This window comes from Agrobacterium sp. lyk4-40-TYG-31, assembly GCF_030209855.1.
Lineage (GTDB): Bacteria > Pseudomonadota > Alphaproteobacteria > Rhizobiales > Rhizobiaceae > Agrobacterium > Agrobacterium vaccinii.
The window spans coordinates 1-57,671 of the sequence record NZ_JARVRE010000009.1 but is presented as its reverse complement, the minus strand read 5'-3'; the positions used below and the strand labels follow the sequence as shown (position 1 = coordinate 57,671).

At 56.1% G+C, this 57,671-nt stretch carries 52 protein-coding genes, 1 tRNA gene, 1 pseudogene and 1 riboswitch (1 of these 55 running past the window's edge); of the genes and pseudogenes, 32 read left to right on the top strand and 22 right to left on the bottom strand.

All coding sequences use genetic code 11. The features are described 5' to 3' along the window. The 8 genes from pstC to QRN55_RS17050 all read left to right on the top strand — a co-directional run. Positions 1-836 carry the 3' portion of a phosphate ABC transporter permease subunit PstC gene (gene pstC / locus QRN55_RS17085; RefSeq protein ID WP_111839924.1) on the top strand. 649 nt of this gene lie to the left of the window's left edge, so only the last 836 of its 1,485 coding nucleotides appear in the window; its start codon lies beyond the left edge, outside the window; its stop codon occupies positions 834-836. Beyond that, on the top strand, positions 833-2,155 hold the full coding sequence (gene pstA / locus QRN55_RS17080) for a phosphate ABC transporter permease PstA (RefSeq protein ID WP_284777611.1): 1,323 nt from the start codon (positions 833-835) through the stop codon (positions 2,153-2,155). Before pstC ends, pstA begins: the two co-directional genes overlap by 4 nt. 73 nt (positions 2,156-2,228) lie before the next feature. Further along, complete coding sequence (pstB, locus tag QRN55_RS17075; RefSeq protein WP_284777609.1) at positions 2,229-3,044, top strand: phosphate ABC transporter ATP-binding protein PstB; 816 nt, start codon at positions 2,229-2,231, stop codon at positions 3,042-3,044. 85 nt (positions 3,045-3,129) lie between these two features. Continuing rightward, positions 3,130-3,846 carry a phosphate signaling complex protein PhoU gene (gene phoU / locus QRN55_RS17070; protein WP_111839921.1) on the top strand — a complete coding sequence of 239 codons (717 nt, stop codon included), beginning with the start codon at positions 3,130-3,132 and terminating at the stop codon, positions 3,844-3,846. 112 nt (positions 3,847-3,958) lie between these two features. Then, entirely contained in the window at positions 3,959-4,642 is a 684-nt protein-coding gene (gene phoB, locus QRN55_RS17065; protein ID WP_111839920.1) for a phosphate regulon transcriptional regulator PhoB, read from the top strand. Between the two features lie 513 nt (positions 4,643-5,155). Further along, positions 5,156-5,365 (top strand): cold-shock protein, encoded by a 210-nt coding sequence (locus tag QRN55_RS17060; protein ID WP_042617912.1) that lies wholly within the window; start codon positions 5,156-5,158, stop codon positions 5,363-5,365. 248 nt (positions 5,366-5,613) lie between these two features. Beyond that, the gene (locus QRN55_RS17055; RefSeq protein ID WP_111839919.1) at positions 5,614-5,835 is read left to right on the top strand and encodes a hypothetical protein; all 222 of its coding nucleotides are present in this window, start codon (positions 5,614-5,616) and stop codon (positions 5,833-5,835) included. 36 nt (positions 5,836-5,871) lie between these two features. Beyond that, on the top strand, positions 5,872-6,261 hold the full coding sequence (locus QRN55_RS17050; RefSeq protein ID WP_111839918.1) for a DUF6481 family protein: 390 nt from the start codon (positions 5,872-5,874) through the stop codon (positions 6,259-6,261). Positions 6,262-6,674: 413 nt separating this feature from the next. Here the strand turns inward: QRN55_RS17050 and QRN55_RS17045 are convergent, their stop codons facing one another. Then, entirely contained in the window at positions 6,675-7,211 is a 537-nt protein-coding gene (locus tag QRN55_RS17045; protein WP_233135849.1) for a GcrA family cell cycle regulator, read from the bottom strand. 435 nt (positions 7,212-7,646) lie between these two features. Between QRN55_RS17045 and QRN55_RS17040 the strand changes: the two genes are divergently transcribed. The 3 genes from QRN55_RS17040 (at position 7,647) to QRN55_RS17030 (ending at position 11,126) form a co-directional block, all read left to right on the top strand. Next, positions 7,647-8,855 carry an aspartate aminotransferase family protein gene (locus tag QRN55_RS17040; protein ID WP_284777608.1) on the top strand — a complete coding sequence of 403 codons (1,209 nt, stop codon included), beginning with the start codon at positions 7,647-7,649 and terminating at the stop codon, positions 8,853-8,855. A 106-nt stretch (positions 8,856-8,961) separates the two neighbouring features. Beyond that, complete coding sequence (gene argF / locus QRN55_RS17035) at positions 8,962-9,879, top strand: ornithine carbamoyltransferase (RefSeq protein WP_111839914.1); 918 nt, start codon at positions 8,962-8,964, stop codon at positions 9,877-9,879. A gap of 254 nt (positions 9,880-10,133) precedes the next feature. Further along, entirely contained in the window at positions 10,134-11,126 is a 993-nt protein-coding gene (locus tag QRN55_RS17030; RefSeq protein ID WP_284777607.1) for an Hsp33 family molecular chaperone, read from the top strand. Between the two features lie 37 nt (positions 11,127-11,163). Here the strand turns inward: QRN55_RS17030 and QRN55_RS17025 are convergent, their stop codons facing one another. The 3 genes from QRN55_RS17025 to QRN55_RS17015 form a co-directional block, all read right to left on the bottom strand. Next, positions 11,164-12,738, bottom strand: coding sequence for a tannase/feruloyl esterase family alpha/beta hydrolase (locus QRN55_RS17025; protein WP_284777606.1), 1,575 nt, complete (start codon positions 12,736-12,738; stop codon positions 11,164-11,166). 102 nt (positions 12,739-12,840) lie between these two features. Beyond that, entirely contained in the window at positions 12,841-13,233 is a 393-nt protein-coding gene (gene apaG / locus QRN55_RS17020; RefSeq protein ID WP_111839911.1) for a Co2+/Mg2+ efflux facilitator ApaG/CorD, read from the bottom strand. A 178-nt stretch (positions 13,234-13,411) separates the two neighbouring features. After that, entirely contained in the window at positions 13,412-14,596 is a 1,185-nt protein-coding gene (locus tag QRN55_RS17015; protein WP_284777605.1) for an O-succinylhomoserine sulfhydrylase, read from the bottom strand. Between the two features lie 45 nt (positions 14,597-14,641). Further along, positions 14,642-14,720: riboswitch (SAM riboswitch) on the bottom strand. A gap of 75 nt (positions 14,721-14,795) precedes the next feature. On the opposite strand from QRN55_RS17015, the gene QRN55_RS17010 reads away from it, so the two are divergent. The 11 genes from QRN55_RS17010 to QRN55_RS16960 all read left to right on the top strand — a co-directional run bounded on the left by QRN55_RS17010 (position 14,796) and on the right by QRN55_RS16960 (position 29,461). Further along, a complete protein-coding gene (locus QRN55_RS17010) occupies positions 14,796-15,893 on the top strand; it encodes a 2'-deoxycytidine 5'-triphosphate deaminase (RefSeq protein WP_284777604.1) in 1,098 nt (365 codons plus the stop codon). A gap of 47 nt (positions 15,894-15,940) precedes the next feature. Then, a tRNA-Gly gene (locus tag QRN55_RS17005) sits at positions 15,941-16,014 on the top strand. 162 nt (positions 16,015-16,176) lie between these two features. After that, positions 16,177-17,373: a tyrosine-type recombinase/integrase gene (locus tag QRN55_RS17000; protein ID WP_284777603.1), complete on the top strand. Its 1,197-nt coding sequence runs from the start codon at positions 16,177-16,179 to the stop codon at positions 17,371-17,373. A 275-nt stretch (positions 17,374-17,648) separates the two neighbouring features. Next, complete coding sequence (locus QRN55_RS16995; RefSeq protein WP_284777602.1) at positions 17,649-20,114, top strand: type I restriction-modification system subunit M; 2,466 nt, start codon at positions 17,649-17,651, stop codon at positions 20,112-20,114. Further along, the gene (locus QRN55_RS16990) at positions 20,107-21,426 is read left to right on the top strand and encodes a restriction endonuclease subunit S (RefSeq protein ID WP_284777601.1); all 1,320 of its coding nucleotides are present in this window, start codon (positions 20,107-20,109) and stop codon (positions 21,424-21,426) included. The genes QRN55_RS16995 and QRN55_RS16990 overlap by 8 nt, the downstream gene beginning before the upstream one ends. Before the next feature lie 15 nt (positions 21,427-21,441). Further along, positions 21,442-24,708, top strand: coding sequence for a type I restriction endonuclease subunit R (locus QRN55_RS16985; RefSeq protein ID WP_284777600.1), 3,267 nt, complete (start codon positions 21,442-21,444; stop codon positions 24,706-24,708). Further along, positions 24,708-25,460: a M48 family metallopeptidase gene (locus QRN55_RS16980; protein ID WP_284777599.1), complete on the top strand. Its 753-nt coding sequence runs from the start codon at positions 24,708-24,710 to the stop codon at positions 25,458-25,460. The genes QRN55_RS16985 and QRN55_RS16980 overlap by 1 nt, the downstream gene beginning before the upstream one ends. A gap of 296 nt (positions 25,461-25,756) precedes the next feature. Continuing rightward, positions 25,757-26,308, top strand: a complete 552-nt coding sequence (locus tag QRN55_RS16975) for a recombinase family protein (protein ID WP_284777598.1) — start codon at positions 25,757-25,759, stop codon at positions 26,306-26,308. 151 nt (positions 26,309-26,459) lie between these two features. Beyond that, complete coding sequence (locus QRN55_RS16970; RefSeq protein WP_284777597.1) at positions 26,460-27,263, top strand: AcrVA2 family anti-CRISPR protein; 804 nt, start codon at positions 26,460-26,462, stop codon at positions 27,261-27,263. A 685-nt stretch (positions 27,264-27,948) separates the two neighbouring features. After that, complete coding sequence (locus tag QRN55_RS16965) at positions 27,949-28,863, top strand: AbiTii domain-containing protein (RefSeq protein ID WP_284777596.1); 915 nt, start codon at positions 27,949-27,951, stop codon at positions 28,861-28,863. A 1-nt stretch (position 28,864) separates the two neighbouring features. Beyond that, positions 28,865-29,461 (top strand): hypothetical protein, encoded by a 597-nt coding sequence (locus QRN55_RS16960; RefSeq protein ID WP_284777595.1) that lies wholly within the window; start codon positions 28,865-28,867, stop codon positions 29,459-29,461. 721 nt (positions 29,462-30,182) lie between these two features. Here the strand turns inward: QRN55_RS16960 and QRN55_RS16955 are convergent. From QRN55_RS16955 to tssI, 4 genes are read right to left on the bottom strand one after another with little or no spacing between them, the layout of a single operon-like run. Continuing rightward, positions 30,183-30,641, bottom strand: a complete 459-nt coding sequence (locus QRN55_RS16955; RefSeq protein WP_284777594.1) for an Imm30 family immunity protein — start codon at positions 30,639-30,641, stop codon at positions 30,183-30,185. Continuing rightward, positions 30,638-32,296: a PAAR-like domain-containing protein gene (locus QRN55_RS16950; protein ID WP_284777593.1), complete on the bottom strand. Its 1,659-nt coding sequence runs from the start codon at positions 32,294-32,296 to the stop codon at positions 30,638-30,640. Before QRN55_RS16950 ends, QRN55_RS16955 begins: the two co-directional genes overlap by 4 nt. Beyond that, on the bottom strand, positions 32,296-33,363 hold the full coding sequence (locus QRN55_RS16945) for a DUF2169 family type VI secretion system accessory protein (protein ID WP_284777592.1): 1,068 nt from the start codon (positions 33,361-33,363) through the stop codon (positions 32,296-32,298). The genes QRN55_RS16950 and QRN55_RS16945 overlap by 1 nt, the downstream gene beginning before the upstream one ends. 7 nt (positions 33,364-33,370) lie before the next feature. Further along, positions 33,371-35,695: a type VI secretion system tip protein TssI/VgrG gene (gene tssI, locus QRN55_RS16940; protein ID WP_284777591.1), complete on the bottom strand. Its 2,325-nt coding sequence runs from the start codon at positions 35,693-35,695 to the stop codon at positions 33,371-33,373. A 200-nt stretch (positions 35,696-35,895) separates the two neighbouring features. On the opposite strand from tssI, the gene QRN55_RS16935 reads away from it, so the two are divergent. Further along, positions 35,896-36,843, top strand: coding sequence for an AP2/ERF family transcription factor (locus QRN55_RS16935; RefSeq protein ID WP_284777590.1), 948 nt, complete (start codon positions 35,896-35,898; stop codon positions 36,841-36,843). Positions 36,844-36,873: 30 nt separating this feature from the next. Here the strand turns inward: QRN55_RS16935 and QRN55_RS16930 are convergent, their stop codons facing one another. Both QRN55_RS16930 and QRN55_RS16925 read right to left on the bottom strand, forming a co-directional pair. Then, complete coding sequence (locus tag QRN55_RS16930) at positions 36,874-37,911, bottom strand: hypothetical protein (protein WP_284777589.1); 1,038 nt, start codon at positions 37,909-37,911, stop codon at positions 36,874-36,876. Then, positions 37,912-38,256 (bottom strand): hypothetical protein, encoded by a 345-nt coding sequence (locus tag QRN55_RS16925; protein ID WP_284777588.1) that lies wholly within the window; start codon positions 38,254-38,256, stop codon positions 37,912-37,914. A 102-nt stretch (positions 38,257-38,358) separates the two neighbouring features. On the opposite strand from QRN55_RS16925, the gene QRN55_RS16920 reads away from it, so the two are divergent. Beyond that, complete coding sequence (locus QRN55_RS16920; protein WP_284777587.1) at positions 38,359-38,622, top strand: helix-turn-helix domain-containing protein; 264 nt, start codon at positions 38,359-38,361, stop codon at positions 38,620-38,622. A 58-nt stretch (positions 38,623-38,680) separates the two neighbouring features. Here the strand turns inward: QRN55_RS16920 and QRN55_RS16915 are convergent. The 7 genes and pseudogenes from QRN55_RS16915 to QRN55_RS16885 all read right to left on the bottom strand — a co-directional run. Then, positions 38,681-39,028, bottom strand: a pseudogene (locus QRN55_RS16915) (DUF3768 domain-containing protein); the annotation flags it as partial. A 6-nt stretch (positions 39,029-39,034) separates the two neighbouring features. After that, the gene (locus QRN55_RS16910; RefSeq protein WP_284777586.1) at positions 39,035-39,619 is read right to left on the bottom strand and encodes a hypothetical protein; all 585 of its coding nucleotides are present in this window, start codon (positions 39,617-39,619) and stop codon (positions 39,035-39,037) included. Between the two features lie 383 nt (positions 39,620-40,002). Then, the gene (locus QRN55_RS16905; RefSeq protein ID WP_284777585.1) at positions 40,003-40,881 is read right to left on the bottom strand and encodes a hypothetical protein; all 879 of its coding nucleotides are present in this window, start codon (positions 40,879-40,881) and stop codon (positions 40,003-40,005) included. Positions 40,882-41,017: 136 nt separating this feature from the next. Further along, on the bottom strand, positions 41,018-41,662 hold the full coding sequence (locus QRN55_RS16900) for a hypothetical protein (protein WP_284777584.1): 645 nt from the start codon (positions 41,660-41,662) through the stop codon (positions 41,018-41,020). Continuing rightward, a complete protein-coding gene (locus tag QRN55_RS16895) occupies positions 41,655-41,873 on the bottom strand; it encodes a helix-turn-helix transcriptional regulator (protein WP_284777583.1) in 219 nt (72 codons plus the stop codon). The genes QRN55_RS16900 and QRN55_RS16895 overlap by 8 nt, the downstream gene beginning before the upstream one ends. An 82-nt stretch (positions 41,874-41,955) precedes the next feature. Further along, on the bottom strand, positions 41,956-42,810 hold the full coding sequence (locus QRN55_RS16890) for a hypothetical protein (RefSeq protein ID WP_284777582.1): 855 nt from the start codon (positions 42,808-42,810) through the stop codon (positions 41,956-41,958). A 689-nt stretch (positions 42,811-43,499) separates the two neighbouring features. Further along, a complete protein-coding gene (locus QRN55_RS16885) occupies positions 43,500-44,501 on the bottom strand; it encodes a hypothetical protein (protein ID WP_284777581.1) in 1,002 nt (333 codons plus the stop codon). Positions 44,502-45,027: 526 nt separating this feature from the next. On the opposite strand from QRN55_RS16885, the gene QRN55_RS16880 reads away from it, so the two are divergent. Continuing rightward, entirely contained in the window at positions 45,028-45,351 is a 324-nt protein-coding gene (locus QRN55_RS16880) for a BA14K family protein (RefSeq protein WP_284777580.1), read from the top strand. A 63-nt stretch (positions 45,352-45,414) separates the two neighbouring features. Here QRN55_RS16880 and QRN55_RS16875 read toward each other — a convergent pair whose 3' ends face one another. Further along, entirely contained in the window at positions 45,415-47,310 is a 1,896-nt protein-coding gene (locus QRN55_RS16875; protein WP_284777579.1) for a glycosyltransferase family 2 protein, read from the bottom strand. Positions 47,311-47,407: 97 nt separating this feature from the next. On the opposite strand from QRN55_RS16875, the gene QRN55_RS16870 reads away from it, so the two are divergent. Beyond that, positions 47,408-48,286 (top strand): transporter substrate-binding domain-containing protein, encoded by an 879-nt coding sequence (locus QRN55_RS16870; RefSeq protein ID WP_284777578.1) that lies wholly within the window; start codon positions 47,408-47,410, stop codon positions 48,284-48,286. 6 nt (positions 48,287-48,292) lie between these two features. On the opposite strand, the gene QRN55_RS16865 is transcribed toward QRN55_RS16870, so the two are convergent. Both QRN55_RS16865 and QRN55_RS16860 read right to left on the bottom strand, forming a co-directional pair. Then, positions 48,293-48,958 (bottom strand): S24 family peptidase, encoded by a 666-nt coding sequence (locus QRN55_RS16865; RefSeq protein WP_284777576.1) that lies wholly within the window; start codon positions 48,956-48,958, stop codon positions 48,293-48,295. Between the two features lie 114 nt (positions 48,959-49,072). Next, entirely contained in the window at positions 49,073-49,723 is a 651-nt protein-coding gene (locus QRN55_RS16860; protein ID WP_233122506.1) for a response regulator, read from the bottom strand. A 236-nt stretch (positions 49,724-49,959) separates the two neighbouring features. Between QRN55_RS16860 and QRN55_RS16855 the strand changes: the two genes are divergently transcribed. Next, positions 49,960-50,325, top strand: coding sequence for a DUF952 domain-containing protein (locus tag QRN55_RS16855; RefSeq protein ID WP_284777575.1), 366 nt, complete (start codon positions 49,960-49,962; stop codon positions 50,323-50,325). After that, positions 50,325-51,413: a quinone-dependent dihydroorotate dehydrogenase gene (locus tag QRN55_RS16850; protein WP_284777574.1), complete on the top strand. Its 1,089-nt coding sequence runs from the start codon at positions 50,325-50,327 to the stop codon at positions 51,411-51,413. Before QRN55_RS16855 ends, QRN55_RS16850 begins: the two co-directional genes overlap by 1 nt. A 158-nt stretch (positions 51,414-51,571) precedes the next feature. On the opposite strand, the gene QRN55_RS16845 is transcribed toward QRN55_RS16850, so the two are convergent. Next, positions 51,572-52,069: a CAP domain-containing protein gene (locus QRN55_RS16845; protein WP_284777573.1), complete on the bottom strand. Its 498-nt coding sequence runs from the start codon at positions 52,067-52,069 to the stop codon at positions 51,572-51,574. Between the two features lies 1 nt (position 52,070). Then, positions 52,071-52,337, bottom strand: coding sequence for a DUF6460 domain-containing protein (locus QRN55_RS16840; protein WP_045229877.1), 267 nt, complete (start codon positions 52,335-52,337; stop codon positions 52,071-52,073). Positions 52,338-52,496: 159 nt separating this feature from the next. Between QRN55_RS16840 and QRN55_RS16835 the strand changes: the two genes are divergently transcribed. The 4 genes from QRN55_RS16835 to pdeM all read left to right on the top strand — a co-directional run bounded on the left by QRN55_RS16835 (position 52,497) and on the right by pdeM (position 57,583). Then, on the top strand, positions 52,497-53,441 hold the full coding sequence (locus QRN55_RS16835) for a class I SAM-dependent DNA methyltransferase (RefSeq protein WP_284777572.1): 945 nt from the start codon (positions 52,497-52,499) through the stop codon (positions 53,439-53,441). 198 nt (positions 53,442-53,639) lie between these two features. Continuing rightward, a complete protein-coding gene (locus QRN55_RS16830; protein ID WP_284777846.1) occupies positions 53,640-54,251 on the top strand; it encodes a YitT family protein in 612 nt (203 codons plus the stop codon). A gap of 45 nt (positions 54,252-54,296) precedes the next feature. Further along, complete coding sequence (locus QRN55_RS16825) at positions 54,297-56,816, top strand: ligase-associated DNA damage response DEXH box helicase (RefSeq protein WP_284777571.1); 2,520 nt, start codon at positions 54,297-54,299, stop codon at positions 56,814-56,816. 38 nt (positions 56,817-56,854) lie between these two features. Next, entirely contained in the window at positions 56,855-57,583 is a 729-nt protein-coding gene (pdeM, locus tag QRN55_RS16820) for a ligase-associated DNA damage response endonuclease PdeM (RefSeq protein WP_284777845.1), read from the top strand. Positions 57,584-57,671: the final 88 nt, after the last annotated feature.

The following is a 57,671-nucleotide window of genomic DNA, read 5'->3' as shown; positions in this document are numbered from 1 at the left end:
AAGCCATCCAGTTCTTCAACATGGTCCCGGCTCAGGAGTTCTTCTTCGGAACGGTCTGGGACCCGCGGTTCGCCGCAGCGGGCTCGACGGACAGCGCCGGTCAGTTCGGTCTCATTCCACTTCTGGCGGGCACGCTTTACATCGGCTTCGTCGCTATGCTGGTTGCCGTTCCCGTCGGTCTGTTCTCGGCCATCTACATGGCGGAATATGCCAGCCCTCGCTTCCGATCCGTCGCAAAGCCGCTGCTGGAAGTTCTGGCCGGTATCCCCACCATCGTCTACGGCTTCTTCGCGCTGACGACGGTCGGTCCGTTCCTGCGGGACATCTCCTCGCAGATCAATGGCCTGACGACCGGCGATTACACCAACTTCATTCAGGCGCAGAGTGTCATCACCGCCGGTTTCGTCATGGGTATCATGCTGATCCCTTACGTCTCGTCGCTGTCGGATGACATCATCACAGCCGTTCCTCGCACGCTGCGCGACGGTTCGCTGGGTCTGGGTGCAACGCGCTCCGAGACGGTCAAAAAGGTCATCCTGCCTGCCGCTCTTCCGGGCATCGTCGGCGCCATTTTGATGACCGCCTCGCGCGCCATCGGTGAAACGATGATCGTGGTTCTGGCCGCCGGTGTTGCCGCACGCCTCCAGATCGATCCGTTCGAGCCGATGACGACGGTCACCGTTAAGATCGTCAGCCAGTTGACGGGCGACCTTGAGTTCACGTCGCCGCAGACGCTGGTTGCCTTTGCGCTTGGCATCACCCTGTTTGCCATCACGCTTTGCCTCAATATCTACGCGCTCTATATCGTGCGCAAATACCGGGAGCAGTACGAATGACCGAGGTCGTTACTCCGGGCGTCATCGCCCCCGCCGCAACGAAGAAGGTCCGTCGCGATATCGGCATCAAGCGCCGTTACGCCTCAGAGCGCCGCTTTCGAACCTATGGTCTGGCGGCTATCTCCTTCGGCCTGCTGTTTCTGTTCCTGCTTCTCTGGTCCGTCGTCGGCAAAGGCTACACGGCGTTCCAGCAGACCATGATCACCGTTCCGGTCGAGTTCTCGCAGCAGATCATCGATCCCGACAATGTCCGTGCCCAGAACCCCGGCAAGCTGATGACCGCGAACTATCCCGTGGTTGCCCGCAATGCGGTGGCAAAGGCAGTCGGCGTGTCCTTGGATGATCGTGATGCCCTGAAGGCCGTGAATGCGATGATCTCCGACAGCATCCGAGGACAGCTTCGCGATCTGGTGGTGGCCGATCCTAGCGTCATCGGCACCACGCGCACCGTTGCCCTTCTGGCATCCGGTGATCTCGACAGCGTGGTCAAAGGTCAGGTCGATGTTTCCGTCAACGAACAGAACCGTCGCATCTCCGACCAGCAGCTCGGCTGGGTCAAGCAACTGACCGATGCGGGCCAACTGGCCAAGGAGTTCAACACCGGCATCTTCTTCAACGGCGCATCCAGCCGTCCAGAGGCCGCAGGTGTCGGCGTGGCGCTGATCGGCTCCTTCTATATGATGCTGATCGTTCTGGTGCTGTCACTGCCCATCGGTGTTGCCGCTTCCATCTATCTGGAAGAATTCGCACCGAAGAACCGCCTGACGGACCTGATCGAGGTCAACATCAACAACCTCGCAGCCGTTCCGTCGATCGTCTACGGTCTGCTCGGCCTGTCGGTCTTCATCAACTTCATGGGCTTCCCGCGCTCGGCCTCGCTGGTCGGTGGTCTGGTGCTGACGCTGATGACGTTGCCGACCATCATCATCGCCACGCGTGCGGCGCTGAAGGCTGTGCCGCCATCCATCCGTGCTGCGGCCCTTGGGCTTGGCGCATCGAAAATGCAGACGATTTTCCACCACGTGCTGCCACTGGCCATGCCGGGAATTCTCACTGGCACCATCATCGGCCTGGCGCATGCCCTGGGCGAAACCGCACCTCTGCTGCTCATCGGCATGGTCGCCTTCGTCGCGAATTACCCGACAACGCCGATGGACCCGTCCACGGCCCTGCCGGTACAGATCTATATGTGGGCGAACGAAGCAGAACGCGCCTTTGTCGAGAGAACATCAGGCGCTATCATCATCCTGCTCATGTTCCTCGTCGTCATGAATGTTGGAGCAATCCTGTTGCGCCGCCGCTTCGAGCGTCGCTGGTAAGCATTTCCTGAAAAACCGGTCTCCGGTTTTTCCTCTGGACGTGCGATGTAACGGAAACCGGGAGCTTGAGGCTATGAATATGTTGTCGGAAGCAGCAGTTGAAAAGGCGCTGGACAAGAAAATGAATGAAGTATCATACAAGATGATCGGCAAGGACGTTTCGGTCTATTACAGCGAGAAGCGTGCCCTCTATGATGTGAACCTCAATGTTCGCGAAAACACCGTGACGGCGCTCATCGGCCCGTCCGGCTGTGGCAAATCGACATTCCTGCGCACACTGAACCGCATGAATGACACGATCGATGGCTGCCGCGTTGCGGGCAAGATCACGCTCGACGAAGAAGACATCTACGATCAGACTATCGACGTGGTGGAACTGCGTGCCCGTGTCGGCATGGTGTTCCAGAAGCCCAACCCGTTCCCGAAGACGATCTACGAAAACATCGCCTACGGCCCGCGCATCCATGGTCTTGCCCGCAACAAGGCGGATATGGATCAGATCGTCGAGTCCAGTCTTCAGAAAGCCGGTCTGTGGAACGAAGCCAAGGATCGTCTGCACGAATCGGGCACCGGCCTGTCCGGCGGTCAGCAGCAGCGTCTGTGCATCGCCCGCGCCATCGCCGTTTCGCCCGAAGTCATCCTCATGGACGAACCCTGCTCGGCGCTGGACCCGATCGCAACTGCTAAGGTCGAGGAGCTGATCCACGAACTGCGCGCCAATTACACCATCGTCATCGTAACCCACTCCATGCAGCAGGCTGCCCGTGTTTCGCAGCGCACGGCCATGTTCCATCTGGGTCACCTGGTGGAAGAGAACGATACGGACAAGATGTTCACCAACCCGGATGACCAGCGCACGCAGGACTACATCATGGGTCGCTTCGGCTGATTGGCCGCAGGTTTAATCATTCGCGCCAGACGCTGGAGCCCTGCCGGGCTTGCGGAAAAGCGCATCGAAACTGGAGAGTTCGAACATGCCGACACACTCACATATCATGTCCGCCTACGATGAAGAGCTGAAGTTCCTGACCCGCCGTATCGCCGAAATGGGCGGTCTGGCAGAGCAGATGTGTGCCGATGCGGTGCGCGCGCTGGTCAACTCCGATGCGGCTCTGGCCCAGAAGGTCATTTCTGACGATACGATCCTCGATCACGCCGAGCGCGAAATCGGCGACAAGGCCATCGTCACCATCGCCAAGCGTCAGCCAATGGCGGCGGACCTTCGCGAAATCATCGGTTCGCTGCGCATCGCAGCCGATCTGGAGCGCGTGGGCGATCTGGGCAAGAACACCGCCAAGCGTGTCATCGCGGTTGCCGGTACGGGCGTTCCGCGCAAGCTGGCCCGCGGTCTGGAGCATCTGTCCGAACTGGCTCTGGTGCAGTTGAAGGAAGTGCTGGATGTCTATTCCACACGCTCGGCGGAAAAGGCGCAGGCCATCCGTGAGCGTGACGAGGAAATCGACGCCATGTACACGTCGCTGTTCCGCGAGCTTCTGACCTACATGATGGAAGATCCGCGCAACATCACGACCTGCACGCATCTTCTGTTCTGCGCAAAGAACATAGAGCGCGTGGGTGACCACGCCACCAATATCGCCGAGACCATCTATTATATGGCAACCGGCAGCCAGCCGGAAGGCGAGCGTCCCAAGGACGACAGTTCCAACACGCTCGGTGCGATCACCGAGTAAGCCTCGTCGCATCGGCCCGATCCGTTCGGTCGGGCTGGATGCGTAAAACCCACATGCCAATGCGTCCTTGCGGGCGCATGGCGTTCTCCCAAGATGGGCGGAGTCCTGAGCTATGGTGCCGAAAATCGCAGTTGTCGAAGACGAGGAAGCCCTCAGCGTTCTTCTTCGATACAATCTGGAATCCGAAGGTTATGACGTGGACACCATTCCACGCGGCGACGAGGCGGAAATCCGTCTGCAGGAGCGGACCCCGGATCTTCTGATCCTCGACTGGATGCTCCCTGGCGTTTCCGGCATCGAGCTGTGCCGCCGTCTGCGTATGCGCCCGGAAACGGAGCGACTGCCGATCATCATGCTGACGGCGCGTGGCGAAGAGAGCGAGCGCGTACGCGGCTTGGCAACCGGCGCCGACGATTACGTAGTCAAGCCGTTCTCGACACCGGAACTGATGGCACGAGTCAAGGCCATGTTGCGCCGCGCCCGCCCGGAAGTTCTGTCATCGCTGTTGAAATGCGGCGATATCGAGCTGGACCGCGAAACCCATCGCGTCCATCGCAAGACGCGCGAAGTGCGTCTGGGGCCGACCGAATTCCGCCTGCTGGAGTTCCTAATGGTATCGCCGGGTCGAGTCTTCTCGCGCTCACAGCTTCTCGACGGTGTCTGGGGCCACGATATCTACGTGGATGAACGCACCGTGGACGTCCACGTAGGCCGTCTGCGCAAGGCGCTCAACTTCTCCAACATGCAGGATGTTATCCGCACCGTGCGCGGCGCGGGCTACTCCATGGAAGCTTGAGAGCTTCAACACGCTCTGCGATGACGCCAATTGAGGGGTCATCAGCTGCGCCGAAACGGACGGCGTTCTCTATTAAATTGCAGAAAGCCAGGCCAATCGGAAGTCCGATGCATATCCTCGGCCATATATTTTCTCCCTCTTCGACCACCCCGATTGACAGTTTTGCGCGTTGATTATCCGCTACGGGCGAGACGAGGGAGGCTTGGTATTTGTTCAGCGAAATCAATTATATCGGAGATATTGATCGCCGATTTGAATGAACAGTGAATAGGGTTCCAAGTCGAATTTCAAATGACTGTCGCTGACGCCAAGAACAGGAATTTTAAAAATTAAGTTTGACTAGCTTCTCATAAACCTCTATCAATACGTCATCGATCTTTTGCTTGCTGAGCTTTGGTTACCGCGCGATTAGCACCGCGCTTTGAACTAACACTTCCTTTCAAAAAAATCGCTATATTCGCACACAGGGCACCTGTCCTGTGATCTGTAACTTATGCTTTGAAAGGGTTCATTATGACCACAGGCACAGTAAAATGGTTTAACTCCACCAAGGGCTTCGGCTTCATTCAGCCAGACAACGGCGGCGCTGATGCATTCGTGCACATCTCTGCTGTAGAGCGTGCAGGCATGCGCGAAATTGTAGAAGGCCAGAAGCTGAGCTACGATCTTGAGCGGGACAACAAGTCCGGCAAGATGTCTGCCTGCAATCTCCAGGCTGCTTAATACGGAATCTACTTTCCTTTGACCACGGATGTACTGGCACTGTTGAAAGTATGAGACCAACCGAGGTCAGGCAACGTTGCCTGGCCTTTTTTTGTGCCGCATGTCGGCCAGTCCCTTTAGGCGTCCAAAAGCGTGTCGCACGAAATGTGCAGCAGTTTTGCGATAATGATATGCTTGAATGGACGCGAGGCGCTCTGAGCCAACCACTTCACATCCCGTTTAGGTCGATGTGACAGAAAGGGAATTCCATGACAGAAACGTATAGCAAGTCTCGCCAGCAGGCGGAGATCGCTTTCGGTGCGGCGCAATCCCAATTTTTCGCCAAGGGCCATGCGGTTGACGAACTCAACTCGATCGCTCAAGCTCGCGATGAAAAGACGCTTCGGCTGCGTGAAGCGCGTCTTGCCAAGGAATTGCAGGACAGCACCACGCCTAAACCCACCCCTTCAAAGCGTGTCAAGAAATCCTGAGCCCGATCAGGCTGACACTTTCACTGGAGTAGAGATTTGAAAAATACTAAAAACGTCAAGAACAACGATCTTTCTGACCGTCGCAGCGCTGCAGCCGACGCGAAGGCAGCCCTTCTTCAGGCCTATCGTGCCGCCAAGGAAGCTGCCGAACCTCTGCGCGAAGCCAAGCAGGCCGAACGTATCGCCGCAGCAGAAGCCCGTGAGGCGCGCCGTGCAGAGCGCGAGCAGCTGAAGCTGGAAGAGAAGAAGCAGGCGGAAGCTGAAAAGCTTCAGCGCGAAGCTGAAATCGAAGCAGCAGCCAATGCTGAAGCCGAAGAGCGCAAGCTCGCCGAGAAAAGCCGCGTTGCCCGCGTGATCGAAGACGAAGCAGCCCGCAAGGCCGCACGTGACCTTCGCTACGCCAACCGCAAGGCCCGCCAGGGCTGATGCCGATAGCGCCACGGGTCCTTCGGGACGTACCAAGGGCGCTGTGAGTTTACATCGACATTGTGCAGTCTGAAAATCGATTTCGGTTTTCAGACCGATGCTTTGAAGTGCTGCGCGTCCAGCAGGGATGCGCCGCTTCGATCTTGATCAAAGTGATCACGGCTGCGAAAGCCGTTGAAGTTTTCGCTCCAATCCCGCAATCCAGATCGTTTGCAACGTCCGAGCATCCCCTCGGACGATCCTAATCCTGACTTTGCGCGACACTGTCGCCGATCAGCGACGCGGTACCTTCCCGACATTAAAACCATAAGACGGACACGAACCGTGACGTGGCTATGGCCAGCGAATGTATGATCTGAAACGAAAAAAGCGGGCCCTTGGACCCGCTTTTCGTCGTCAATGTCTGAAAGCAATTAGGCGCGGCGGCGTTCGCTCACGGGCTGGTAAGCCATCTTTGCGTGGAACTTGCAGTAAGGAGAGGATTCCGACGCGTCGCAGCCGCAAAAATGGAAGTCGTCCTTCAGCGGGTCGCCAACCGGCCACTTGCAGGTGCGTTCCGTCAGTTCCGTCAGCGTCAGGCGAAGCGATGTCGGCAGCGTGGCGTTGCTGACCGGTACATATTCCAGAACCTGCGCTGTATCCATGTCCATCTCGTCCTTCAGCGCAGTTGCGCCTGCGGTGCGGATGGTGGGACGGGAAGGGGCGACGCGTGCCTGAAAATTGGCGGCGCGTGGAGCAGCCGTTGCTGGCGCTGCCGGGCGCTTGGCGGCAGGACGTGTGGTTGCAACCGTGCCGCCAGCCTTGGCGCGGCCAGGCAGGTTCAGACGGTGCACTTTGCCGATGACTGCGTTACGGCTGACACCGCCCAGCTGGGCAGCGATCTGGCTGGCGCTCAGGCCTTCAGACCACAGTCGTTTCAGTCTCTCGACTCGTTCATCAGTCCAGTTCATGCCGTTTCTCCGCTGGTCGCGAAGGCAGAATCATTCTGCTATGCCGTGGAGCAAACCACGCGCAGAGTATCCGCCAGATTGTAGGTGACTAGGTCCGCCGCTTGCGATCTAGTAATTGAGAGTTAACCTAATCGTCGGCAGACTCCGTGACAAGAGTCGGGAGAATCATCTGGAATCGATTTTCCGGTTTTCCCCAACTTGCTGTGCTCAGTGAGTCAGAAAAGCAACACACTGAGGGCCATCCTGACGTCATTCCACATCTTGGAAGTGCCGGGAAACTCGGACATTTGTTGACATCCTCGGGCGAAGTGACAATAGTGCGCTCGCAGTTACAGGGATACCCCAAGCCGCCGCGAGGCGGCATTTTTGATTTTCAGGCACGGTATAACCGATAAGCCCTATTGACAGCGCCTTTGCGCAGGGAGTGATGCAGCCATGGCCGACACTGTGCTCGAAACTGGGCCATTGTTCGATACGTTTTCCAGAGCCCCTTTGCGCTTCGAGCGAGGAGAGGGCGTGTGGCTCGTGACCGAGACCGGAGAGCGATATCTGGATTTCGGCGCAGGCGTCGCAGTCACCTCCGTCGGCCACAGCCACCCGCACATGGTCGATGCGCTCAAGTCGCAGGCCGAGAAGGTCTGGCACCTGTCCAATCTCTATGAGGTTGCGGGTCAGGAAACGCTTGCGAGACGGCTGACCGATGCAACTTTTGCGGATAAGGCCTTTTTCACCAATTCCGGGGCCGAAGCCTTGGAATGTACGATCAAGACCGCGCGCCGGTATCACTATACCCATGGAAATCCTGAGAAATTCCGCATCATCACGTTCGAAGGTGCATTCCACGGGCGCACGCTGGCAACCATCGCAGCCGGTGGCCAGCAGAAATATATCGAAGGCTTTGGCCCCAAGGTCGAAGGTTTCGATCAGGTGCCGTTCAACGATCTCGACGCGCTGAAGGCGGCCATCGTGCCGGAAACGGCAGCGTTGCTGATCGAGCCCATTCAAGGTGAGGGCGGCATTCGTCCCGTGGCGCCGGAGTTCCTGCGTGAGCTTCGCGCGCTTTGCGACGAGCACGGGCTGTTGTTGATCTATGATGAGGTTCAGACCGGCGTTGGCCGTACCGGCAAGTTCTTCGCCTATGAATGGTCGGGCGTTGCGCCGGATATCATGGCTGTTGCCAAGGGCATCGGCGGCGGCTTCCCGTTCGGCGCATGCCTTGCAACGGCAGAGGCCGCATCCGGCATGACGGCTGGCGTGCACGGCACGACCTATGGCGGCAACCCGCTGGCCATGGCCTGCGGCAACGCGGTGCTGGATATCGTTCTGGCCGACGGTTTCCTCCAGCATGTGCGCGATGTCGCGCTGGTGTTCCGTCAGGGACTGGCCTCGCTGAAGGACCGTTTTCCAGACGTGATCGAGGAGATTCGTGGCGAGGGCCTGCTTCTCGGCGTCAAGGCAAAGGTTCCGTCCTCCGATCTTCTCGCTGCCATTCGCGCCGAGCATCTTCTTGGCGTTCCCGCTGGCGATAACGTCATCCGTCTGCTGCCACCGCTCGTGGTAACGGCGGAAGAAGCGCGCGAGGGTCTGGCACGGCTTGAAAAGGCTGCGGAAGCAGTCTCCTCGAAACTGGTAAAGAGCGCCTGACGCCTGTTGCACAAAGGCGTGCAGCGGTTTCGGACCAATGACATGCACCAAGATAAAGCATCCGGGCAGGCCAAGATGTCGCCCGTAGTGATGGGACTATATTGAAATGGCATCAGCTAAGCATTTTCTAGACCTTTCGGCCGTCGGTTCGGAAGACCTGCGGGTCATTATGGACGACGCCCGCGCCCGCAAGATCGCAACCAAGAACGGCACGGCGGAGAAGCCATTGGCTGGCAAGATGCTGGCGATGATCTTCGAAAAGCCCTCGACGCGCACCCGCGTTTCGTTCGATGTCGGCATGCGCCAGTTGGGCGGCGAAACGCTGTTCCTGTCGGGTACGGAAATGCAGCTCGGACGCGCCGAAACCATTGGCGATACGGCAAAGGTGCTGTCGCGTTACGTGGATGCGATCATGATCCGCACGACCGACCACAAGCGCCTGCTGGAGCTGGCCGAACACGCGACGGTTCCCGTCATCAACGGCCTGACGGACGATACGCATCCGTGCCAGATCATGGCCGATATCCTGACCTTCGAAGAGCACCGTGGCCCGGTTAAGGGCAAGACGATCGCCTGGACGGGTGATGGCAACAACGTGCTGCATTCGCTGGTCGAGGGTTCTGCCCGCTTCGGTTACAAGATGAACATGGCCGTGCCCATGGGCTCCGAACCGCATGACCGCTTCCTCAACTGGGCGCGCAACAATGGCGGCGACATCATGCTGTGCCATGATGCGGAACGTGCCGTCGAAGGTGCGGACTGCGTCGTCACCGACACCTGGGTGTCGATGAACCAGGAACATAAGGCCCGTGGCCACAACATCTTCCAGCCCTATCAGGTCAATGCCGGTTTGATGGGCAAGGCGAACAAGGACGCGCTGTTCATGCATTGCCTGCCCGCCCACCGTGGCGAGGAAGTGACCGACGAGGTCATCGATGGCCCGCAGTCTGTGGTGTTCGACGAGGCAGAAAACCGCCTGCACGCACAAAAGGCCATCATTGCCTGGTGCATGGGCGTCATCTGATTTCAACGTTCCGCCGCGAACGCCGGGCTGCTTGAAATCCCGATCTGGCTTCCCATTTGTAGGCCAGGTCGATGCCGCCGGAGTGTTTGAAGGCGGCTTTTCATCAATTGTTCATCGCATACAGCCCCGGCAGCGGTTTCGCTTTCCGGGCGTCTGTGCAAGAACGAATATCATGCCCGTCGCGACGCCGGTTACGGCATAGCTGTGTCCCCATGCGGTCGCGCGCATGCAGACGGGCGTCAAGGAGTTGGAATATGGCAGACGTAACGGTAGAGCTGGACGAGCTTCAATTGGCTGGCGATGACAAGGTCGTTCCCTTTCAGGTCGAGGGGTTGGATGTGCGTGGCCGCGCCGTGCAGATCGGCCCTTTGTTGAACTCCATTCTGGAGCGGCATGATTACCCGCCGGTCGTCGCCTGCCTTCTGGCGGAGGCCGTGGTGCTGACGGCGCTCATCGGTACATCGCTGAAATTTTCCGGCAAGCTGACGCTCCAGACCAAGGGCGATGGCCCCGTTGATCTGCTGGTCGCCGATTTCACCGCGCCAGAGAACATGCGCGCCTATGCCCGTTTCGATGAGGAGCGTCTGGAGCAGGCCATCGCGTCTGGTGAAACCTCGCCGGAAGAACTGCTGGGCAACGGCATTTTGGCCTTCACCATTGATCAGGGCGTCGGCATGCAGCCCTATCAGGGCATCGTGCCGCTGGATGGATCGTCGCTGGAAGACATTGCAGGCGTCTATTTCCGCCAGTCGGAACAGCTTCCGACCCGTGTGCGCCTGGGCGTTGCCGAACTCTTCGACCGCGACGACGATGGCAAACCACGCCACGGCTGGCGCGCTGGCGGCATCATCGCCCAGTTCCTGCCGCAGGCCCCGGAGCGTCTTCGCCAGCAAGACCTTCACGGTGGTGATGGCGATGAGGGCGCAGTCGATCTGGCCTATGACGACGCCTGGAACGAGGCGGTGGCCCTGATCGACACCGTGCATATGGACGAGTTGACCGACCCGCAGGTGCCTGCCGAAAAGCTGCTGTTCCGGCTGTTTCACGAGCAGGGTGTGCGCGTCTACGACCCGCAACTGATCGTAGATCGATGCAACTGCTCACGCGAAAAGATCAAGGGCGTCCTCACAGGCTTCACCGCCGAGGAAATCCGCGATAGCCAGGAAGACGGCGTCATCTCCGTCACCTGCGAGTTCTGCTCCACGACCTACCATTACCCGGTAGACGAAGTTGCGGCGATCAGCTGAGAAGAGAAGGGCGGGACCATGATCCCGCCCGTTATCGTCAGGGTGCCTGACATGCAAAGTTTGCGCCGTCATTGATATCGCCGCTACCGGAGTATTTTGCAGATTGCGGGTACGGGCAGAGCGGGCGCGTCATCGCGGTTTTGTCGGCAACGATTTTTTTGGCCTCGATGACATCAGGTGTCTTGCCGTTTTCCACCCAATCCATCAGCGGCGTGAAGGCATCGAATGTATCCGTGCCGTAGCCCATGCGGCAATGGAACATGCCGGGCACCATGAACATCCGATAGAAATCGGCAACCTTCTCGGCCCCCATCGTCTTGCGCACGGATTCGTAGTAATCGACACCCATCAGTGGGTTGAACGCCGGGTCCGACCATCCGAAATAGGTGATCATCCGTCCGCCGCGTTTGTGAAACGCGCTGAGGTCGGGATTGTCGGCATCGACAAGCCCACGCACCATCACTGTCTTTTCGTACTGTGTGTCGAAGTCGTAGCGTTTCCAGTCTATGTCCTTGCCGGATGCGGGCAGCATCGCCATGTTCTTGACGAAGGTATCACCATAAGCCAGCTGGCGGCTTGGCCCCTTTTCCGAAATCACCCACTCTTCCCAGCCGCTCACGCCAGCGGCGTCGATCCCCTCCGTGCCGGGCAGCACACCGGGAAACACGGTTTGACCCTTGACCTTCACGCCGCCAGCAAGTGTTTTCAGCGTATCGACCTGCGCTGTCGTAAAGCAATCATCGCCGCCATTTTCGCACATCTTCAAATCCTTGGCAGGATCGAAATTGCATTGGCGCGGATCCGCGATAAGCCCATCCTTGGCGCCATCGATCATGTCACATTTGTCCATGACGGCCTTGGCCAAGGCAGGCAGTTGCGCCTTTCTGATGGGCGCCTTGGCCAGTGCCTGCGCGTTCCAGATGTTCCACAGGCCTGTGTCGCTGAAACGCAGAACCGGAGCACCCGCCAGAATGCCATCGAAATCACCGGGATAGCGCTGCGCCGCCATCAGCCCCTGACGACCGCCGGTCGAGCATCCATCCCAATAGGAGAATGAGGGATCTCGGTCATAATACTGCGCCGCGACGGCCTTCGCCGTTTGCAATGTCACGTGGACCGCCCGCGAACCGTAATCCACCAGGAGCGCCATATCCGACGCAAAGTCTCCCAGATCATAGGTTTTCGCGTCATGTCCGGTGTTTTGCTGGACGCTGATAAATCCCCTTTGCAAGGCGGCGTTACGCGTCTCGAGGCGGGACGGGGCTGCCAGATCCTCTCCGGCATAACCGCCATTGCCGAACATATAGACGCGCCGGTTCCAGCTGTCTGGCAGTGCAATTTCAAACCGAATCTGGGGTTGGATATATCCGGTGACATGGCAAAAGCCCGGCACCTTGCCCTGCGCTTCCACATGGCGGACGCTGAGCGTCGTCACCTCATCAAATGTCTGCGCCGCAAGTGCGCTGCATTGCATATTGGCCGAGACGGTGGCGGAAGACAGGTCCGTCCGCTCATCCTGATCGAGAAAGCTGCTTCGATTTTGCGCGAGTGCCGAGGTGGAAGCGAGCAGACCGAGAAGCACCGGGCCTGCCAGCAGGATAGATCGCGTCATGTGTTTTCCTCCCAGAAACGGTGACGCGACAAGTTTTAAGGATTGCAACCGGAAGAACAAATAACAAAAACGGCCCGATTCATAACCGCAAGCCGTAGCCGCTCAATTCAGCACGCGCGACAATCCGGGGCTGTCGAGGGAAAAGGCGGGAATGGCGACGGTGAAGACTTCACCTGTTTCGGCCTGCATTTCGTAATGGCCGAACATCATCCCGGATGGCGTATCCAGCGGGCAACCGGATGAATATTCGTAGGTATCGCCGGGCTTCAGATGCGGCTGTTCGCCGATTACCCCGGGGCCTGAGACCTCGTCCACTTGGCCATTTTCATCGGTAATGTGCCAGTAGCGACTGACCAGCGTCACCGATATATCCGAGTTGTTGGAAATCACGACCGTGTAGCCCCAGACGTAGCGGTTGTCATCCGGGTCGGACTGCTCCTCAAGATAATACGGGTCTACGGTGACCTCGATCTCTCTTGTCAGTGCACGGTACATTCACAGGGCCCTAAGTCATTGTTGTCAAGACATTCTACACTACAGGCGCGGGCCGTGGTCAAGAAAGGTAAGACCCATATTAGCTTTGCTTTACAAAACAGCCGTGCATTTCGTCTGTCAGGGATAAGTTTGTTGGTAAACAGAAGCGGCCCGGCTGAGAACGCCGGGCCTTAAGGTCTCAGGCCGAGACCTGCGCCAGCGCTGCTGCGAAATCTTCCAGCAGGTCGTCGGTGTCCTCGATGCCGCAGGAAAGACGCAACGTGCCGCCAGAAATGCCGAGCTCAGCGCGCGCTTCGTCCGTCAGGTTCTTGTGCGTAGTCGTGCCGGGATGCGTGATCAGGCTCTTGGCATCGCCCAGATTGTTGGAAATCTTGACGACTTCAAGCGCGTTCTGAAACTTGAACGCCGCCTCCTTGCCGCCCTTCAACTCGAAGCAGACCAGCGTCGAGCCACCTGTCATTTGCTTGGCGATAATGTCGGCCTGCGGATGGTCGGCACGCCCGGGATAGATAACCTTGGCGACCTTGTTCTGCTCGGCAAGGAAATCGGCAATCTTGCCTGCATTCGCCGTCTGCTGGCGCACCCGCAGCGGCAATGTCTCGATACCCTTCAACAGCGTCCACGCGTTGAAAGGCGAAAGGGCAGGACCCGTATGACGGAAATAATCCTGAAGCTCTTCCTCGATCCATTTCTTGTCCGAAAGAACGACGCCGCCAAGGCAGCGGCCCTGGCCATCGATATGCTTGGTTGCGGAGTAGACGACGATATGCGCCCCCAACTCCAATGGCTTCTGGAAAAGCGGCGTGGCGAACACGTTGTCGACCACCAGCTTCGCGCCGATCTGGTTGGCAAGCTTGGCAACACCGGCGATATCGACCACTTCCAGCGTCGGGTTCGTCGGGCTTTCAAGGAAGAACAGCTTGGTGTTCGGCTGGATCGCCTTTTCCCAATTTGCCAGATCACGGCCATCGATGAGTGTGCATTCGATGCCATATTTCGGCGCCAGCGTTTCGACGACCCAGCGGCAGGAACCGAACAGGGCGCGGGCCGCGACGATGTGATCGCCTGCCTTCAACTGGCATAGAATAGCGGCGCTGACGGCAGCCATGCCGGACGCGGTAGCGCGCGCGTCTTCGGCGCCTTCCAGCAGGCACATCCGCTTTTCAAACATGTCATTGGTAGGGCTGGCGTAGCGGGCGTATATAAAGCCCTCGGTTTCGCCCTTGAAACGGGCTTCCGCCGCTTCTGAGCTGTCATAGACGAAGCCTTGGGTCAGGTATATTGCCTCAGAGGTCTCGCCATATTCGGACCGCAGCGTACCGCCGTGAACCAGTTGCGTTGCCGGGCGCCATTTCTTGCTCATGTCATCACCTTACAAACAAAAAAACCGGTCGCAAAAGCAGACCGGTTACAAGCGCACCCGGTCTTTTTAGCCACTTATTTAACGTGGCTGCAAGCCGACCGGCCAAATCACCACGGGATAAGATTGCCATAACTCCGTTAACGACTTGCGTCAATGCCTGGCTTTTGGTTTTGTCGCCGTGAAAAGGGATGATCAAAAGATGACGAGAACGACGGGCATACTGGCGGATGGCGCGATCCGGGAACTGTTCGCTTCAGGCCAATTGAAGAGCGAACGGTCGCTGGATGCCGACCAGATTCAGCCCGCCAGCCTCGATCTGCGCCTGGGCGCGAAAGCCTATCGCGTCCGCGCCAGCTTCATGCCCGGCCCCACGACCAAGGTCATCGAAAAGCTCACACGGCTCAGCCTGCACGAGATCGATCTCAGCGACGGCGCGGTTCTGGAAACCGGCTGCGTCTACATCGTGCCGCTGATGGAAGCTCTTGCACTCCCGCAAGGCATGTCGGCCTCGGCAAACCCGAAAAGCTCCACGGGCCGTCTCGACATCTTCACCCGCGTCATCACCGACCACGCGCAGGAATTCGACAAGATTCCAGCAGGCTATAACGGCCCACTTTATCTGGAAATCAGCCCGCGCACCTTCCCCATCGTCGTGCGCCAGGGCTCGCGCCTCTCGCAAATCCGCTTCCGCATCGGCCATTCCGTGCTGGCCGATACCGAGCTGCTGGCCCTGCATGAAAGTGAAATACTGGTTGCCAGCGAGACGCCCAACGTCTCCGGCGGAGGCATTGCCCTGTCCATCGATCTCCAGGGGTTCGGTGAGCTCGGGCTGATCGGCTACCGTGGCAAGCATCACACGGCGGTTGTCGATGTCGACCAGAAGGCGGCCCATGACGTGCTGGATTTCTGGGACCCGATCTATTCGCGGGGTCGAGCCGAACTCATTCTCGATCCGGATGAATTCTACATCCTCGTCTCGCAGGAAGCCGTCCACGTTCCACCGCTCTACGCTGCCGAAATGACGCCCTTCGATCCGCTGGTCGGCGAATTCCGCGTCCACTACGCCGGCTTCTTCGACCCCGGCTTCGGCCACGCCAGCGCCGGCGGCACCGGCAGCCGCGCCGTCCTCGAAGTCCGCAGCCACGAAGTCCCCTTCATCTTGGAACACGGCCAGATCGTCGGCCGCCTCGTCTATGAACACATGCTCACCAAACCCGAAGGCCTCTACGGCTCGGGCCTGGGCTCCAACTATCAAGCGCAGGGCCTGAAACTGTCCAAACACTTCCGCGCCGAATAACCACAAAGCTTGACAGCCTCCAGGAACTATCAGACCCTCAGGTCTGCGCGGGTGTAGCTCAATGGTAGAGCAGCAGCTTCCCAAGCTGAATACGAGGGTTCGATTCCCTTCACCCGCTCCAAAGACCCTTCCAACAAGACCACACAGGTACAATAACGTCTGATTTTACGGCGTTTTTGCCTCGCGCGCGCGTGAGGTTGTGCAACGGTATGCAGTGACATCCAGCAATTTCGGCGGTAGCATCGACGGTATTCGCCAACGTAATAGAAGCCGATACCGTCACATGGCACTCACAGACATCCAAATTAAGAATGCTAAAGCTACCAGTAAGCCCCGCAAACTTCGCGATGGAACCGGGCTTTATCTCTACATATCGGTCGCCGGTGGTAAGTCGTGGCGGTTCGACTACAATTTCTTCGAAAAGCGAAAAACGCTGACGATTGGGTCGTACCCTATGGTTGGATTGGCGGAGGCTCGCCGCTTATTGGAGGAGGCGAAGAAGAAGCTAGCCGAAGGCTTGGACCCATCACTGGCCAAGAAGCGCGACAAGCTTGCCGCCAAAAGCGCTGCCGGGGATACATTCGGGGTGATCGCTGATGAGTTCATTGATAAGCTGAAGCGGGACAAGCGCGCTGAACCCACTATCACCAAGAATAAGTGGATGTTGAACGAGCTCGCAAAGAAGCTTAGGCCATATCCGATCACACAGATAACTGCAAAAGAAGTCCTTGCCGTACTGACCAGTATCGAGAAAAGTGGGAGGGTAGAGAGTGCACTAGCGACCCGATCAACGATAGGCCGAGTTTTCCGGTACGCCATTGCGACGGCAAGGGCCGAAAATGATCCGACTTCAGCGCTGCGCGGAGCTCTTCAGCGTCACGTACCAGTCAGCCACGCTGCTCTCACGTCGAAGTCCGAGATGGGCGGGCTAATGCGCGCTATCTACGGTTATGAAGGCTGGCCTTCTCTGGTCGCCGCATTGAAGATCCAAGCTTTCTGTTTCGCTCGCCCAGGAGAAACGCGCTCCATGGAGTGGAGTGAGCTGGACTTGGAAAAGGCCATTTGGACAATACCGGCGGCAAAAGCCAAAATGCGTCGGGAGCACCACGTGCCGTTGTCGCGACAAGCAGTCGAAGTCATCAAGGAGATGAATGAACTTTTCGGGGAACGTAGAAATGTGTTCCCGTCGATGATGTCTGGTAAAGATGTCCTATCTGAAAACTCTATGAATTCGGCATTACGCCGTATGAGTATTACTGAAACGCAGCACACCGCGCACGGCTTTCGTTCCTCTGCGAGCAGCATTTTGAATGAGTCCGGGGAATTTAAGCCCGATGCGATCGAGGCTCAACTTGCTCACCTGGATGGCTCAAAGGTGCGTAGAATATACAATCGCGCGACGTATTGGGACGAGCGTACTCGGATGATGCAGTGGTGGGCAGACATGCTCGACGAAGAACGAACGCGAAAGCAGTCGTGATACGTTGAATGGCCTTCGTTGCATCTGCGCAACCGGATCCGATCAGCAGCAGCGAGAAATTGACGGCGGCCTCAAAATTGAGCCCATGAACCGCCGAAATTGTGAGCCGAATCTCTTCAACCGGGACGACGGCAAATAAGGTTGCGCGAGCTGATGGTTCAGAGTCGCTTACAGGAGATCGAAACGGCGTAGGTCGAGGAACGAATTCTGTTTGCTCGTTGCCCTCGACGCTGAAATATCGCAAGTAGCGAGCAGACAATGACGAGAAAATTTAAATGCCTTTGACACTTACACAGCTTGAGCGCCATCTATTCGGCGCAGCCGACATCCTTCGCGGAAAGATGGATGCGTCGGAATTCAAGGAATACATCTTCGGAATGCTGTTCCTGAAAAGATGCTCTGACGTGTTCGACCAGGCGCGAAGCAACGTTATCAAGAGGCGCATGGAGACTGGCGTATCTGAAGAGCAAGCGACGCAGGATGCCGAGAACAAGGTCTGGTACGGAAAGACAGGGGCATTCTGGGTACCCCCTCAATCTCGCTTCAGATTTCTCGTCGATGAAGCTCATGAAAACATTGGTGACAAGCTCAACAAGGCGCTTGGCGGCATCGAATCCGAGAACATTGCGCTCGAAGGAGTTCTCGACCATATCGATTTCACCCGAAAGGTCGGGCAAAGTAAGATCAGTGACCAGAAGCTGCGGCAGTTGATCAATCACTTCGGCGAAATTCGCCTTCTCAATGAGGATTTTGAGTTTCCCGATCTTCTTGGCGCCGCATATGAATATCTCATTGGAGAGTTCGCGGATTCCGCCGGTAAAAAGGGAGGGGAGTTTTATACCCCACGTTCAGTCGTCCGGATGATGGTACGGCTTTTGAAGCCAACTCTCGAACATGACATCTATGACCCGTGCTGCGGGTCGGGCGGTATGCTCATCGCGGCCAAGGAGTACATCGATGAGAATGGTCAGGATGGTAGCAAAGCCAACCTCTTCGGTCAGGAGTTCGCGGGTACTGTTTGGTCGATCGCCAAGATGAATATGCTGCTCCATGGCATGAACAGTCCTGACTTGCGCAATGAAGACACCCTGGACGAGCCGCAACACGTTGAGAACGGTGAACTGCGCCGCTTCGACCGAATTCTGACCAACCCACCATTTTCGATCAACTGGGGATCTAAGGACAAGGACAAGTCGGGCAATTACCTCTGGCAACCAAAATTCCCTGAGCGCTTCTTCCACGAGGTACCACGTGGCTCGAAGAAGGCCGACCTCATGTTTCTACAGCATATGCTCCACGTCACCGGCGATGGCGGCATGATAGCGACCGTGATGCCGCACGGCGTGCTCTTCCGGGGCGGCGATGAAGCCAAGATCCGCCAGAGGATCATTCTGCGCGACCAAATCGAAGCGGTTATCGGCCTCGGCCCGCAGCTCTTCTATGGCACCGGCATTCCCGCTTGCGTCATCGTCCTGCGTCAGCAGAAGCACGAAGGCGCGAAACTCGTCTCTGGCAAGCCAGCCGATCGCCAGGGCAAAGTGCTCTTTATAAACGCCGACCGCGAATATTTCGAAGGGCGCGCACAGAACCACCTGATGCCCGAGCACATCGAAAAGATCGTCACCACCTTCGAGGAATACCGCGAGACTACCGGTTTCTCAGCCATTGTCGACATCGCCACGCTGGAAGCCAACGACTGGAACCTCAACATCCGCCGCTACGCCGACAACGCGCCGCCACCCGAGCCGCATGACGTACGCGCCCACCTTGTCGGCGGCATCCCGAAGCCCGAGGTCGAGGCCAAGGCAAAGCTGTTCGCCTCCCATGGCCTGAACCCGATGGACCTGCTCACCCCGCGCGATGAGGAGTACTTCGACTTCGCAGCACAGATCACCGCGAAGGCCGAATTCAAACCGGCCATCGAGACCAATGCAGGCCTCATCGCGCGCGAGGCAGAGATCTGGGAGAACTTCAATGCCTGGTGGTCCGAGCACGCCGCCGCCATCACCGCCCTGGCGGGCGATGACAGCGCGGCCACACTGATCGCCCTGCGTGACGAGCTTCTGTCCAGCTTCTCGACCACGCTCGAAAGCTTGGCAATGCTGGACCCGTTCACCGTGCGCGGGATCATCGCGCAGTTCTGGAATCAGTCGCGGTACGACTTCCTCACCCTCATGGCGCGGGGCACCAAGGGCGTGGTCGACGCCTGGCGCACCTCCATCGTCACCGCGCTGGAGGACAAGGGCAACAAGGAGAACCCGCTGGACCATAAGCTGGTCGCCTTCCTGATGGGCGGCTTCGTGACCGAGATTGCCGAGTTGGAGGCCGAGAAGGCGGAGCTAGATGCCAGGATCAAGGCCGCGACTGCCACACCTGAAGAGGGAGAGGAGGAAGAGGATGACACTGATCCGGTGGATGAGAAGCAGATCAAGGCGTGGAAGTCCGAACTGACCGAGGTCAAAAAGACTCTTAAAGCCAAGCAGGACCAGTTCACCGCGGAGCTAAACAAGGGTGTCAATGGCCTGACCGATGACGGGGCGGCGGAACTGCTGCTGAAGATCCTGCATGATGACATGCAGAAGATCCTGACCCGTTATATCGCCGCGCAGCGCGGGCAGATCGTGGCGGCATTTGAGAACTGGTGGGACAAGTATCGCGTCACCCTGACCGAGATCGAATGCGCACGGTCGCAGGCGACCGATAAGCTGGCCGGGTTCCTGAAGGGGCTGAGGTATGTCTGAGGTCAATCCCCGTGTCGTTAAAATTCCTAACCTGCAAAAGTGGGAATTTCAGAGCCTGGAGCAGCTTTGTTCCCACGTCGGGCGCGGCACCGCCCCGCGCTACGTTGAACAATCTGCCGTCAAGGCCATCGGGCAGAGGTGCGTGTCAAAGCAAGGTTTCGACTCAAGCTTTGCACGGCCTCATTCTGAAAGAGCGTTGGACGGCACACTTCAGGCTATGGAAGGCGATGTTCTTCTCAACTCCACGGGAACCGGAACGATTGGCCGGTCGGTAGTTTTCCGCGAAAGTGGAACATTCATCGTTGATGGTCACGTCACGGCTCTGCGACCGAAAGTGAGCAAATGTTCGTCGACTTGGCTTTCTGCAGTTCTGCAGTCGCCTTGGGGTCAAGAACACCTTGAAAGGTTTTGTTACGCAGGTTCAACAAATCAGGTCGAACTTTCAGCTTCTGCATTGAGAGTTTCCGCTGTGCCTACTCCATCATACGATGAGCAAACCAAGATCGCCGAGATCCTCGACACGCTGGATTCAGCGATACGGGGGACCGAGGCGGTGGTGGCCAAGTTGAAGGCTATGAAGCAGGGGCTGCTGCATGACCTTTCGACCCGCGGCATTGATGCCAACGGAGACCTCCGCCCCCCACAACCCGAGGCTCCTCACCTCTACAAACAAACCACGCTCGGCTGGCTGCCGAAGGAGTGGGATGTGCACACCGTAAGAAACCTAGCTCAATCTTCGGCTATTGGTCCATTCGGCAGCGATCTTGTCGCATCTGACTACCGCGACGAAGGCGTGCCGGTGGTTTTCGTTCGGGATATCAAACCCGACAGCTTTTTCTGGAAAAGTAATGTTTTCCTGACCCCGCGAAAAGCACTCTCGCTTTCTGCCCACAAAGTGACCGCAGGAGATGTGGTCGCGACTAAAATGGGTTTCCCGCCATGTATCGCCGCAGTCTATCCGGCCAGTCTGCCAGATGGGATCATCACAGCAGATGTAGTCTGCATCCGCGTGAACCAAAATCTGAGTTTCCCGAAATGGCTGTCGATGTCCCTGAATTCTCATCGTGTACAGCGTCAGGTTGACCAAATCACTGCGGGCGTTACACGTCCTAAGGTGACATTGAGAGACGTGCGAGAATTGCAAATTGCTCTACCTGACCTGCCGGAGCAGGAAGTAATAATCACTCGATGCTCGGCGTTGGACGACGAGCTTGCCATCGAGCAACAACAGCTCGAAAAGCTTCGCCTCCAGAAATTAGGCCTGATGGACGAACTGCTCACGGGCCGGAAGCCCGTCACCGCGCTGCTGTAACCGAAGGGTCTGCCGATGGGACATGAATACGACGACGTCGAAAAGCCCTTCATCAACCAATGCGTTGCCATGGGCTGGACCGCGCAAACCGGCAGTAAGGATGACCCCGCCCTGACGGGCCGCACCAACTTCAAGGAAGTCATCTCCGAGGCCACGCTGCGCGAGCGCGTGCGCGCCATCAATCCCGGCCCGGACGGCAAGCCCTGGCTGGATGAGGCGCGCCTGTCCGAGGCCGTCAGCGCGCTCACCCGCCACGGCCATCGCGGGCTGATGGAGGCCAATCAAGCGGTGAGCGAACTGCTGCTCAAGGGCCTGACGGTGGAAGGACTGCCCGGCTGGGATGGCGGCCGCGGCCAGACCATCCGCTATATCGCCTGGGATGATGTAGGAGCCAACAGCTTTGCCGTGGCAAACCAGTTCCGGGTCGACTGCCCGCCCGGCCATGACGTGGGTAAAGGCTTCATCATGCCCGATGTGGTAATGTTGGTGAACGGCATCCCCGTGGTGGTGGTCGAGGCGAAAAGCCCCGGTATTCCCGAGCCGCTGGCCGAGGCGGTCAAGCAGCTGCGCCGCTATCATAACGCCCGCAAGGCCGCGCTAGAGGTTGAGGAGAACGAGGGCACGCCTCCGCTGTTTGCCAGCGTGCAGCTGCTGATCGCCACAAGCTTTGATCAGGCGCGCGTGGGCTGCATTGGCGCAGGCCTGGAGCATTACAGCCAGTGGAAGACGGTGGTCGGGCCGGATGGCACGGGGTCGGAGGACGACGTGATCGCATCTTTGGGCAAGAAGGGCCTGTCGGAACAGGAACGCCTTGTCGCCGGAATGCTGCGCCCAGCGCACCTGCTGGATATCCTGCGGCACTACCTGTTGTTCATGAACGTGGGCGGCCAGACCATTAAGACCGTCTGCCGATATCAGCAATACCGCGCCGTGAACCGCGCGCTGGAGCGGCTGCGCAGCGGCAAGACGCGGGCGCAGGATGGCGAGTATGACCGCCGCGGCGGCATCGTTTGGCATACGCAGGGCTCGGGCAAGAGCCTGACCATGGTGTTCATGATCCGCAAGATGAGGACAGATCTGGCGCTGCGGAAGTTCAAGGTGATCATGGTCACCGATCGCAAGGATCTACAGCGTCAGTTGTCGGAAACCGCGACACTGTCGGGTGACGTGGTCGAGATGGCGACGAGCAACGGATCGTTGAAGAGGCTGGCCCAGCGCAAGGGGCCGGGCCTCGTCTTCGCCACCATCCAGAAATACCGGACGGATGAGGACGTCGCCGAGGTCACGAAGGGACCCGCCTTTGAGGTGCTAAACGAGGACGAGACGATCGTTGTCGTGGTGGACGAGGCGCACCGCACGCAGGCGGGCGATCTGCACGCCAACCTGATGGCCGCGCTGCCGAACTGTGCCCGGATCGGCTTTACCGGCACGCCGATCATCATGGGGGAAAAGAAGCGCACTACCCAGATCTTCGGTGAGTTCATCGACAAGTACACAATCAGGGAAGCTGAGGCTGATGGCGCCACCGTCCCTGTCCTCTATGAAGGCCGGACCGCCGAAGGGGCAGTGAAGGATGGCGCCACACTGGACGGTCTCTTCGAGGACATGTTTTGCGACCGCACGGATGAAGAGCTGGAAGCGATCCGGAAGAAATACGCGACCAAGGGCAATATCCTCGAAGCCCCCGCTCTGATCGCCGAAAAGGCGCGTGACATGCTGCGCCATTACGTGACCAACCTCTTGCCGAACGGATACAAGGCACAGGTGGTCGCCTACAGCCGGACTGCCGTGGTCCGGTATCAGGCCGCTTTTCTTGTCGCCCGTGATGAGTTGATGGCAGAGGCTGCAGCCTTGTCCGACCACGACAAGGAAATGGGTGACGAAGAGCTTTGCAGCAAGCCGACGGCATTGCAGGCCCAGGTGCAGGCGTGGCGGTATCGCGATGCGCTTGAGAAGATCGAGTTTGCGGCGATCATGTCGGGGGGCAACAATGACGATGCATCCTGGAAGCAGTGGACCGAAGGGTCGGCGCAGGAAACGCGGATCAAACGCTTTAAGAAGCCATTGTTCCACAAGGATGCGACGAAATCGGATCCGCTGGCCTTCCTTATTGTCAAGTCAATGCTTCTGACGGGTTTCGACGCCCCGATTGAAGGGGTCATGTATCTTGACCGTTCCATCCGGGAAGCCGAGCTGCTGCAGGCGATCGCACGCGTCAACCGGACCGGCTTCGGCAAGGCCTGTGGCATAGTTGTCGACTATTTCGGCGTAGCCCATCATCTGAAGGCTGCCTTGGCCGCCTACTCGGATGAAGATATCGACGGGGCCCTGGTCAGCCTCAATGATCAGATCCCGGTTCTTCAGGATCGCCATATTCGTGTTGCAGACATCTTCCGACGCGCTGGCCTAGATGACCTTTCGAATGACGAGGACTGCCTTCAGGTGCTTTCGACGGAGAAGGTCAGAGCGGAGTTTACCGTCAAGCTCAAAGATTTCCTGACATCACTTGACCTTATCCTGCCGCGCCCTGAAGCCTTGCCCTTTGTTCAGGACGCAAAGAGGCTTGCATACTTGCAAGCACGCGCCCGCAACCGCTATCGCGATATGCCAGTCATAGGGGCGGATATCGGTGCCAAAGTGCGCAAGCTAATTGACGATCACGTCATTTCGCTTGGCATCAACCCGAAAATCCAGCCCGTGCAATTGACGGATGTGGAATTCGAAAATCATGTCAGGCAAGCCTCGGGTGACCGAGCCAAGGCCTCGGAAATGGAACACGCGATCCGCTCTCACATACGCAAGAGCCTCGAAACCGACCCGGTCCGTTTCAGGAAAATGTCCGAACGGCTAAACGCCATCCTGAAAGGCTTTGGTGAGCAGTGGGACAAGATCATTGAGCAACTACAAGCAATCATCGATGAACTACGTGGTGAAGCCAACGATGGTGATGAAACCACACCGGATATTCCCGAGGTCTATCTGCCCTTCCTCCGCACCGTCCTGGCGGCGAGTTCTGCACATCAAGCCACCTCGGCTGACCAGCTTCGAGCTTTGCACGAATTGACGCGCCGTGTGGTGGATCGGATCATTGAGGAAATCAGTGTAAACCGCTCATTGTGGAGTGGCTTCAAGATGGCGGATCAGGAAAGCCTCAGGTCGGAGATCTTCGAAATCATTTTCGACGTGCAAGTCCGGGGCTTCGACGTCGACGCTGCTGAAGCCCTTGCTGATCAGCTGATGCAGCAGGCAAAAGCCAACGACGACAAACTGCGAGCGGCCTGATGTCGAAGCTGCCCATGACGCCAATCCGAACCGGAGGAAAGCCCGCCCGAGCGAGCGAGCAACGACTGGAGATTGATGGTCTTGCCTTCGACGTTCATCGCAGTGATCGCCGCAAAACCATTGAGATCACCGTGGAGCGTTCCGGAGATCTGTCGATCGTGGCACCTTCAACCGTGCCTGTGGATCAATTGGTCAGCTTCGTTGAGGAGAAGTTGGTGTGGGTCCATACCAAAGTCGAAGAGAAAGCAAGGTTGCAACAACGGGCTCCAAGGAAGGAATTCGTTGAAGGTGAAGGTTTCTTGTACCTTGGCCGGAGTTACCGGTTGCGTCTTGTCGATAACCAGCTTGTCGATCTCAGTCTAACGAATGGCCGATTCTGCCTCAGACGCAGCTCTATCCACCGGGGGCGGGACATCTTTGTCGCATGGTATACGCGAAGAGCTCAACAATGGTTCGAAAAGCAGGTCACCGAGCTTTCCAACCGTATGGGGGTCATAGTGCAAGAGACTAAGGTTCAAGACCTTGGCTTCAGATGGGGATCTTTCGGTTCCGACGGTCGCGTCTCGTTTCACTGGAAAGCTATACTCTTGCCTCCCCGCATTGCTCAGTACGTTGTGGTGCATGAATTGGCGCATGCTTATTACCCAGATCATTCCTCAAATTTCTGGATCAAGCTGGAGCAGCATTTACCAGACTGGCGTTGGAGAAAAGATTGGCTGGCGGAGAATGGAATTCAGGTAGAGGGTTTATAAAATTCAGCCGTTCGAAGCACCGGTCGCGGAGGTCCGCTATGAGCTGAACGCTACGGCAAAACTGTTCAAATCGATGTCCGGATTGGCGAGCTAATCTCCACAACCTGCCATTCTGCCGGCCTGAAATCGGTCGTTCGCGCGACGTGCAAGCGTTTGCTTCGGCGCCAGCCAGCGTGCCGCAACATTGAGGTATAGCAGCATGCGACAGCGACCGTGTTACGAGCTTGACCGTCACATCGGTCTTGACGCCGACTATTTGTGACGCGGTAGCCTCGGGCCTAAACCTGAGGTGACACATGACGAAAATTGGTTACGCCCGAGTTAGCACCATCGATCAAGATTTCGAAATTCAGCAGCAGCGCCTGAAGGCCGAGGGCTGCGTCATCATCCGCGCAGAAAAAGTTTCCGGCGCAAGCCGCGATGGGCGCACAGAGCTGGCGACAATCATCGAATTTCTTCGTGAAGGCGACGAGCTTATCGTCACACGACTGGACCGCCTCGGGCGAGACACCCGAGATGTTCTTAACATCGTGCACGAATGTGAACAACGCGGCGCCTTCGTTACTATTCTCGACCCCCACGTTTCCACCCGCGGAGAGACGGGACATGTTATTATTACGGTGCTTGGAATGGTCGCCCAAATGGAACGACGCTTTATCAAAGAACGCCAGCGAGAAGGGATCGAGCAAGCTAAGCTCCATGGCCGATATAAGGGCGGTAAGATTCGAATTGACTATCAGAAAATTCAACAGTTGGCGGCCCTAGGCGTCGGCGCTACGGCAATCGCCAAACAAATAGGTTGCTCACGAATGCAAGTATATCGGGTCCTAAACGCGGTTAGCGCATAACCACTTGGCGCGTTCTTTCCAGTCAGTCACGTGATTTGCTCCGCTTCTTGAAAGTATCCAAACTTATGCTATTGCGCCCTTCACACACGCTGAAAAACGCGCTTTTACTAAAAAATCCACGGGCCGGTGCGCTGATCGAAGGGAGATTACATTGTCGGTTAGCCGTTTTCATGACCTGCGCTTCCTACCGCATCCCAATTTTCCGGGAGCAGAGAAGGTCTTTGCCCGTATGCAGACTGTGCCCAAATTTGTCTTTTCACGTGATGTGATCGAGTGGCTTGTGGAGCATTCCAACGACTATGATCATGCCGTTGCTGTCGCGATCGGCGCAGGCCGCACTGAGCTCCCATATGCCACGATGCTTGTCGAATGGGAGGACACTTCGGCTGAACGTATATTTTGGCTGATCGAGGGAGCCCAAGGCAACAGTTATCGCATATGGCCAGCCTTTCACTATCCCCGCGCCAGCCGCAGCATTGTCTTCGGAGCACATTTCCCAGCTTCATTCGACCAGAACGGCGCAGCCTTTGTTCGCCGATACCAAGGCGCGGTCCCATCGCCGCAAATGCGCTCATTCATCGAATCATACGCCCCAACGGCCGGAATAGCGCTCTGCCTTGCCATGACCCTGCACGTACGCGGCATCATCACCCGAACGCCCGCACCTATCAGTCCTAAGCTCGATGCCGCACGTATCAAGAGGGGTAAGCCACCCATCACCAAAGACTACGTCACGGTGCATATCGGCTACACTACTGACCGGCATGGCAGGGAGCACGCCTACGAAGAAGGTCGAGGCCATGTTAAGCCGCATGTGCGTTCCGGTCACTATAAAAACCAAGCCTTCGGTACAGGTCGGCAGGATCGCAAGAGAATTTGGATCAACGCGTATCTGGTCAACTACGGTCCAGGAACGAAAATCGAATCTCCGCCGCAATATCTCGTCGTTCCCTGAGCGAGGGAAAGGTAATACGTTTTCGGCCCAGGCGAACATCATTGAGAAGATTGCTGGAAGGCAGCTCAGCGCCCCCATTTCGGTCATAGACGCCGTGGTTTGCCCGCCTGAAAGCGGCCCAGTAGGTCAATCGATCCGCATTGAGTACACCTCCGGTTCTATCCACCGCCATTGTGATCCTTTCATTGCGAGAATTGCCATTCTCCAAGTGACGGTTTTCAGTCGCGGGTGATGTGTCAATGCGGTCCCACAATGTGGTGACGACATCGAACTTGTCCTGAAGCAGTTGATTGCCTGAGTAGGTCAGATACCCAACCATAAAGCATGAAGAAAACGATGATCGAGGCGAAGGGATACATCGCAACGGTGTGTACGGTTGAGCCGAACGCTGCAGCAAATATTGAGAGGTCCATTAAGTTTGCTGCGTGTGAAGATACTCAAGTATTTATTCGGATCAGCCGGTTTGGAGGCTATTCGACGTGAGGTTGGTAGATAGAACGGCACATAAGCGGGGTCTCAAATGAGCGGCGAGAGCGAGACAGAGATAGTCGTAAGAGGCACAGTGATCTCGTTCGCCTTCGCACACTCAAGACAGCAATGTTTTTTAGATCTGCGATCTAGTCGGACCTAATACCCCAGGCTATAGTTGAACATCCACAAAGTGTTCTCGTAGAAGTGTAGGTGCATGGGGCTACTGACTGAAATACAGAACGGCGCAATAGACGAAGCGTCAAGCGTGGCCGGTTTGCTCCGAAAATGTCTGTTGCTTGCGGCACGGCTTGAAAGCGATCCGCTCGAAGATTGGGTCAAGCACGAGTTAGATGGCTATGGCACTGGAGTAGAAGTTCCTGATTACCGCAATTTGCATTTAAACTATAAAGGAAACTTTGTTGCGTCCTTTGGTCGCCAGGCGAACAATATCCCAGTCCATCCCGCTGTAGTCGAGGCTGTGACAAAGGGCCGGCGGTCCGGACGCTTCCACGCACGGCAGGCCATCACAACGATCGACACTTCGCAAGCAACTCGTGACGCCGGCGTATTGATGGTTCCGTATGATGAGTTGGCACCGTTATTAAACAACAAAGTTTTTGAAGACTACCAGTGCTTACAGTTCTGGGGCGAAATGTCGGCAATGGGGGTTGTCGGTATTGTTGAAGCCGTAAAAACGCGGATATTGGAACTGGCGTTGTCATTGGAAAAGAAGCATCCAGCCGCAGGGGAAGTCGGGGGTATCAAGGTGAACGAGGAAGATGCGAAGAAGGATGTGGCTGGTCTGCTCCAGACCATCGTTTACGGCAACGTTGGCGTTTTAGGGACAGCCAACCACTCGACTGTCAACATCGTGGTCAACTCGGGTAATTTTGACGAACTCAGTTCAACGCTCCTCAAGAGCGGCCTATCGGAAGCCGATGTTCAGGAACTGAAAGTCATCTTGAAAAATGAGCCGGCCATAACAGGCCCTAAAGCCTTTGGCCCGAAACTTAAGAAGTGGATGGGGAAGATGGTCGGTAAAGCAGTCGCCGACACGTGGCAGGTGGGTGTAGGCGCTGGCGCCGCGTTACTAGAAGCGGCTTTGCTCGGCTATTACGGGTTCAACTGAGATGTCGTTTGATGTCGCGTTCCTCAACACCTTGCCTGCAGCGGTTTACGCTGCAATCATCCTCTTCCTGCTAAAAGAGGGACTTGAATGGCGCCGGCGAACGAAGGCTGACCAGCGAAAGTTGAAGGTCTACAAGCAAGTGCTTGCGGCCGAATGTGAGCGCTACCTGTGGATCATCAAGACCATTCAGTCCATGAAGAGGCGAGTGGATAAACGTCCTGGAGCGTATCGTATTGATACAGATGCGTCCGGCCGCCAATTCTTTACAACGCTGAATGAAAACGGCGATGGAGGTGGTGGTAGTATGCTCCCGAACGTGCGAGTAGAGCGCATCGAGGAACTTGCCGCCGACGTAGCCTATGTCGATGAAGGGTTAGCCACGAGTGTAGGAAACGCGCTAGGTGCGGCACTTGAGTTGAAACATCTCAGGGACAGCATCCTAGATAATCAGAACCCTTGGGACAAGATCAACACCCCTGAGTTCCATGAGTCATTCTGGGACTACGTTGATGAAGAAGCAGAGGACGCCAAGAAAGCCTTCGGCGAGTTGTACCTCGCTTGCACAGGCAAAGAACTAACCTCACACAGGGTCCGGTAAGGACATTCATGGCGTCCTTATTAGCAACTGGACGATGAATCAGCGCTTACGGAAGCGTAGGCGCGACATTAACTGGTTGTGGGTCGCTGGCGCAGCGACTGTCGTTTACTTGGTCGGAGCCGGTTCAGTTCTGGGGTGGTCAACAATCTGGAACTTTATTGCCACGGACGACGAACTCAACCCCATCGGGGACTTCGTCGCTGGCATTCATGTGGTTAGTTGCAGCAGTTCTGACCCAGCGACAGGAACCCTACGAAACCCGCAGCCAGTTGGATGCGCCCCGTAGAGCAATGCCAAGCTGCCGGCTTTCGGACAGCGCCAGGCGTTTTAGCAGCTTCACAAGTTAGGTGCTGTCAAGCGCGACTATCTGGGTAGGATCAGCGCCAAAAAGGGTGCATCGAATAGCACAAAAAAATCGGAAGTTAGCTACTGGCAGCGCAGTTATCCCCACGGGTGCACGACAACCAGCCCGTTGGCCTGTCTGTGTTATGCGGAAACTGGTTTTGGCTTTCCAGGTGCCCGGCAACGTCCGCTTTTCAAGCGCTCTCGCCAAAAGCAGACAGTCCGTTACCGGCCCCAAACCCGTCGTGTCACGTCGGGGTTTAGAGTTTGAGCTACGGCGTCACATTTGGCAACTTCCGACTTTGGCGTTACCACCCGAACGGGCTCGGAGTGACGTCGCATGCGGCTATACCTTGGCGTTACGCCATAAGTAGTTTCTTCATGTTCTCGCAGCTAGGGTAACCGGCACAGTTTTGCTCAAGAATTCTGGGCTAACTCCGTTGATTCGCTCGCACATCTCGTTGACGGATTCCTTAGTTCTCAGCGGTGCGCCTCTGAGCTGTTTAACAAGTTCAAGCTGGGTAGATCTACTGTTTAGGGCGCGCATCAACACAATGGACGCCCAGCGAGGTGCTGATCGCATCATGTCGGCAAACGCTGCCAAAAGGGCTCTAACGTATTCTTCATCATCGGCCGCCTCTGCGGCATGTATGATGGAAAACATACCTTCGTCATGTTCAGCAGCATCAGATAGAAGCAACAGAAGGTCGAGGGTGATATTTTGGTCAAAATATTCAACCAGCTTTTCCAAGTGTTGATCAATCACGTTGGATCGAGCACCACCATCAAAAATTTCACGCCGCAGCTCAGATAATGTAGTCCCATAAGTATCGGTCATGGTTTCTTTTCGAATATCGTTGGATGGTTCGTCTTGTTCATCTGAATCATTTCTTGAAGGCTCTTTCTTATTTCAGGAGTGTATAGTCCATCTGACTGATATATCCTTCGAGCGTCCCATACGCCTGCTGCCAATGCATCCCGCGGCGTCATATTCATATCAGCCTGATTGCCATATGTAAAAGTGGACCGATGGCGTCCGCCAGATCCTGGGGTCGGTTGTTCCATATTGATCGCGACCCCGTCTTTTTTTGCAACGCCTTCTTTAGCCATTCGATTACTTGAAGGGATGTGGTGGGGGGTTATGTTATCACCCTTTGTACCCGCTTTTACGAGATCTCCGTATGTACCAACTTTCCCTTCATCGGGAAGCAACTCAGGTTTGGTTACACGGGTACCCTTAGCACCGGTTGTAGTAGCCGTCTCGACTGCCTCTCTTCTAGCCGCAGCTTCAGCTTGCTCCTTCGCTAGACGTTCTGCAGCTTCCTTCGCCGCCTTCTCTTCGAGAGCCCTAGTTGCGGCTTGCTCAACTTGATTTTGAACGACTTTTTCAGCGCCGCGTTCAGCGCCCTTAGTCAGGAGGCGTCCTGGCCCGATGCCGATAATTGCGCCAACGGATTGGATAGCTCCCATAAGATATTGGCCAGAACCAAATGACCGGCTCGCGTCATTCGCGGATAAGCTGTTGCCAACCAGTGGAACAAAGCCAGCCGCACCCCCGACTTTACGACCCAACTCCCCTGCCTGATATGTGTCCATGCCCCAGGACATGAGGCGGTCTTGAACGGAATGTTCGATGTTCTCTGTCCACGATGGTGTGTAAGGCTTTATTTCAGAAGGACCCGAGCCCATGGAGAATGGTTGGACATTGCCTCGACCGCTGTTGACATAATCCATTTCCTCCCCAACTTTGTCGTTAGAGGCCCAGCCACCGCCAGATGTATTCCACCCGCCATTGTCGCCGCGTGTCCATCCTTTGGAATTGGCATAATCAGCTATACGTTCATCACGTGTCTTATTCTGCTCGTCTTTACCGTCGGGTGCTTGATCAGTCTGTTCCGATTTTGGATAAACGTATTCTCCGGGCGCATTACCGTTGTTGAGAGTGCATTTGTCGGTATGCCGCTGAACCCATTCCCCGTTAGCCCGCACAATCGTTGATGATGAAACCGGTTCGACAACGTCACCGCAAGTGTTTGAAATTACGCCCCCACCTCGGCCCCCCTCGTCGCCATGGCAGCGACAAAACTTCGAAATCTGAAGTTTAACCAATTTTCCATTTGCACGTACGTTCGGAGAATACTGCACGTCCTCAAAGGCCGTGCCCCAAGCCATGTATGGTATAGGCGCCTTTGGAGATCGGCAGACATCTGGAGACGTGACAATAGCCAACGCCTGATGCTCCTTCGGAACGATCTCCGGAGGAGGTGGATCAGCCGCCGTTGGTTTTGGTGGCGCAGTATTGGTCACTTCTTTCTTTGTCTTTTCAGGAGGCCATGGTCCGTCGTACCTCAACAAAGGCGTTCGCCCGTCGGGTGTTTTAGTGAGTAGCGATCCGTTCATGGGAGGACCGGTAATCCGCGTGCCGGGAGGAAGGCCATACAACGCAGAAAAATTATCGTCGACGATAGGGTCGGGAAATGATCGCTCCGCCATTAAGAAATTCCCGTGTCGAATGAAGCGCATGTCAGCTTCGGCAATCCCTTTCGCTCAGGCCAAGGGAAGTTGCATCGCCACGTGAGGAAAACACGGCCAACTCCTGGCCTCATATCGAAATGAACGCCGTCCAGAGCCATCCAGCCCTCCGTTTTCGAGCTCTGCTGGTCAAGCTCCATATAAAGCCCTATCTTTGGGAGTTCCCCCCGAAATATGCCGCGTCCTGGCAATAAACCATCCAGTTCGAATTCTTCGTCTCCCTGAAGCCACGGCTCTGCAACAAGGTCGGGGTGAGCTGCCTGCCAAAAACGGTAGTCAAAATCCTTTGGTAGCAATGGATGTCGATCAGTTACCCAACCGTCGTCATAAGTTCCTGCGAGCTTTGCTCGGTGCTTCCAAAAGGGAGATATAGGTCCAAAACCTACCGGGTTGGGGCGCTGCTCAACGGAGCGGATAGGATCTGCTTCGTCCTCAATTTGCGGGGCCGGAAAATCTAGTTGCTCACCATATTCTGTCTGGCCTACGAAACCTCTGCCGATTGGATTTCCCAGCAGCGACGGATCCTCTTCGCCATCTACCTCGCCACCAAAGGCTAAGCGCCAATCCAGAGGAAGAAAAGATATGGGCTCGGCAGGTGTGAGTTCCCAATGATCCAGAACATCTTCTTTTGTTCGATCGATGAGCCCGCGCCAAGTCTTGCGCGTATGAGCTCGCCAGTAACGGGGGCCGTGTACTCGTAAGCGTTTTGAAACAGAACCAACCTTAATGCCGCAAGTCCATGTTGGACTTGGCGTTCCGTTGGGCGCATAGGCCGCTCCCAGAAAGGTAACGTCGGTTCCGGGTTTGAACGGGGCTAAGTCAGTGCATGCCAACTGTGGTGTTAACTGAGGATCTCCTTCATAGGTATCGGACATGACAAGTGGATACTGTTTGTCAGCGATTTGAAGCGGGCCACCGTCTGCTAGTTTGAACGTACCCCGCGCCACCACTACCCCCGCGAGATCGCCATCAAGGGTGTACTGTCGAAAAGCCAGAGCCGGAAAGGGTGTCCTGTTATCGACCGACATCGAGGGCTCAACCCTTTGCCGTAACGTCTGCGGAAGTTGGATTGGCCTCCATCAAACCGCCGCTTGGTTTGTTAAGATCAACAACACTACCGTTGATCTGGGTCGGCCCGGAGGCCGTGAAGTTGAAATGCGTACCGAGGATGATGACGGTGCCGTCTTTTCTCATTATGAATTTCGACGCACCACACTCGATGACAAACTCTTCTCCCACAATGGTTTTTTTGAATTTCCCGATATTCTCCAACGAAGTATGACCGACGTTGGAGACTTTGCTGACGCCAATCTGCTCAGTTTGTGCGACCCCGACGGACGTTGATTGGAACGACCCGATGATCGTGTTCATGATGCCAGAAAGAGGAAAGAGACTGGAAGCATCGGTTCCAACACCCGTACCGGAACCAGCAAGGGCTGTGCCTGCGTCGGAACGGGGGCTGGGGCCTGATACCACACCCTCGCGGGACGACATGCCACCAGCGCCGAGGAAGCCAAGTGCTGATGATGCAAGCGTCGTGGCAAAGGCCGCAATGCCGGGACCGCCGCCTCCTGCGATCTGTGCTGCTTGACTGAGCAATCCTGCTGTCTGACCTGACAGCGCCTGCACACCTGCCATCGCCATCATCGCCATCGGGCCCGTACCACCAACAACCGTATTCACCGAGCCGCCGATCTCATGCTTTTGGTTGCCGGACACTTCGACAGCACGGTTGCCGCCGACGGAGGCCACCTCGTGTCGGTCGATGCGTTTGGTACGGTCGTTCAAGACACGCGTCGTCTGGTCCTTCTGGGCGTGGAAGAACTGGTTCTCCTTGCCCGCCTCGTCCTCGAAGGTAATTTCGTTAAAGCCGTCGCCCTTGTGGGTATTGGAACGCAGGACCATGCGGGTCTTGTTGGCGGGCAGATCGTAAGGCACCGAGTTTTTTGGGTTGTTCACGACACCGGCCACCAATGGCCTGTCGGGATCACCATCCACAAACGCAACCATCACCTCCATGCCAATACGCGGAATGACTTGCGCACCCCAACTTCCTCCACCCCATGCCTGACTGACCCGTACCCAGCACGTGTCCGTGCCATCCTTTTTGGCCTTGCGGTCCCATGGAAACCACAGCTTGATGCGGCCATATTGATCCGGATGGATTTCTTCACCCTCAGGACCCGCGACGATGGCCACTTGTGTGCCCTCGATCTTCGGGCGCTTGGTCGTGCGATGGGGGGTGAGGGGCACGCGGGCGGGTATGGCCTCGAAAGCGTTGCGGTATTCCGGCTCGTTGCTGTTGGTCTCGTAGGAGCGATCCACGATGGTGTGGCTGGCCCGGATGATCACGTGCTCTTCGTATTCGTGCTCGGGGTGTGCTTCCTCGTAGGGCGTGAAGCGGCGACCTGCTTCCAGAATGCGGGAGGTGGAAGCACCGAAGACGCGGTCGTGATCGGCTTCGATGGATTGTGCCCGCAGCTTCTGCGCGCGCTCTGCCTCTTCCACTGTTTTGATGCGGGCGGGGTATTCGTAAAGCTCGCGTTTCGTCGCATCCGGCATCTGCACCAGAGACGGCGTCATCGTACCCGGCACCATGCCCGGCGTTTCGAAATTCCAGTCGGCCCCGGCGCGCTGTCCTGGCACATAGGAAAAGCGGCGTGCCCAGTCGTTGATGTGGTTGCGGTCTGCGGAACCCTGTGCCAATCTCACTCGGCCTTCGCCCTGCGCAGACGGGGATGGTCCCAGCCATCCATTGGCAGTATCGGCCACATGCAGCTTGTGAAAGCCGTCTTCGTGCGAAAACCAGTAAAAAAGACCGTCCTCTTCGAAGCGCCGCAAGAGATAGTCGAGGTCGGTCTCGTTGAACTGCGTGCTATAGTGTTGTGCAGGCGGTGGTTTGATAATACCCGACGTATCCGGTGCTGGAATGCCATGCTCGGAAAACAGCTTTTCGGCGATCTCGATGGATGTCTTGTCCATCCAGATGCGGCAGTCTGAACGGCGGGATAGCAACCACATCTGTGGGCGAATGGTCATGGCGTACGAACGCAGACCACGAGTAATTGGCGGCCCTTCATGCAGATCTGTCACGAGACCGTTGAATGGCCGGCGGATGCCGCCACCTTCTCCATCCCCTTGGCTCACCTCAATCGAGACATCGACCAGACGACCGATCAACTCCTCCGGCTTGACCGCTTCCTTTTTGGCACGGACATTCAGCTGGATTTCGAAGAGCTGCGATACGCCTTCATTGATGACCATGCGTTCGGGCAGCAATTGATCTTCGCCGAGCGGCGACTTGACCTTCAAAACACGGCTGGCCTGAATGAAATCGGCGGACGATGGCTGCTCGGTCATGGGACACCCCGGTGATCGGATGGGATAAAATATCAATCAGCTGTCAAAATCTGGACGGAATGCAATCAATCATTGTGGCAAAACCAAGGAGGTGTTGCCGTTTGTACAACCAGTCAGGCGAAAAATCGTTCCTCAGTCCCAAACACGCCGTAATCTGCCAGCTAATTTTACAAAAGACGGTTTGGAAACGGAATGGACTCATGGCGCTAGTTGATATGCACAGCACCTTGCCCAAAAAACGGACGAAGGCCCATAGCCCCACGACAAAGCACGACGCTGAAGGATACGGCCTCCATCGAGAAGAGGCCAATGAACGGCGCGGTGCCAGCTGGTGGGTAAGTCTCAGACGGCGCGGACACAAGATCGTGCGGCTCTTCAAGGACAGCATCTATGGTTCAAACGAAGCAGCCTACAGAGCCGCACGTTACTATCGCGATGCCATCATTGCCGCCATTCCCCCTGCCACCAATCACGAGCAGGCGGTTCTCCTGCGCAAAACCAACCAGAGCGGCATTTCTGGCGTGCGCCGGATCAAGAGCCGTGAGGGCGACGCGTGGCAGGCAACGCTGATGACAAACTGCGGTCAGAAGCGCGAGAACTTTTCCGTGTCGAAGTTCGGTGAACCTGCAGCCAAATCCATGGCCATTGCCCAACGCCGCAAATGGCTGGCCGATCTGCCCGTCACGCATCTGGCTTACGCCCATCACGCAGCCGAAGTGGCGCAGGAGCATTTTGCCGCCGACCTCATCCCCGTCAAAGACGTCATGCCGGAAACGCACCTAACGCACGACGAGATCGAAACCCGCATCAAGTCGATTAACGATGACTTCGATAACGCCCGACCGAAGCGGCTGCGGGTCCGGGTTAAATGTTATCACGGCAACACGCTCTCGGTATTCGTATCCGATGCAGGCAAGCCAGCCAAACGCAAGCTTGTGCAGATCAACACACGAAAGCTGGACAAGGCCGAAATGCTAGCTGCGGCAAGGTCGGTGGTCGAGGCGACGATTACTGAGTTCTACGATTCTGACGTAGCACGGTGGTTCATGGACGCGCATGGCGACAATCTGCTGACCGATAAGCAATTCCATGTCAGGCAGGGGTTCAACGTGCTGGTGTTTCTTCCAACCGAATTTTGTCCGCACTGATCAAAGTCATTACGCCCTAGAGGAGGCTATCTACTGATCCATCGTACGCGAGCAGCTGGAAAATTGCCAAAAGGCCTGTAGCGCTCCGTTCAGATCAGCGTTTATGACCGTTCCTTTATCTTCCGTAATTGTCAGCTTTTTGCCGCTCTCCATGCTGTCGATAAAATCGTTGTTAAGCCCTGAGAAGCTGTGCCATCCGAAGTAGTCATTCACGACGCCTTCCGAAGTGATCGGCGTGTTGCTGTCTACTTTCCATAGCGTCTTGACGCTGCCCGAAAAGCCGTTTTCGACGAAACCTTCGAGGTCGTGGCCGCGAGCTTTCATGAAGCCGATTGTGATATCACCCTGCTTCTTCTCTGCATAACAGGTATCGCCCCAGTCCTCCTCGCGCTTGCTGAATTCCCATTCTGACGGTTGGTGGGACGCAGTGTCTTTTTTGTCCGATGCCACAAACGGAGACGTAGGTGAGTTGTTTAGCGCCTCGGGAAATATGCTAGACCCGAGCTTTAGCAATGTCGAATTACAGTCTTCTAAGCCTGCCTTGAAAAGATACTTCTCGCTGCTGTTCAAAACGCCTGCGACCCAATTTGCTTCACTACCCCTAAAGCCCACCGCGATCTGCAAACTACCTCGGTAGTCGTAGATCATTTCTACTGTTTTCTTCACAAACGGAGAGAATGAAACGCCATTAGCGGTTGGATTTAAATGCAACTCTGTTTGTGATGCCGCCACGGCGGAATATTCGAGGACCCCTCCGCCATAAATACCAAATCTTACTTTCGTGGTCTCACCCACGGGAAGCTTCCAACCGGTTTTTTCTAAAACGATTTCCGGCACGACCTCATCAAGCGATACAAGTTTGAAATTTATTGCGATTGCCTTGTCAGCCCAATGAGTCGTTTTCATTCCACAATAGGGTGGGTTGGTCGCTGTCGCGTTGTCAGCATGCAGCCTAATACTCCAGCTGTTGCCGCTATAAAATGTTGTCTCGTTTGCTTGCACTGTTAGAGGTGCCGACAACAGGACGGATATCGCTGCAACTACCGGTAAAATCGAGAATGTACGCATTTATTGAGCAACCTTTTTCCGCTTTGCCGAGCGCCACGTGAAAAAGCCCATGATCGCCAGCACCATGGCGATATAGCCCCAAATCGTGATGTCGCCGAAGTTGCCTTGCGTTGAAGCAAGAAAGGCCAACAGCCCGGCCAGGAAAAACATGATGGCACCCACCAACGGCAGTGCGAACGAAAACGCGCCAGCGATGGCGAACACGAGGCCCACAAGCATTCCAATTGATGCTGCTGCCCCAGTGGCGCTGTCATTCATCAATCCGCTGCCTGCTGTCACCGCACATGATTGCATCAGCACCAAAATGCCCAGAAGCAGGCCGATAATTCCAACTGCGATCTTCATAGTACCCTCTGAGTGAAGTTTGCGAGTCATTGCTCGCTATCGGTTTAATATGGGACTAACAGTCCGTCGATTGTCAAGCCGTGTATATGGCTTTCTGCGACCATGGATGTGCGCAAAACAATTGGTTGGAACTTGAGACGCTTGCGCGTCGAGCAATCCCTGTCGCAAGAGCGTCTTGCGCTGGAGGCAGGCATTGACCGCTCCTATATCGGACGTGTTGAACGAGGCATGGAAAACGTGACCGTCTCCACGCTTGAAGCCGTGTCCAATGTGCTGAAGGTACATGTGTCGGAACTTTTCGCGGCGGTTGAGCCGGGTGCAAAACCACCCCGTGCCCTGAAAGCTGGGCGAAAGGCCCAAGAGTAGCGAACTGATATAGTGATGAGGTTGTTACGGGCTCCATCGCTCGATATTCCTCCGCCCGCATGATGGTGAGCACCCGGCTGGTCACCGCATCGTCGGCAGGGTCGGGCGAGCCGTTCTGCAAATCGCGGTCATAGTAATCTATCTTCCAGAAGAAAACGGTGTCATTGACCGTGACAGCGCCGAAGTCATGCTCGCCATAGGGGTCGTTGCCGGGTGAGAAATCATCAAAGGCCTGCACTGCCTTGAGGACAGTTCGGCGGTCGTGTTCGGCAAGGGCGTTTACCCCCTGCGTGAGTACCACCCGCCTTCCGACCAGATTTGAACGGAAGGCGTCGTTTTTTGTGCGAATGGTTGCGGTGCGTTGAACCGCATCATAATCCGGTGCTTGGCTGAGTGCGCAGGCCATCGCTGATCAAGCCTCGACATAGAAAGGGTGAATGAGGGCGACCTGATCGATACGGCGTGTGAACGCCGGGTCGTCAAGATAATCGCGCCACTGAAGCCGCAGGCTGCCTTCAGCTTTCACCTCTATGACTTTCGCCTCATACCAGCCTTCCAGCGGGCCTTCCGTCGCAAGCACCACGCTACCAACGACGATCTTGTCGAAACTGTCGGGCATGTTTTTCGGGCGCACTGGATGGGTGACGGCTGCTGGTGGTGTTTCAGGCGCAGCGCGTGGTTGCTCAAGTCGTTCGCGTTCTTCGTCAGAAAGATGGGCTGCGATTTCGTTGTAGAGGTCCTGCTTGACGAACGGCACGAAGGCTTTGCCGCTGTCGAACAACTTGCCCTGCGGGAGTCGGGTCAAAAACGACCTGACGTCATCGGTCTCCACCTTTAGCGCAAACATTCCCATCAGTGCGGCAGCTTTTTCGGCTGGGCGAGTATCTGTCGCGGGGAAGAACGATGCATGTGGCTTTCGCTTATCGTCGCGGCCCAAAATGATGACCGGGCAAGGCAGGGTGATGGGTGAAGCAGCATTGTTGGTTGCGATGTTCATGTTTTCAGCTCTCCAAATAAGAAGAGGGGCCGCAGTGGGCCCCTCGTGCTGACAAAAGCGCCAGTGTATAACGTTATAGCATTACACTAATAGATTGTCAAATTTGTAAACCCCCTCCTGAGTTGCAGTGCTGATCCGCTTACACGGTTTGACCGTTTCCCGAGCCAGAGCTGAGTCGCTCTGCAAAGCGGCAATTGACGATTTTGGCCTGCCATATGGGAGGCTTTGCTGTAGCGTGCACATCAGTACGGCTGGATGACAAAACAGAAACAACGACAGTGACTTTCATGGCCTCTATGCCCACTATCTGGACCGAAATGGTGTGAGTTTCGCAGACGGTTTGCGCGGTGATCGCGAAGATCACCGTGCGAATAATCACACGCCTACACATCTGACTTAGATATTAGCGACTTGCACGCCCTCCGCGCTGCTTTCAGCGATTTGTCGCGTATTTCCATGCCCTCTCCGCCAGCAACCATAAGAGACTTGAGGGACTTGTCCGATAGAGCCGACAATGCTGCCAACAACTTACCGGTTCGAATTTCACGCTTGTTCGGCTTTAATCTCGGTGTAGTGAGGGATTTATCACCGTCACCCGATGGGACGTTGGAGCGGCGAGGATAATACGGGTTATACTCGCTTCGAGGGCTTTTGGATAAATAGGCGATCTCAGGCTCAATGTTATCAGGACGTGCCTTACGGTAGTGGAAAGGTAGCCCGTCCGGTTGAAACGCGACCTCAATAGTGTTTGCCGCGCTCTTGAGCTTCTTCAGTGCCTTTTCATCAAGGTTCCAGACCATCACGTGAGCGTGCCACGACAGCCAGTCTTCTTGCGGCGTTAAAAAAGCGACTCTCGAGAAATAGGCCACCTCGATCATACCGATGTAATCTGCGCCACCTAAAACTGATGCAATCCACTTGCAGTGGTCAGCCAAATCGTAGGCCTCGTGGCCGTCCACCTTGACTGCATGCAGCTCGGAGATCAGCGTTACGAAAAATACTGCCCGTGTATGGTTTTCCTGAAAATGGGATTGCAGGTTACTGGTTAAACTCTCTGCGATCTGAATCCGTGAAATCAGGTTTGCAGCATTCAGGTCTTGCGCTGCGCGCAATTCCAAGGATTTCCGTAGCTGATCACTGACTTCTGGTTTCCACGAAACCAAATATTGCCTAATCTTCTGATCCAGACTGAGTTGGCCGATGCGAAGTTCCTTCAAGCTTCGCACCGGCGGTCTACCGTATTTCTTCTTCTTGGGTTTCATCATTCACCTCCAACAGCAGGCAAACCTCTCCGTTCAGGCGATGGGGTTCACCTACTGTGTAATTTGAATTTCGGGTTGTCATTCATGTTCGGGGGGGTGGGGGTGTACTACATATGCCCCCACCCAACGTCTGCGGCTACTTGCCCTTGGTTTTCGGTGTTGCAGGTTTCACGACACCAAGCTTCTTGAGGGACTTTTCGCTGAGCTGTGTGATCTCCAACGACATCGTCGGGCCTCCGGCATCGATGATCTCGAATTCGCCCTTCAAGGTCAGGCGTCCACCTTTCTGCATGATGAACGTCGATCCGTCCGATGGGATCAGCTTAATGGAGCGGGTCGTTGCAACCTTACGCTTGGCGCGTGTTTCTGCTGCCCGTTCGCGCTTTTCGGCCTGAACCTTTTTCACGTAGTTTTCGATTTCGTCGCCTGCGACGTCGTCGTCCCAAGCCACCTTCAGAAGTTCGTGAAACTTCCTCACCCTATTACCGTTGGCGTCCTTATTGAATCCCACTACGAACCTAACGGCAAACTGCAACGCTTTTTTACGGGACTCGTCCTTCGGCTGCGGTTTCGACGAAATTGGCACCCAATCGGCATGTTCACAAAATATCTGCCAGTCATCCACGTTGGTGCGAAGATGATAAGCAATCAGATACAGCTTCACCGCTATGTTACGCGCAGTATCCTCATCGAGGACGGCAAGCGTTCCCGACGTCCTACGGAGTTTGAGGAGCTTGTCGGCTGGCGTCTTTTTCGGTTGCTTCGCGGTGGGTTTAGGCATCACGACCCTCCTCCTCAAAACGGCGGATAAGATCGTCGATATCCCGAGCTCTATATGCTGATGAACGAGGGCCGCCCAGCTTCACAGGTTGTGGAAATTCACCTGAGCGCACCTTGTTATACCAAGAGGACTTGCTGATAGGGATCGGACCATTGGGCGCTAAAATATCTTTTAGGCGATAGAAGCGATGGGATTTAAGCAATTCGTTCATTTGGTGACCTCCATTTCATGTTGTGGGGGCCAATTAAATGAACAAGGATTTGATGGATGTCGTCACATAATTCTTATTTTATTTATGTCACTTTGTCCTGCAAGTCTATCTTACGAGCTGAGAGCCACTTCTTAATGCCCCTTCGCAGCGTGATATTTCCCGGAGGATTTTCGTAGTTTTCAGCATAAAAATCGCCGAGCATTATCATTATTACTGAGAATATTGGAATCGTTGATAGGTCGGGAAAAAATGCGTCCAGCGTCTCGAAAAGTTCTTCGTCCGGAAATTTTTTTGGGGCACCCTTTGACTTTCGCTCGGGGGTATCTGTCGAGTAAGGAAAAAGCCGCTCAAGATCTGCGATATCAAAGTATACATTAATGCATTCGTGGAGCTCACAGATTATATTCCGCCGGTTTCTAAAGCCTGAAATTGGGTAATCATCTATGGTAGTAATTGTTCTGAAGTATATGTCCTTTTGTTTATCATCAATCTCAATTTTGCTGTGGCTACCTGCGCCATAAATCGGAATTTCCGAATTTTTCTTTAAATTTTTTTCTTCGAAATTCATGAAGCAAAATTTTGTATCGTTCCGTTCAACTACTTCGTACAGTTTTTTGTCGTATTTGGCATCACCAAACAATAAAGAATGAGCAAAAAGCTCTTCACTAGTGTATCGATGGTTTATATGCGTAAGGTAGGACATGCTTTTTTCGAACGCATAACATTCGTCTGATATTGTAGTTTTTACTGCATCCGCATGTCCAGGCAGGCTTTTGCTTTCTATGGCTTCCAGCAGTTTTTGCTTACCTTCTTTCCTGTACACATCCTTGGCACGCTGCAGGGCTCCCCGAAGCGACATTCTGGTTGTCTTTACATTTGAGGATGGAAAGGTGATTTTCGGGCTTGGTATTTTTTGGGGTTCACCACTGGAAGACATGTCCCTACTCCCTTAATGATATACCTTGTTGAAACAACCGGGTCACACCCTGTGGCAGGAATTTCAGCTACTCGCTTGTCAGCGCTACTACAGTACACAAAAAAATCCAATACGACGTGATTGTCAAAACGGTATTTATTTCGGTATTTATTTATTTATATGATCGAAAAATAAAAGATTATAAGTATTTAGAGGTTTATTTCGATTCCCTTCACCCGCTCCAGTAACTTTAATGAAATTTCGCGCCACTTTTGTCAGGTGCGGTTTTTAGCCCGCGCTTCGGCAACTTTACGGCTCATATCTAGACCGTCACCACGGCTGTAGCGTTTGGTCATCTTTGCGGTCGTATGCTTGGCCAACTCTCTGGCTGCTTCAATCGACTCTGTTGCCTCAATTGTTTCAGACACGGCGCTGGCGCGGGAATACTTACATTCGAGGAGACGCCAGCCGCATTTCTCACCTTTCTGAATTTTTTAGCGTAACGATTTCCGCGCTGATGCTAGAACACATAGTTGTGGTCGGGCAAGTTCAGAGAGTCTTGGTCGATTTTGCGTAACGCGCCAATTGATATCGGCGCGCGTTGTGCCGAAGCCATCGTCAAGGGTGATTGCCTATTCCAAAGGGCTATATTCGGCCGAGGCAAAACTGAAAAATGTAAAAACTTCAGCCACGAAGCGTTTATCCCAAATTCAAGTATATTTCCAGCTTCCAGGCGTCGCGAGTGGTTCTGGCATCTGAATGGAACCTTCCAGTGCGTATAGACTAAAATCATCAATTCGAACTGGTGAGCGAAAGAAATCGTTGCCAATCAATGGCATAAATTCCAAGAGGTATGGAAGAGAGAATTCGAAATCTGCATCTATGTTGTCGCGCATCTCCAAAACTCTATCAACGTATTGCGAATATTTACACAAATACAGGGCGGATTGAGGAACTAAGTCTTGATTATTTTTATAATAATCAGAAGATGAAAGAAAGACATTGCGTGATATTTCATCCAATCCCTTGATGTGGTTGCTTGGCTTCAGAAATGTGTTGCGTCCTTCCGATGCGAATAAGATTGAAGGATTTGCTGCTGCGAGCTCGACAAGGTCTGCTAGTGGTGTTCTCCCCAGAAATGCTTCGGGCACGCGGTCGCATTGCTTGTCCTCCCAAAACCCTGACATCCCGTGCTGGTCGAGCGACATTTGCACAAAGTATGCGAGTGACGCTTTAGACGGTGGATTATCGGTCGATATCAGGGTGGAAAATGCAAAGTTTTCTTCGCTAGTACTTGGACCGGTCCATGCTTCAGCAGTGATGAAAACTTCGCCCCAAGGATACTCAAGTGTCAACGACCTTAAACGTTCAGTGAATTTTTCACTGTAGCTTTCTATCATGGACTTTTGGAAAAACGGTTTACTAAACAGGTCACAGTCGATGAATTCGCAAAAGCTTTTACCAATGAAGTAAAACCGAACTAATTGATCTGACGTATCGGGATATATTTCTGCTTTGAGGTCATCTGACTGAACATGTTGACAAACATCAAAAATAGCTTTCTTGGCAAGAGGAAAAATACCTACATGTCCCTTATCTATGTCCAGCCTCCTCAAAATTGCATCCTCTATAAACGTGATTGCCGGTGCCAGAACGGTGGTTGGCCCGTTCTTCGGTCTACTATTATAACTTGTTTCAAATCTCTTACCCAAACTCCATCGGAGCGATTTGGATTAAGTCTTTCAAGTTTGCGATAATAGTCCCTGATGGACCCCATTTCCGGATTGGTATGCATTACGAAATTCTGAATTTGACCTTTCTCAATCGCTGTCCATCTGGTTTACCGCCGCCGTTTGATCAAAGGTCTGGTGTTTTCTGCGGCTGATTTCTAACGAAGGGAAAGTCGCTTTCTACAAGGCGCTGGGTGCCTTCCCGCGCATGATTTTTCCGGCTTTTCCTTGAGGGGTCGTCGAGCATATCGATCTAGTAACCCCGTTTCTGAAGAGCTTTTCGCTTCACCGACCTTTCCAATGAGTTTACCTACGTTGCTAAGCACTGGGTTATCATCGCTTTAGCAGGACGAAGCGCAGCATATTGCGATGATATATTGAGGAAATTCACTACGCGTCGCACCTCGATTTTTTGCGTGTCAATACGAAATTTTAACTTTTCTCACTTTTCCGGAACAAAAGGCGTAGGCCTGACGTTGGTATTCCAAATAGAAAAAAGGAATTACCGATGTCTATTCTGGTAAAACTCGTTTCTGTCGTTGCAGTGAGCATTGGTTTCTCGACAGTTACTACAATACCTGCTCACGCCCTCAGCATCATCTCTCCTGCCTATGAAGGCCAAGCAGAAGCACAAGGTTCCGACTATGGCAACGCGCCCGTTGCCTTTACAGGCGGTGTTGCGCAGAGCGCCAATTCCAGCGGTTTGTCTCTGTCTGCCCAGGAAATCAAGCATGTTACGTGGTGTGCGAAGACATACACATCTTACCACGCAACTGATAACAGCTATCAGACCAAGCAGGGTTCGCGCACGGAGTGCCGCTCACCATACTGAGTGAAACGAAAATTGCGTTTCCATTTATACTTTTAAAAAACTATATTTTAATTAGAAATTTACTTAGTTATTCTTGGCGGTCGGCTTGTGCGGCGTCTTGTTCCAGACGAATGGCTTATATCGTAGTTCATAGACAGCTCTCCATGCTGCCACCGAAAGCAGAAGCCAATAAACCGGCGTCGCAATCCATCGTCTTCCTACCATGCCCCGCTCGTGGGCGATCATTGCACGCGTGCCCATCAGCAGAAAAATCGCGTAACTTGCCGCCATGTTGAGCAGATCGACACCCGCCAGCGCCAGCTCGGCGTGAGATAGCGCGCTTGGCCCCTCCAGAAGAAGAGTCTTGCTGACCATCAAAAGGTAGATGATGAAAATCGGATGTGTCAGCGACGAGAGCAGCATACCGCCGATCAAGAGGTGGAACACCGCATAGGCTTTCCACCCCATCTCCTTGCCCACGTTAAGTGGCGATCGCATCATCACCAGCCAACTTTGAAGCCAACCCTTGAACCAGCGGCTGCGCTGCGCCAGCCAAACCGAGAGATCGGTCGGCGCATCCTCCAGCGTCTGGTAGCTGATGACATCGGAGTAATAGCCAAGCCGGTAGAGCCGCATGCCCAGATCGGCATCCTCGGTGACGTTGTAAGGGTCCCATGCACCGACCTGACGGAGGATCGATGCGCGAAAATGGTTGGACGTGCCACCCAGTGGCAGCGGCATTTTCATACGCGCCAGCATTGGCAGCATGCGCCTGAACAGGGCGGAATATTCCAGCGAGAAGGATGAGGTCATCCACGAGACATGCGCGTTGCTGATAATCAGCGGCGCCTGCAGGCAGGCCAGCTTGTCGCATCCATCGCGAAAACGCGCATAGGCTTCGCGCAATTGCTTGGGGTGCGGGCGGTCTTCGGCATCGTAGATGGCGATGAATTCGCCCCGTGCTCCGGCAAGAGCGTAGTTCAGAGCCTTCGGCTTGGTCCGTGGCAATGAGGGAGGGACGGTCACGATTTCGAATTGTGGACCGGGACGCAAGCGCTCTATCGCCGCGATGGTCGAGGCATCGTCCGCCTCGCAGACCAGCTTGATATCGAGCCTGGATTTTGGCCAGTCCAGCCGGTTCAGCGCCGTGATCAGTTGCTCGACCACAGCTTCCTCGCGGTAGAGCGCCACCAGTATCGTATAGACGGGCAGGGGTTCGTCTGGCGATTGCTCCACCAGCTTCAACGTTCGTCGGTCGGGCTTCGTGCGCAATGGCACCAGCCGGAACAGAATGGCTGCCATATAAAGCGCCGCTGTCAGAATATGCAGTAGTTGAAGGGTCATATCAGGCGAAATCAGGATCAGGCACGCCAGCAACGTTGCGCCGACACCCAGCAGAAATCCCTGTTTTCCGTGCAGCGTGATCCGTGCCGAATAATGGGGTTTGGCATCGAACAGGGAATTCACCGTCTGGCGTGTACGCCGATCTGCGCCGACCTCCCAAACGGCTTTTCGCAGCGCCGTTGGTGTCGTCACGACGATGTTCTTGCCGAAATCGGGTGACGTCTCCAGCGCCTGTTTTAGCCGTTCGATGCTGCCCACGTCCGGCACCATCGCGATGTAAGGCGCTGCGTCTTTGGGAGACAGGCGTACCATCCGCGTGTCCAGAAGCTGCACGTCCAGCGAAGGCGTGTCCACCACCAGACCACTGTCCAGCTCTGCCAGAAACGGCAGACGCAAAAAGCGCGCAAAAGCACCGAAATAGGCGTCTTCTGTCACCGTTCCGCTCTGCAACAGCTCCGCCTCGAAGGTGGAACCGTTGCGAAGGGCGCGAGCGGTAAAGTCTTCTATGTAGGGCTTGCCCAACCCCAGTGCTTTGAGAAATGTAGCCGCGTCGCTGTCTTGCGACGGCCCGTCCAGAAACGGAAGGAGGTCGTCCTCGAGCCTGTCGAGTGCGACAATTTCACCCTTCACAAGCATCGCTTTTTGCGATTCTTGTGTATACTCGTCAAAACACAACATACGCTACCCGCCACCGTTGAGGTGGAGCCCCTAATTCCCCAGCCGGATCATATGCATGCGCTCTTTGGTTGCAACCTTGAAAATTACGGGGATTTTGGTTTCCGCCATCACCGCGTCGTTGTTTATTGGCACGCATTCTGCCGTTGCAGACGGGCTGGTGGAAAATGGACGCCTTCCGGTGTTGTTCGATACGCAGGAGCGTCTGCCGGGTGCCGACCTCTCTACCATTCCGCGCGTTCGTTTCCTGATGTCGGTGGATTTTCCGCCCTTCAACTTCACCGATCAGGATGGCCGTCTGGTCGGCTTCCATGTCGATCTCGCCCGTGAAATCTGCGCGCAATTGAAGATCGAAAACAAATGCCAGGTTCAGGCTTTGCCGTTCGATGAGCTTGAGGCGGCTGTCGAAATGGGCGAGGGCGAGGCTGTCATGTCCGGCATCGCGTCTAGCGCTGATCTGCGCAAAAGTTTCAGTTTCACGCGTCCCTATACGCTTCTGCCTGCCCGTTTTGCGGTGAATAAGGCGATGAAACTCGAGGGGCAATCAGCCACTGCGCTCTCTGGCAAAAAGGTCGGCGTTGTCACCAACTCCCGCCACGAAGCCATGCTCAAGGCATTTTTCCCGGCGGTTCTGGTCAATGGATTCGATGGTTACGAGCCGATGTATGAGGCACTGAAATCCGGCAAGATCGACGCCGTCTTTGCCGATGGCCTGCGCCTGCCGTTCTGGGTTGCGGGCACGGCATCGAATGGCTGCTGCGTAATGTTCGACGGCCCCTATATGTCTGACCGGTTCCTGGGCGAGGGGCTGTCCATCATGACGGTCGATCCTGAAAACAAACTCGTTCCCGCCTTCGATCAGGCGTTGGCTGCGCTTTCGCGCAACGGCCGTCTGGAAGAAATCTATCGTAGGTATTTCCCTTACGGAATGTTTTGACGCAACCTACTGGCTCGCCCAGATGATGCGCGCCATCCACTCCACATCCGCCAGATCGAAGCTGCGATTGGGATGTTCTGGATTGAGCGAAAAAAGCTCGATTGTTTTGGCGGTCTGGCGGGCCAGCACCTTTGCCATGACTTCGCCATCCCGGCTTTTGACAACCACACGGTCGCCCCGACGCACCTGCGCGCCCGGCTCCACGATCAGCACATCGCCGTCGCGGTAAAGCGGCATCATGCTTTCGCCTTGTACTTCCAGTGCATAAACGCCAACCTTATTGGCGGGGGAGGCGGGGAAATCCACGACATCCCAGCCTTGGCCTGCGGGAAAACCACCATCATCGAAGAAACCACCGGAACCGGCCTGCGCAAAGCCCAGCAGCGGAATGGCGCCCGTCTGCAGTGGAAAATTGCTTTCGGGCAGCGTGTTTCTGTCCGCATGGTTCAACACATAGCCAAAAAACTGATCGACAGTGGCCCCGGTCGCCTCCAGCACCTTGGACACGGACTCCGTGGAAGGCCAGCGCTGGCGTCCATCCGGCCCCAGCCGCTTGGATTTGTTGAACGAAGTCGGGTCCAGCCCTGCTTTCCGCGCCAGCCCGGAAGGGGTCAACTGGTTACGGTCCGCAAGCGTATCGATCGCACTCCAGATATTATCGTGTGACAGCATGGTTCAACGGTCCGGATGGAGCGGCGTCGTCACGCGGCTCGCTTCAGTATCTGGCGAAATTTAACCAAAGACGCTCGAAGAGTAAAGTCGTAAAAGGAATAAAATCCTCAATGATCAGGCCACCAGTGTCGACATATTGATCTTGGAAAGCTGGATCACGGCCTGCGTGCGGCTGTCCACCTTCAGTTTCAGCAGAATGGCAGAGACATGCGCCTTGATCGTGGCTTCGGAAACGCCGAGTTCATAGGCGATCTGCTTGTTCAGCAACCCTTCGCCCAGCATGCCCAGAACCCTGCTTTGCTGCGGCGTCAGCGTGCGCAAGCGGTGTATGAGGTCGGCCATGTCAGGGTCCTGCTCGTGGCCTGACTGACAGGATGCGGGTATCCAGACGTCGCCCTCCAGCACGGCACGAATACCGGCGCGCATGTCTTCGATGCCCGAGGATTTGGAAATGAAGCCGGACGCGCCAAGCTCGATGGCACGGCGCATGGTGGCAGGGTCGTCGGTGGCCGAGACGATGACGATGGGCAGGCTGAAAAACTCCGCCCGCAGCGCCATCAACCCCGAAAACCCGCTGACGCCTGGCATGGCGAGGTCCAGCAGCATCAGATCGGCATCGGGCTGCTGCCCTGCGGCGGCCTTCGCCGCTTCGAAATCGCCCGCTTCGATGATGGCGTTGTCGCCTTCCAGCCCCGTCACCGCCTGGCGAAGCGCGCCGCGAAACAGGGGATGATCATCTGCAATGATAATGGTGAGTTGTGACATGCAGCGCCCCCTCCCAAAGGCATTTCATGTGCGTCCCATATTTGGCGCAGAACAGTTGGCCGTCAAGCGACCGCAATCCAAATCTAAATCAAGAATTGCGTGAAATGCGGCTGCAACACAAGCCTTAGATTGTATGCAGCACCCCTCAGGTGCCATCTACACGCAAAATTCTGTGTGAAGCGATGGACAAGGACCCGCATTTGCGGCAAACCGCCCGCATATGAAGGAGACGCCGCATGAGTGAAACGCCCCCGATTATCAATCAGGTCATTTACAAGATCGTACCAACAGACCTTTGGCGGGATGCGAAGGAAGCGGGTGTTTTCAACGGCGCAGCCATAGACCTCAAGGATGGTTATATCCATTTCTCCACTGCAGCCCAGGTCAAGGAAACTGCGCTCAAACACTTCGCCGGTCAGGACGATCTTCTACTGGTCGCCGTCGATGGTGGCGCGCTGGGTGACAAGCTGGTGTTCGAAACCTCACGCGGTGGAGATCAGTTCCCCCATCTTTACGCGCCCCTGCCCTTGAACGCGGTCCTTTGGGAAACACCGCTGACACTTGATGATGAAGGCGCCCACCAGTTTCCGGAGATTGCATGATGAGCGGAATTTTTTCCTCGATCGGTCGGCGCGGCCTGTTTCTGATAGACCCGGAAGTGGCCCACGGCATGTCGATCACCGCCCTGCGCTCCGGCTTCATCCCCACCTGCATGGTGCCGCATGATCCGCGCCTGCAACAGACGGTCGCTGGCCTTGTCTTCCCCAACCCACTCGGCATGGCAGCGGGTTACGATAAGAACGCGGAAGTGCCCGGCCCATTGCTGAAACTCGGCTTCGGCTTCACAGAAATCGGCACTGTCACGCCACGCCCGCAATCGGGCAATCCCAAACCCCGCATCTTTCGTCTCGTGGAGAACGACGCCGTCATCAACCGCCTCGGTTTCAACAATGAAGGCCATGCAGCAGCACTCGCCCGCCTCATCGCCGCTGGTCTGCGCGGCCTCGTCGGCGTCAATATCGGCGCCAACAAGGATAGCGAAGATCGCATTTCCGATTACGTGAAGGGCATCGAAACCTTCGCCTCCGTTGCTTCCTATTTCACGGCCAACATCTCCTCGCCCAACACGCCGGGCCTGCGGGACTTGCAGGCACGCGACAGCCTGTCTGCCCTGTTGAAAGCAGTCCTCGCGCAGCGCGACATCGAGGCGGCAAAGCTCAATCGCCCGCTTCCAGTCTTCCTCAAGATCGCACCCGATCTGACCGAGGAAGGGCTTGATGATATCGCCGCCGAAGTGCTGGCGCATAATCTCGACGGCCTCATCGTCTCCAACACGACGCTGTCGCGCGATGGCCTTCGACCCGGCCCCAACAATCATGAAACGGGTGGTCTGTCCGGCAAACCACTCTTCGATCTCTCCACCACAGTGCTTGCCAAAATGCGCAAACGCGTCGGCCCTGATCTCCCCATCATTGGGGTCGGTGGCGTGTCATCGGTGGAAACCGCGCTCGAAAAAGTCCGCGCCGGTGCCGATCTCGTGCAGCTCTATTCCTGCATGGTCTATGAGGGGCCTGCTCTACCGGGCCGCATCGTGCGGGGGCTTTCCACCTTGGTGGAGCGCGAGCGGGTTGGGAATATCAGGGAGTTGCGCGATAGCGCGGTGGACCGCTGGGCCGAACGGACGATTTAAGCGCTATCTACCGTCATGCCGGGCTTGACCCGGCATCCAGCAGCCACGCGTCTGCGTGGCGGAAGAGTCTTTCGCGATCAAGGACTTGATCGCACTGGACCCCGCATCAAGTGCGGGGTGACGGCAGAGTGAAACTTGAGGCCTTTAAACCCAACCCGTCACCGACACAGCACCATAGCCCAATAAGGCCGGTTCTTCGCCGCCGCATCGTAAGCAACCGCCACACCCAGCCCCCCGTAATTCCCCAGCATATTCTCCAAATGGTGCGGAGAGCTAATCCACGCCTTCACCACGCGTTCGACCGTATCCTGCCCAGCCGCAACATTTTCAGCGGCAGGCAACGGTACGCCGCCGTCCTTCATGCGAATGAGGAAACTGTCGGTGAGGCCAATGAGATGCGCCATTTTCTGCGCTTTCACCATGCGGTTGGCCTGATAGGCGGCGGCCTGCTGCGCCGCGCTGTTGGCGGACAGCGTGGGTAACCCCTTCGAGCGGCGAAGCTCGTTGACCATAGGCAAGGCCGCAGCTGTCTCATCGCGCGTGCCGGAGGCCACGCCCTTGTTGGTGGGCGTGGAAACGCAGGCGGACAGTGCAGCACCAGCGGAAACCAGCACGAAGCCGCGCCGGGAAACGGTAAGCAGGGAATGTTGGGTCATATCAGCGGCGGAAGCTCAAAAGGCGAAGGATGATGAAGACAGGCACGACGATAACGGCACCCGCCAGCAGATAGTCGCCGATGCTGCCCAGAGCGCGGAAGCCGCTGTGCCAGAGGTCGAGCACAAAATTTCTGACCCCATAGATGATGTTCCACGGTGTCAGGCCGAAGACAGCCATGACGAAGCCGACGATCAGCGATACGACCAGCAACTTTATGATCGTGCGCGCTACGCTGTCACCCAGCACCTTATCCACCTCACCGGCCATCTGCAAAATCTCCTGAATTCAGCCAAGACATAGAAAGCATGGTGCCTCTATGCAAGCATTGGCGCATTATCAGCGCCATATTTGCCGCTGCCATGAAATAGGACTTGAGTTTTTTTATGGCCTGATGAAAGACAGCCCATCTCTTTCAGGAAAGCGTGCATGGCCCCACACCAGTTTTCGTCCGGCGATGCCATCGCAGACCGGCGCGCAAATTACGCCCGCATGCTGGCGGAAAGCGCAGATCACGCCGCTGCTGCCGAACTGATGGAGCAGGCGCTGGAACTCACCCCAACATGGGCTGCCGGTTGGGTGCAGTTGGGAGACTATTGCGATAGAGCGGGGCAGAGGGACAAGGCCATAGCCGCCTATGAAACCGTTGATCGCCTGGACCCCGAGGGTATCTTCGCAGCCCCCCTCAAACTCGCCGTACTCGGCGCTGCCGAAACGCCGGAACAACCGCCCAGTGCCTACGTCGAAGGCCTCTTCGATGATTACGCCGACCGTTTCGAAACCTCGCTGGTCGAAAAGCTCGAATACAGCGTCCCGCAGAAACTGGCAGCGTTGATCGAAACCGCAAGACCAGGTGGCGACCAATTCACCTGCACGGTCGATATCGGCTGCGGCACCGGTCTGCTGGGTCTCGAAATCCACGACTGGACACAACGCCTCGAAGGCTTCGACATTTCCACCAACATGCTGGCCAAGGCCGAAGAAAAGGGCATCTACCACCGTCTGGCGCAAGCCGATCTTTCGCTTGCCGCAGAAACATCCGGCCTCTTCGCCGATAACCTTCCCCATCACCGCGCAGATCTGGTCGCAGCCGCCGATGTGATGATGTATCTTGGCAGTCTGGAAACCGTCATGCCGCTGGTCTTGGCGCTGCTGGCACCCGGCGGAACCTTCGCTTTTTCGGTGGAAGATGCAGGAAGCGAAGAGGGCTTCGTCCTCCAGCCATCCCTGCGATATGCCCATTCGGAAGCCTACGTCCGCGCTTTGTTGGACGCATCCGGCCTGCAAACGCTGGACACCCGCAAAACCACCATTCGCAAGGACGCCGGAAAACCACTGTCCGGCATTCTGTTTCTTGCCAGAAAAGCCGCCTGATCTTTCCGTTTCTTGCTTTTTCTCGATAGGTCAGCCTTGCTTACATATCGATATTGAAACGCTGCCTTTTGCGTTGCAAAATAGAGCCTGTTGAGCCTGTTGAGCCTGTCGATAAGACGATACGGCGATGTACTCTCATAAATAATTACCGTTCATTTCGGGGTAGCGCGCATGGCATTCACGAGAAGCGTTTATGGCATGTGGAGTGCCGATCCGGCCAAGCATGCGCCGCTGGAAGACATTCAGGGCATCGTCACCGGAAGCATCGTGTCGGCGCTCGGTTTCTACCTTCTCGCCAAGGTCGGCCTGCTCACCGGCGGCACGGCGGGCGTAGCCTTTCTTCTGCATTATGCCTTCGGCATCAGCTTCGGCCTGCTGTTCTTTCTCGTCAATCTTCCCTTCTACTACCTGTCCTTCCGCCGCTTGGGCCTTGCCTTTTCGCTCAAAACCTTCATCGCCATCGGCCTCGTGTCGGTGCTGACGGAACTGGAAAGCCGCTGGATGGTGGTGGAAAGCATCAATCCGCTGTGGGCAGCACTGCTCGGCGGTCTGCTCTTGGGTTACGGCCTTCTGGCGCTCTATCGCCACCGCGCCAGCCTCGGCGGCATCGGCATTCTCGCCATCTACATTCAGGATCGTTTCGGCATCCGCGCCGGTCTCATCCAGCTTGCCTTCGATATCTGCGTCATGATTGCGGCCTTTGCCGTCATCAACCCCGAAACGGTGCTCTACTCCATCGTCGGTGCCTTCGTGCTCAATCTCTTCCTCGCCATCAATCATCGGTCCGATCGCTATATCGTCGTGCGCTGATCTCTAAGGCCTTCTTTTTCGCCCAGGTTTCACTACTTTAGGGCAGTGAAACACACAGAGCCTCCCATCTCCGGCGTAGACGTCGGCACCTTGCCTTTATCCTTCCAGAAATGGTTCGGCGAAAAAGGCTGGAGCCCGCGCGCCCATCAGCTGGAATTATCCGCCCGTGCGCGGTCCGGCGAAAACATGCTGCTGATTGCGCCCACCGGTGCGGGCAAGACGCTCGGCGGCTTCATGGCATCGCTCACCGATCTGGCAGAGCGGGGCAAGGTACCGCCAGGCTCGGCCTTCGTCGGCGTCCACACGCTCTACATCTCGCCGCTCAAAGCCTTGGCCGTCGATATCGAGCGCAACCTGATGAAGCCGGTGTCGGAAATGGGCCTACCCATTTCGGTGGAAACCCGCACCGGCGATACGCCGCAGTCCAAACGCCAGCGCCAGAAGCTGAAACCCCCGGACATTCTGCTGACGACGCCGGAACAGGTCTCGCTGCTGCTTGCCAACAAGGAAGCGGAACGCTTCTTCAAGGACTTGAAATATGTGGTGCTGGATGAGCTGCATTCGCTCGTCACCTCCAAGCGTGGCCATCTCCTTTCGCTGGCCATTGCCCGCATCCGCAAACATGCGCCCGCCATGCGCACCATCGGTCTTTCTGCGACGGTGGCAGACCCGATGGATTTGCAACGCTATCTCAGCCCGCAGACAGAGGGCGAACCCACCGCCGGTCTCATCACTGTGGATGGCGGTGCAAAGCCTGACATCGCCATTCTCGGCACGGAAGAGCGCATCCCCTGGTCCGGCCATTCGGCCCGCTATGCGATGCAGGATCTCTATCCGGCCTTGAAAGCGCACAAGACGACGCTGATCTTCGTCAACACCCGCTCGCAGGCCGAGCGCATCTTTCAGGAACTCTGGACCATCAACGACGACAATCTGCCGATTGCGCTGCACCACGGCTCGCTGGATGCGGGTCAGCGCCGCAAGGTGGAAGCGGCGATGGCGGATAACAAGCTGCGCGCCGTCGTCGCCACCTCCACGCTCGATCTCGGGATAGACTGGGGCGATGTCGATCTCGTCGTGCATGTCGGCGCGCCCAAGGGTGCCAGCCGCCTTGCCCAGCGCATCGGCCGCGCCAATCACCGCATGGATGAACCGTCCAAGGCCATTCTCGTGCCCGCCAACCGCTTCGAGGTCATGGAATGCCGCGCGGCACTCGATGCCAACTACATCGGCGCGCAGGATACGCCGCCCATTGCCGAGGGCGCGCTGGATGTGCTCGCCCAGCATGTGCTCGGCATGGCCTGCGCCGAACCCTTCGACGCCGATGACCTCTACCGCGAAGTCACCACCGCCTCGCCATACGCCGATCTGCCGCGCGAGACCTTCGATCGCATCGTCGATTTCACCGCCACCGGCGGCTATGCCCTGCGCACCTATGAGCGTTACGCCCGCATCCGCCAGACGAAGGATGGCCTGTGGCGCGTGTCCAACCCGCAGGTTGCCATGCAATATCGCCTCAACCTTGGCACCATTGTCGAGGCGGCGGAACTCAATGTCCGCATGGTCAAACGCAATGCGAAGGGCACCATCGGGCGCGGCGGCATGACGCTCGGCAAGGTCGAGGAGCATTTCCTCGAGCAGCTGGTGCAGGGCGATACGTTTCTCTTCGCGGGCAAGGTGCTGCGCTTCGAAGGTATCCGCGAAAGCGAATGCCTCGTCAGTCAGGCCTTTTCCATGGACCCGAAAATCCCGTCCTATGCGGGCGGCAAGTTTCCGCTCTCCACCTATCTGGCAGATCAGGTCCGCTCCATGCTGGCCGATCCCGCCCGCTGGCATGCCTTGCCGGATCAGGTGCGCGACTGGCTGGCGATCCAGAAGGAGAAATCCATCATCCCCAAACGGGATGAGCTGCTGGTCGAAACCTTTCCCTTCCGCAAACGCTTCTTCATGGTCATGTATCCGTTCGAGGGGCGCTTGGCGCACCAGACACTTGGCATGCTCCTGACCCGGCGGCTGGAGCGGGCAGGGGCAAAGCCCATGGGCTTCGTCGCCACCGATTATTCGCTGGCCATCTGGGCGCTGGAAGATATCGGCAAACGCCTGCAGTCCGACCGCCTGTCGCTGCCGGACCTGCTGGACGAGGATATGCTGGGCGATGATCTCGAGGCATGGCTGGACGAATCCTTCATGCTCAAGCGCACCTTCCGCAATTGTGCGATCATTTCCGGCCTCATCGAGCGCCGCCATCCCGGCAAGGAAAAGACCGGGCGGCAGGTCACGGTCTCTGCCGATCTTATTTATGACGTTCTTCGCAGCCATGAGCCGGACCATATCCTGCTGGAGGCCACGCGTCGCGATGCCGCAGCCGGACTTTTGGACATTGGCCGTCTTGGCGATATGCTAAGGCGAATCAAGGGCCACACCACCCATTGCGCTCTGGAGCATGTTTCGCCGCTGGCCGTTCCGGTCATGATGGAAATCGGGCGCGAAACGGTGCCGGGCCAAGCCTTGGACGATGTGCTGGCCGAAGCTGCCGACGAGCTGATTGCGGATGCGATGTCATGATGCATCCGCCCGCGAATAATGAAGGACAAAACCGAAACGTGCTGAGCCGACTTGCCCTGAGCGACAAATTTGCCACCGGCTTCGAATGCCTCGGCTCGGAAACCGCCATCAACGGCGTCGCCGGCTGGTGCGATCCGTTGGGCGGGCTGTACCTGCCGGACCTGTCGCTGCTGGTCGTCTCGGATCTCCACCTGGAAAAAGGCGCGGCCTTCGCGCGGCGCGGGCGTCTCCTGCCGCCCTACGACACCATCGCCACGCTCAAAATCCTGTCCTCGCTGATCGCCCGCTACGACCCGAAGATCGTCGTCAGCCTCGGCGATAATTTCCACGATCGCATCGGCTCGCAGCACCTGCCATTGCCCTTGCGCGATCTCATCAAGGAGATGGCGAAGGGCCGCGAGTGGATCTGGATCAACGGCAATCACGATCCCGATGGTACGGTGGATTTGCCGGGATCTTCCAGCGATGAAATGTTCTACGGCAATCTCGTTTTCCGGCACGAACCGAAACCGGGCGCATCCTCAGGCGAAATCGCCGGCCACCTCCACCCCGCAGCCACGGTACGCCGCCGTGACAAATCAGTGCGCCGCCCCTGCTTTGCCACTGACGGAACCCGCATGCTGATGCCGGCTTTCGGCGTGTTAAGCGGCGGCCTGGATCTGCGCCACAAGGCAATGAAGGGCCTGTTCGATCATTCGGCGCTGGTTGCGCATCTGCTGGGGCGGGACCGGATTTATTCGGTGCGGTTCGGGAATTTGCTGGGGTAAGGATTGCGGGCGGTTGGCCGCAGAGTACGCCGCTCACCCCCCTCTGTCCTGCCGGACATCTCCCCCTCAAGGGGGGAGATGTCCGGCA

Excerpts from the sequence above, each read along its gene's own strand:
- QRN55_RS16870 (WP_284777578.1), top strand. The coding sequence starts at position 47,408 with ATGCGCTCTTTGGTTGCAACCTTGAAAATTACGGGGATTTTGGTTTCC.
- QRN55_RS17000 (WP_284777603.1), top strand. The coding sequence starts at position 16,177 with ATGGCACTCACAGACATCCAAATTAAGAATGCTAAAGCTACCAGTAAG.
- QRN55_RS16925 (WP_284777588.1), bottom strand. The coding sequence starts at position 38,256 with ATGAAGATCGCAGTTGGAATTATCGGCCTGCTTCTGGGCATTTTGGTG.
- QRN55_RS17025 (WP_284777606.1), bottom strand. The coding sequence starts at position 12,738 with ATGACGCGATCTATCCTGCTGGCAGGCCCGGTGCTTCTCGGTCTGCTC.
- QRN55_RS17015 (WP_284777605.1), bottom strand. The coding sequence starts at position 14,596 with ATGAGCAAGAAATGGCGCCCGGCAACGCAACTGGTTCACGGCGGTACG.
- pstA (WP_284777611.1), top strand. The coding sequence starts at position 833 with ATGACCGAGGTCGTTACTCCGGGCGTCATCGCCCCCGCCGCAACGAAG.
- QRN55_RS16990 (WP_284777601.1), top strand. The coding sequence starts at position 20,107 with ATGTCTGAGGTCAATCCCCGTGTCGTTAAAATTCCTAACCTGCAAAAG.
- QRN55_RS17045 (WP_233135849.1), bottom strand. The coding sequence starts at position 7,211 with ATGAACTGGACTGATGAACGAGTCGAGAGACTGAAACGACTGTGGTCT.
- QRN55_RS16905 (WP_284777585.1), bottom strand. The coding sequence starts at position 40,881 with ATGAAACCCAAGAAGAAGAAATACGGTAGACCGCCGGTGCGAAGCTTG.
- QRN55_RS16950 (WP_284777593.1), bottom strand. The coding sequence starts at position 32,296 with ATGGCGGAGCGATCATTTCCCGACCCTATCGTCGACGATAATTTTTCT.
- QRN55_RS16960 (WP_284777595.1), top strand. The coding sequence starts at position 28,865 with ATGTCGTTTGATGTCGCGTTCCTCAACACCTTGCCTGCAGCGGTTTAC.
- tssI (WP_284777591.1), bottom strand. The coding sequence starts at position 35,695 with ATGACCGAGCAGCCATCGTCCGCCGATTTCATTCAGGCCAGCCGTGTT.
- argF (WP_111839914.1), top strand. The coding sequence starts at position 8,962 with ATGGCATCAGCTAAGCATTTTCTAGACCTTTCGGCCGTCGGTTCGGAA.
- QRN55_RS16955 (WP_284777594.1), bottom strand. The coding sequence starts at position 30,641 with ATGACCGATACTTATGGGACTACATTATCTGAGCTGCGGCGTGAAATT.
- QRN55_RS16835 (WP_284777572.1), top strand. The coding sequence starts at position 52,497 with ATGGCCCCACACCAGTTTTCGTCCGGCGATGCCATCGCAGACCGGCGC.
- QRN55_RS16975 (WP_284777598.1), top strand. The coding sequence starts at position 25,757 with ATGACGAAAATTGGTTACGCCCGAGTTAGCACCATCGATCAAGATTTC.
- QRN55_RS16875 (WP_284777579.1), bottom strand. The coding sequence starts at position 47,310 with ATGCTTGTGAAGGGTGAAATTGTCGCACTCGACAGGCTCGAGGACGAC.
- QRN55_RS16900 (WP_284777584.1), bottom strand. The coding sequence starts at position 41,662 with ATGCCTAAACCCACCGCGAAGCAACCGAAAAAGACGCCAGCCGACAAG.
- QRN55_RS16985 (WP_284777600.1), top strand. The coding sequence starts at position 21,442 with ATGGGACATGAATACGACGACGTCGAAAAGCCCTTCATCAACCAATGC.
- phoB (WP_111839920.1), top strand. The coding sequence starts at position 3,959 with ATGGTGCCGAAAATCGCAGTTGTCGAAGACGAGGAAGCCCTCAGCGTT.
- QRN55_RS16965 (WP_284777596.1), top strand. The coding sequence starts at position 27,949 with ATGGGGCTACTGACTGAAATACAGAACGGCGCAATAGACGAAGCGTCA.
- phoU (WP_111839921.1), top strand. The coding sequence starts at position 3,130 with ATGCCGACACACTCACATATCATGTCCGCCTACGATGAAGAGCTGAAG.
- QRN55_RS16895 (WP_284777583.1), bottom strand. The coding sequence starts at position 41,873 with ATGAACGAATTGCTTAAATCCCATCGCTTCTATCGCCTAAAAGATATT.
- QRN55_RS16860 (WP_233122506.1), bottom strand. The coding sequence starts at position 49,723 with ATGTCACAACTCACCATTATCATTGCAGATGATCATCCCCTGTTTCGC.
- QRN55_RS16935 (WP_284777590.1), top strand. The coding sequence starts at position 35,896 with ATGGCGCTAGTTGATATGCACAGCACCTTGCCCAAAAAACGGACGAAG.
- QRN55_RS16945 (WP_284777592.1), bottom strand. The coding sequence starts at position 33,363 with ATGTCGGTCGATAACAGGACACCCTTTCCGGCTCTGGCTTTTCGACAG.
- QRN55_RS17010 (WP_284777604.1), top strand. The coding sequence starts at position 14,796 with ATGACGAGAACGACGGGCATACTGGCGGATGGCGCGATCCGGGAACTG.
- QRN55_RS16880 (WP_284777580.1), top strand. The coding sequence starts at position 45,028 with ATGTCTATTCTGGTAAAACTCGTTTCTGTCGTTGCAGTGAGCATTGGT.
- QRN55_RS16920 (WP_284777587.1), top strand. The coding sequence starts at position 38,359 with ATGGATGTGCGCAAAACAATTGGTTGGAACTTGAGACGCTTGCGCGTC.
- QRN55_RS17040 (WP_284777608.1), top strand. The coding sequence starts at position 7,647 with ATGGCCGACACTGTGCTCGAAACTGGGCCATTGTTCGATACGTTTTCC.
- QRN55_RS16850 (WP_284777574.1), top strand. The coding sequence starts at position 50,325 with ATGAGCGGAATTTTTTCCTCGATCGGTCGGCGCGGCCTGTTTCTGATA.
- QRN55_RS16890 (WP_284777582.1), bottom strand. The coding sequence starts at position 42,810 with ATGTCTTCCAGTGGTGAACCCCAAAAAATACCAAGCCCGAAAATCACC.
- QRN55_RS17055 (WP_111839919.1), top strand. The coding sequence starts at position 5,614 with ATGACAGAAACGTATAGCAAGTCTCGCCAGCAGGCGGAGATCGCTTTC.
- QRN55_RS16840 (WP_045229877.1), bottom strand. The coding sequence starts at position 52,337 with ATGGCCGGTGAGGTGGATAAGGTGCTGGGTGACAGCGTAGCGCGCACG.
- QRN55_RS16980 (WP_284777599.1), top strand. The coding sequence starts at position 24,708 with ATGTCGAAGCTGCCCATGACGCCAATCCGAACCGGAGGAAAGCCCGCC.
- QRN55_RS16855 (WP_284777575.1), top strand. The coding sequence starts at position 49,960 with ATGAGTGAAACGCCCCCGATTATCAATCAGGTCATTTACAAGATCGTA.
- QRN55_RS17060 (WP_042617912.1), top strand. The coding sequence starts at position 5,156 with ATGACCACAGGCACAGTAAAATGGTTTAACTCCACCAAGGGCTTCGGC.
- QRN55_RS16865 (WP_284777576.1), bottom strand. The coding sequence starts at position 48,958 with ATGCTGTCACACGATAATATCTGGAGTGCGATCGATACGCTTGCGGAC.
- QRN55_RS16995 (WP_284777602.1), top strand. The coding sequence starts at position 17,649 with ATGCCTTTGACACTTACACAGCTTGAGCGCCATCTATTCGGCGCAGCC.
- pstB (WP_284777609.1), top strand. The coding sequence starts at position 2,229 with ATGAATATGTTGTCGGAAGCAGCAGTTGAAAAGGCGCTGGACAAGAAA.
- QRN55_RS16930 (WP_284777589.1), bottom strand. The coding sequence starts at position 37,911 with ATGCGTACATTCTCGATTTTACCGGTAGTTGCAGCGATATCCGTCCTG.
- QRN55_RS16830 (WP_284777846.1), top strand. The coding sequence starts at position 53,640 with ATGTGGAGTGCCGATCCGGCCAAGCATGCGCCGCTGGAAGACATTCAG.
- QRN55_RS16845 (WP_284777573.1), bottom strand. The coding sequence starts at position 52,069 with ATGACCCAACATTCCCTGCTTACCGTTTCCCGGCGCGGCTTCGTGCTG.
- QRN55_RS17030 (WP_284777607.1), top strand. The coding sequence starts at position 10,134 with ATGGCAGACGTAACGGTAGAGCTGGACGAGCTTCAATTGGCTGGCGAT.
- apaG (WP_111839911.1), bottom strand. The coding sequence starts at position 13,233 with ATGTACCGTGCACTGACAAGAGAGATCGAGGTCACCGTAGACCCGTAT.
- QRN55_RS16910 (WP_284777586.1), bottom strand. The coding sequence starts at position 39,619 with ATGAACATCGCAACCAACAATGCTGCTTCACCCATCACCCTGCCTTGC.